The following is a 53216-nucleotide window of genomic DNA, read 5'->3' as shown; positions in this document are numbered from 1 at the left end:
ACGCCGTTCTCCCCGATCAGGCCGATGCGGTGGCCGGGGGAGGCGGTCAGACAGATGCCGTCGAGGACGCGACGGCCGCCCAGGTTGCGGACGAGGTCGTGGGCGAGCAGAGCGGGCTGGGGCATGGGGGTCCGTCCAACGTGATCGGTGGTCGGCCCGCCGGGCACGGGGCCTCGGACGCGGGCCACGTCACACGTCGGCGGCTCACACCGCGGGGGCTCCCGTCTCCGTGAGGGATCCGTCGGCCAGCCGCAGCCAGCGGTTCACGCCGATCTCGGCGAGGAACCGCTCGTCGTGGCTGACCACCAGGAAGGCGCCCTGGTAGGAGTTGAGCGCGCTCTCCAGCTGGCCCGCGCTGACCAGGTCGAGGTTGTTGGTCGGCTCGTCGAGCAGCAGCAGGTGGGGGGCCGGTTCGGCGCACAGCACGCAGGCCAGGGTGGCGCGCAGACGTTCGCCGCCGGAGAGCACTTTGACGGGCAGGTGTGCCCGCGCGCCCCGGAAGAGGAAGCGGGCGAGCAGGTTCATCCGCTCCGCTTCGGGCCGCTCGGGGGCGAACGCGGCGAAGTTCTCCGCCACGGTGCGGTCCAGGTCCAGCAGGTCCAGGCGCTGCGAGAGGTAGGCGATCCGGCCGTCGTTGCGCTTGATCTCCCCGCCGTCCGGGGCGAGTTCGCCGGTGATCAGCCGCATCAGGGTGGTCTTTCCGGCGCCGTTGGGCCCGGTCAGCGCGATGCGCTCGGGGCCGCGAACGGTCAGGTCGACCCCGCCCGGAGCGAACACGTCCTTGTCCCCGAGACGGACCTGCATCCCCTCGCCGAGGAAGAGGTTGCGCCCGGCGGGCACCTGGGTGTCGGGCAGTTCCAGGGTGAGGCGCTGCTCGTCGCGCAGCGCACGTCCGGCCTCGTCCAGGCGGGCCTTGGCCCCGCTGACCCGGGAGGCGTGCATCTGGCCGGACTTGCCCGCGGCCTCCTGGGCGCCGCGCTTCATGTTGCCGGCGAAGATCTTGGGCAGACCGGCGTTCTTGAGGTTGCGGGAGGCGTTGCTCATGCGGCGCTCGGCGCGTTCGCGGGCCTGCTGCATCTCCCGCTTCTCGCGCTTGAGTTCCTGTTCGGCGTTGCGGACGTTCTTCTCGGCGACCTCCTGCTCGGCGAGCACGGCCTCCTCGTACTCGGTGAAGTTGCCGCCGTAGAAGCGCAGTTCGTCGCTGCCGAGCTCGGCGATGCGGTCCATGCGGTCGAGCAGCGCCCGGTCGTGGCTGACCAGCAGCAGGCAGCCGGTGAAGTCCGACAGCACGTCGTAGAGCTTGTGCCGGGCCTGAAGGTCGAGGTTGTTGGTGGGCTCGTCGAGCAGCAGTACGTCGGGGCGCCTGAGCAGCTGGGCGGCGAGGCCGAGGGAGACGACCTGGCCGCCGCTGAGCGTGCTCAGGCTGCGGTCCAGGGTGAGGTCGGCGAGGCCCAGCCGGTCGAGCTGGGCGCGGGTGCGTTCCTCGATGTCCCAGTCGTCGCCGATGGTGGTGAAGTGCTCCTCGCTGACGTCCCCGGACTCCACGGCGTCCAAGGCCCGGATCACCGCGGCGACGCCCAGCACCTCGGCGACCGTGAGGTTGCCGGTCAGGGGGAGGCTCTGCGGGAGGTATCCGAGTGTGCCGCCGACGGACACGGAGCCGGTGGCGGGCTTCAGTTCGCCGGCGATCAGCTTGAGCAGGGTGCTCTTGCCGGAGCCGTTGGGGGCGACCAGGCCGGTGCGGCCGCTGTTCACGGTGAAGGGCAGGTCGTGGAAGACCGGGGTGTCGTCGGGCCAGGCGAAGGAGAGGTTCGAGCAGACGATGGATGCGTCGGACATGGAGATGACCTCGAGCGGCTTGAGGGCAGAGAGCAGAGCTCTGCCCTGGTCAGACGTGGGAAAAGGGGTACGACGAGACAGACCACGTCGGCAGCGCTCCTGAGCGCCGGCCGGTGGCCGTCAGATCCGGATCTCACCCGGAGATGTCGTCTTCACCCACCACGTCTGTGACTCCTCGATACACGGTCAATGCCTCTCACAGCCTAACAGTCCCCGTCCTCCTCGGTCGATGGTGTGGCCGGCCGAGCTCATACGTGTGCATCAACGGGCTCCTGTGTTGACAGCTCCGAGACCCTCATGACAGCACCGTCACCGGTTAAACGGGTGACGATGTTGCGCATGATGGCTCGGCAGAGTTCACATGTGCCGGAAGGAGCGCACACCATGGCCGAAAAACCGAAGCCGAGGGCCGGGGGCGCACCGGTGGGGCGGCGGGCGATGCTGGGTATGCTCGGCACGGGCGCGGCGGGGCTCGCCGCCGCGCCCTACCTCCAGCGCGGCTGGGAGGGATTCCTCGGCGCCGCCTCGCAGATCGACCCTCGGGGTTGACCGGTCTGCTGCCCAACCCGGGCGGCTTCCGGTACTACAGCGTCGTCGGCTCGGTGCCGCACAAGGACGCGACGAACTACGAACTCCGGGTCGACGGACTGGTGGAGCGGCCGAAGGCGTACATGCTCGACGCGTTGCGCGCGATGCCGCAGACCCGGGTCGTCCACGACGTCGTGTGCACCGACGGATGGCGGGTGGAGAACACGCCCTTCGAGGGTGTGAAGCTGGCGGACATCCTCGACGACGCCGGGGTGCGTTCCCCGGGTGCGGCGATCCGGTTCACCTGCTTCGACGGCGCCTACAGCGAGAGCCTCACGCTGGAACAGGCGCGCCGATCGGACGTCCTGGTGGCGCTGAACATGCAGGACAAACCCATCACCCACGCGCACGGCGGACCCGTCCGCCTCTACGTGGCCCCCATGTACTTCTACAAGTCGGCCAAGTGGCTGTCCGGCATCTCGGTCACCGACAAGGTCGTTCCCGGCCACTGGGAGGAGCGCGGATATGCGGTCGACGGCTGGCTCGACGGAGCCGACCGGCACAGTGACGCGGCCTGAACACGACGGCCGGGTACGCCGCTTCAGCACCGCCGAGCGCATGGTCCACCGGGCCACGGGCTACCTGATGCTGCTGTGCCTGGTCTCCGCCGCCTGTCTCTACCTCGGGCCGCTGGCCCAACTCGTCGGACGGCGCCATCTGATGGTCACGGTCCACGAGTGGTCCGGCATCTCGCTGCCGCTGCCCTTCCTGCTGGGACTCTTCTCGCCCGCCTTCCGCGCGGACCTGCGCAGGCTGAACCGCTTCGCGGTGTACGACCGTCGGTGGCTGCGCGCCGTCCGCAGGCGCCGCACCTCGCCCGAGGCCCGCCCGGCCGGCAAGTTCAACGCGGGCCAGAAGCTCTACGCGGGCTGGATCGCCGGTGCCGTGCTGGTGACGATGTTCACCGGCCTGCTGATGTGGTTCATGGGGCTGCTGCCCTTCATCTTCCGCACCGGCGCGATCTTCGTCCACGACATCGTGGCCTGGGCGATCACCTTTGTCCTCCTCGGGCACATGCGCAAGGCGTTCGAGGACTCCGAGGCGCGGCTGGGGATGCGCACCGGGTACGTCAGCCGGTCGTGGGCGCAGAGGTACCACTCGCGGTGGCTGCGGGAGGAGCACGTGGATGACGTGTCCGAGCGGCGGACCGTCGAATGACCTAACACGTCCGCGACAGGGCTCGGCCAGGTACCCGAAGGTGTGGACCGTCAAGTGACTGTTGTCGGGGCGCGTGGTGCGGGGCCAGGGTGAGCCGAGGTCGAGAGCGACCGGCTTTGTTTGTTCACCGAAGTCCGACCCACACTCTTTCGTCACCGTCTTAGCCGGTGATAGCGTCCGGATCAGTCTTCGGCCCGCCTCATGTGCCGTGCACATGTGTCGCCGTGGCCAGGCACACACCTACTTCTTGGATGGAAAACCCATGAGACGACTTCTGACTGTCCTCGCGGCCGGTGTGCCGCTGGCCGCGGCGGTGTGTCTGCCGACCGCCTCGGCGGAGCCCCGGGACGGCTCCGCCGCCGCGCCGTTCGCCTGCTCGGCGCCGTCCGTGAAGGCGCCGGCCGGGACCAAGGTGGAGTCCGTGACAGCGGTCAGCCAGGAGGGCGGCACCATCCACGGCACCGGGGCCCTGGGCGGCACGGTCACCGGCGTCCCTGCCTACTGCGAAGTGACGGTCACCCTCACGCATCCGGGCGACGGCGACCACGCCAAGGTGCGGACCTGGCTGCCCGTCAGCGGCTGGAACGGCCGTTTCCAGGGGCTCGGCGGCGCCGCCTACCAGGCCGGCGACAACGGCGTCGGCCTGGGCACCGCGGTCAAGAACGGCTACGCCGCCGTCTCCACCGACGCCGGTGTCGGCGACGCCCTCGACACCAGTTGGGCGCTGGACAGCGAGGGCCAGGTCAACACCGCGCTGCTGAAGAACTTCGCCTCCCGCTCCCAGCACGAGGCGGCGGCCGTCGGCAAGGAGGTCGTCGACGCGATCTACGGCAAGGGTCCCGCGTACTCGTACTTCACCGGCTGCTCCACCGGCGGACGCCAGGGCTATATGGAGGCCCAGCGCTACCCCGACGACTACGACGGCATCCTCGCCGACGCTCCCGCCGTCAACTGGGACGAGTTCGAGGTCGCCACCCTGTGGCCGCAGGTGGTCATGAACAACGAGAAGACCTACCCGTCCAAGTGTGAGTTCGACGCCTTCACCAACGCCGCCGTCAAGGCCTGCGACTCCCTCGACGGCGTCAAGGACGGCCTGGTCAACGACCCGTCCCGCTGCGACTTCGACCCGCGCCGGCTGATCGGCACCAAGGTCGTGTGCGAGGGCAGGGAGCTGACCGCCGCGGCGGCCGACGCAACCGTCGTACGCAAGATCTGGGACGGTCCGCGCACCGTCTTCGGCAAGAAGCTGTGGTACGGCATCCCGATCGGGGCCGACATCTGGGCACTGGCCGGGCACACCGATCCCGACGCCGACGGAAACGTCGTGGGGACGCCGTTCCCGGTGCCCGCCGCCTGGGTCAAGCTCTGGGTGGCGAAGGACCCGTCCCTCGACATCTCAAAGCTCACCTACGGTCAGTTCACGCAGCTGTTCCAGCAGTCCCAGGCCGAGTACGACAAGGTCATCGGCACGGACGACCCGGACCTGTCGGCCTTCCGCAAGTCCGGCGGCAAGCTGCTGAGCTGGCACGGCCTGGCCGACGAGTACATCCCCACCCAGGGCACCGTGCAGTACCGCGAGAAGGCCGAGCGGGAGCTGGGCGGCGCCAAGCGGGTCGACGACTTCTACCGTCTCTTCCTCGCCCCGGGTACCAACCACTGCGGCCTCAACGGCGCTGACGGCTCGGCCGACGGCCTTGCCGCGCTGACCGCCTGGGTCGAGCACGGCAAGGCGCCCAAGACCCTGCCCGCGACCCTGATCAACGCCTCGGGGCAGAGCGTCGCCCGTGACCTGTGCAGCTACCCGCAGGTGTCCCGCTACAAGGGCTACGGCGACCCGGCCGTCGCTTCCAGCTTCAAGTGCGTCTCCCCGTCCCGGCACTGACCGGGCCGGCGACGACCCCCCGACCTGAGAAAGGCCGAACCACCATGAGCACGCAGACATCGGCACCCGCGGATGCGGCGGCCACGGGCGGACGCTCCTCCCTGCTGAGGCTGTACCTGGGCCGCGGTGTCCTGGCCGTGGCATGGGCGCTGGCGTTCGCCGGAGCCCACGAGGACGTCGACGCCGTGGCGATCACGCTGCTGGTCGTCTACCCGCTGATCGACGCGGTGTCGTCACTGATCGACTACCGGGCCCTCCCCGACGGATCGGAGCGCCGGGTCACGGAGTTCAACGGGGTGCTGAGCACGCTCGCCGCGATCGCGGTCGGCATCGCCGGGGCCGGTGGCGTGGCGCCCGTGCTCCACGTGTTCGGCGCCTGGGCCGTCATCTCCGGTGCCGCCCAGGTGGCCGTCGGGCTCCAGCGGCGGGGCCCCGAACTGGGCAAGCAGTGGCCGATGCTGATCGCGGGCGGACTGTCCTTCGTCGTCGGCATCTTCTACAACATCCAGGCCGCGGGCGACGATCCCTCGCTCGACGTGCTCTCGGTGTACGCCACGGGCGGTGGGGTGTTCTTCATCGTCCAGGCGGGCCTGCTGGGCTGGAAGACCCGTCAGCTGCGCACCCGGACCGTCTGACGGCCGTACCCCTTCTGTTCCGTCCCGGCCCGCGTCTCCACGACGCGGGCCGGGACGTTTCTCATGTCGTCAGCCGACGCGGTAGCGCACCGGGAGGGAGAGCACGCCGCGGATGATGCCGGAGCCGATCCACTGCAAGGAGCCTGCCGGGCGGCGAGTTCGAGTTCGGGGACGCGGGCGAGCAGGGTGCGCAGGGCGATGGTCGTCTCCAGGCGCGCGAGCGGGGCGCCCAGGCAGTAGTGGATGCCGTGCCCGAAGGCCAGATGCCGGGCGCCCGGCCGGGTCGCCGTCCTCGGCCTGCGGGGCGTCGCGCCCCGCCGCACCGAGAGCGACGACGACCAGGGCGGACAGCAGGTCGTCCTGAGGGCGGCGGCGTTTGTCCGCGACGAGGTCGGCCAGCAGCCCGTGCAGACCGGCCAGCGCCGGGCGGTGCTCGGGCGAGGCCACCTGGAGCGCCCGGGCTGACCAGCGGCGGAAGTCCAGGTGGTGTTCCTCGGGGATGCCGAGGAGTTCGGCGATGACCGTGCCCGGCAACGGGGCGTTGAACGCCTCGACGAGGTCGGCCTCCATCATCTGCGCGCCGAGCCCACCGAGGGCTTGTTGAGGACGTAGCCGGCGGCGGCCAGGGCCTCGGCGGCGGGCGTGGTGGCCTTGAGCAGGGCGGGGTGGGTCAGCGCCTCCCGGGCCAGGTCGTAGCCGACGATCATCCAGCCCTTCAGGCCGAGGTGGAACTCGGCCGGATGGATGGGCCCGAGCTCCCGCAGCCGGGCGTACCGCGCGGGGGCGTCCGCCTTGAAGGCGGGATCGATGACCACCCGGCCGTCCTGGTACGGGCACTCCTCGTGGGGGCTCATGACACGTCTCTCCCGTTCTGACGGTCAGGTCGGCGTCATGAGAACGAGCCGGGTTCCGTGGAGGTTCAGACGGCGGACCCATGTACGGACACGCCGGAGGGGCATGCGCGGTGCGCATGCCCCTCCGGCGGCGGAGAACTCAGTTGTCGCTGTTGAAGATGGTCAGCACGCGCAGCATCTCCAGGTAGGTCCACACCAGCGTCGTGGTGAGACCGAAGGCGGCCAGCCACGCCTCCTCACGCGGGGCACCGTAGGCGACGGCGTCCTCGACCTGCTTGAAGTCCAGGGCGAGGAACGCCGCGCCGAGCAGGATGCCGACGACGCCGAAGAGGATGCCGAGGCCGCCGCTGTGGAAGCCGAGGCCGTTGCCCGCGCCGAAGGCGGAGAAGAGGAGGTCGGCGACGAGCAGCAGGAGGAAGCCGGTCGCGGCCGCGGCGACGAACCCGGTGAACCTCTGGGTCACCCGTATCCAGCGCATGCGGTACGCGACGAGCACACCCGCGGACACTGCGAAGGTGCCGAGCACCGTCTGCACGACCACGCCCGGCGCGATATAGGTCGAGATCGTGCTGGAGAGGACGCCGAGGAAGACACCCTCGAACGCCGCGTACCCGAGGATCAGCACCGGGGACGGCGTCCGCTTGAAGGCCTGGACCATCGACAGGACGAAGGCGACGAGGGCCGCGCCCACCGCGATGCCGTACGAGCGGCCGATGTTCGCCTCGTCGACGGGCAGCAGGAGCCAGGACAGTACGGCCGTCAGGGCCACGGTGCCGAGCGTCGTCCCGGTGCGGACGATGACGTCGTCCATGGTCACCGCGGTCCCGGCGGTCCGCGGTGACGTGTCCGCACCGGGGGCGTAGGGGTTGGTCGCGTAGTCGTCCGTCGGCCGGCCGCCGACAGCGGCACCCACCGGCCGCTGCGCGTAGGCGTCGGCCGGGCCGGCGTCACGGGCGGCACCCCAGCGGGAAAAGATCGGGTTGCTGGACCTCACGTCATTCCTCCTCGTCCGCCGCACACTCGCGGCCTGCGGCAAAGCGTTGTCATCGGGTGTCCGGGACGGCACACGTGTGGCACTGGTCATGTACCGGGCCGACGACGGCAACCCTCTGCGTCACCGCTCTGACAGGTGACGCGGTCGGGGGCGAGTCATCCGAGTGCGCGCACCCGGCGGCGGTCATTCGGACGGTGTCGCCGAGCCGTCGAGCAGCTCCATGAGGAAGCCGTCCCAGTTCAGGCCGTCCATCTCCGCCTCGGCCGAGGTGATCCGGTAGGTCGCGTCGAGCCACTCCGCCAGCGGTGCCGCGGGCACCTCGAACAGGGCCTCCACCTCCTCCGATTCGAGAAGCAGCCAGGAGGAGGGCCGTTCCCTGGGCAGCGCCGGCCACATCCGTACGTCGCCGCAGCCGCTCATCGATGTCAGGCCGTGGTGGAGGAGCTCGCGGCCGATGCGCCAGATGAGACTCGGTCCTCGTTCTGCCAGGAACTCGACCGTGATCACCGCGGGCATGTCCGGGTCGAAGCGGAACTCCGCCCGTATCGGCAGCGGGGTGAACTTATTGAGCATCTGGTCGAGGTCCAGGAACAGCGGAGGCACCGGCTCGGACGCCGGACGCGCCTTCAGGGGTGACTGATCACGGTGCATGACAGGAGTTCCCCTCCATGGGACGAAGTCTGCGCCTACCACTCTTCGCCGGGAACAGAACCCGCACATCGGTCACTTGACGGTCAAACGATGTCGCCTGGAAGGGTGTAGCAGAACCCCGGCGGCCGAAGAGCGGCTCCGGGAAGCGTCGAACGGGCTGCGCGGGACGTGACGTAAGTCAATTGGCTGCGGAGAGGCCGAAGGCCGACAAGCGGAAACACGTTTCTCGAAAACGCGGACCCCCGCCTGTGGCCGGGGGTGGACGGCTGCAGGCGGGGGGCGTGTGCGGGAGTGCCGCGGTGTCAGGTCACGGGGGCGAGGGCGGAGCCCGTGGTACCCAGCTGCTCGGTGGACACGATCGGTGGCACCGGCCAGGTCACGCCCTTCGGCGGCCAGGACTGTCCCGTCGCCTTCAGGAACTCGGTCGGCGGCTCGTACAGCGGTGGCTGGTTGCCGTCCGGGATCATCGAGGCCCAGGCGATGCCCTCGGTGCGGTCCTTGAACTCCTGCTTCATCGCGTCCAGCAGGTCCGGCTGCTCGATCAGGTCGATCGCGCCCGCCGACGAGGACCCCTGGATGCCAGGTCCGCCGCCTGGAGAAGGCGCTCGCGGACGCGGGCGTCGAGCACCGGTGCGAGGTCTACGAGGGCGCGCACCACGGCTACACCCCAGTCCGGGCACCGCCACCTACCACCTCGCGGCGGCCGAGCGGCACTGGACGGAACTGCTGGCCCGCTTCGCCCGCACCCTCTGAACTCGTACGACTGCCTTCAGAATGGCTCCACCATGAAGCGGACCCATGGGTCCGGTCCGATGATCACCGGACCCATGGGTTCACTTATGGCATCCCTCCGCAACCGAAGGACACACCCACGATGAGCCACGTCCGTATCTCCGACGCCCTCCGCGCCCTGGTCTTCGAGCCCGACCCCGCGGTGGAACTGCACGAGGTCCTCGACCGCTACTACGCCCCGGACTACACACACCGCAGCGACGGAAAGACGCTGAACCGCGACGAGTTCACGCAGATGGTCGCAGGCATCCGCGGCCAGGTCACGGAAGGCACGGTCACCGTGCTCGACGAGCTGACCGACGGTGACACCTACGCCGAACGGCACGTCTTCCGCATCACTTTGAAGAACGGCACCACCCAGACCCGGGAGATCGCGATCTTCGGCACCTTCGCCGAGGACGGCCGCTTCCGGCACCTGAGCGAGACGGGTTTCGACGTCGAGCCCGCCCGGACCGTCTGAGCCACCCACGATCGGAGGACCACCGTGCCCCGTCTCACCGACCCGGATCCCGCCTCGTTCCCGGACGAGGTCGCCACGTTCCTCGGCAAGCTGCCGCCCGACCCGATGGTCAAGATGATGTCCCACTCGACGGACACCGTGAAGCCGTTCGTCGAGTTCGCCAGGACACTGTTCACCTCACTCGAACTGCCGGACCGCGCACGCGAACTGGTGGTCCTCACCGTCGCCGCCTACACCGACGGCACGTTCGTCGCGGCCCAGCACGACCCCATGGCCCGCTCGGCCGGCGTCGACGAGCGAACCCGGCAGCTCGTCCGCGACCGGCAGATCGACAGCCCCGAACTGTCCGAGGCCGACCGCGCGCTCGTCCGGTTTACCGCCGAGGTGGTGCGGCACCCACGCGTCTCCGACGAGGTCTTCGACGAGGCCCGCCGGTTCCTCAGCGACCGCGAACTGGTCGAGGTGCTGCAAGTGGCCGGCTACTACTGGTCGTTCGGACGGATCGCCACCGTGCTGAACGTGGAGGTGACCAAGGTGTACGACGACGAACCGGTGCTCGGCACCTCCAGTGACACCACCGACGTCTGAGGCGCGGCGGGCCTCTCAGGGGGTCGGCGCGGGTGCCGGGTCGATCCGGATCGTCGCGGCATGTGCCTCCGGGCGCGCGACGAGGGCGTCGGCCACCGGTCCGTACTTGCCGCGGAAGGCGGCGTCGAGTCCGGCGGGTGGTTCGAGGTCGCGGGTCGTGAGCAGGACATCGCGGGTGACGCCGCCCACCTGGATCGTTCCGTGACCGTGTTCCCGCGCCGCCCGGTACCAGCGGGCGCGGACTCCCCGGTAAGCGCGGACGTACAGTTCGCCGTCGACGACCACCATGCCGATCTCCACACCGGGGCGGTCACCGTCCCCGGCGGTCAGGACGAGGGAGTAGGTCTCGGAGAGCAGGGTCTGGTCTTCGGGCGCCCAGGTGGTCATCGGGTCAGGTCCTCTGTTCGGTCGGTGACGGGCGCCTCCGCGGTCCAGGAGGTGAGGATGCGCAGGGCGTCGTGGGAGGGGCTGCCGGGTTCGGCGGTCAGGACCATCAGGCGTTGCCCGGAGCCGTCGGGGCTCGCCCAGGTGTCGCAGTCGAGGGTGAGCTCTCCCACCGGGCGGTGGCGGTAGCGCTTGGTGCCGTAGGTCGCGCTGTTGACGCGGTGTTCGGCCCACCAGGTGCGGAAGTCGGCGTCCTGGACGGACAGTTCGCCGACGAGGCGGGCGAGGTCCGGGTCGACGGGGTCGGCCGCGGCCTCCATGCGCAGCCCGGCGACGGCGTCCCGGGCGTCATGCTCCCAGTCCAGATGCAACTCCCGGACCACCGGATTCGAGAACAGCAGGTTCACGTAGTTGCGGCGAGTCGGCGGGAGGGCCGAGAAGTCGGTGTACAGCGCGATGGCGGCGGGGTTCCAGGCCAGGATGTCCAGGCGTTTGCCGAGGACGAGTGCGGGGGTTTGGGTGAGCTGGTCCAGGAGGCGGCGCATGGCGGGGCGTACGCGTTGCGCGGGTCGGCGGCGGTGCGGTCGGGTGTCGGTTTCATGTTCTCCAGTGTCATGCGGCCGGACCGGGCGCGACACAGGTGTGAGGGGGCAGGTTCTTTCCCAGGCAGAAACCTGCCTCTCCCGCGGGCGAGGCAGGTGGCGGATGGTGGATGTGTGCCCGGCACGGACCGGGTGCTCCACGACATCGTCCGTCACCGTCTTCCAGGAGTGTTGTTTCCATGGCCAGGACCCGTGTCAGTTTAGACAGCGCCGGTATCGAGATCGCCGCGCACCTCTACACCCCCGACAGCCCGACTGCCGGCCGCCGTCCGGCGCTGGTGGTCGGACACCCCGGGACCGGGGTGAAGGAACAGACCTCCGGCACCTACGCGCAGCTGATGGCCGAGCGCGGATTCGTCACCCTCGCCTTCGACGCCGCCTACCAGGGCGAGTCCGGTGGCCTGCCCCGCGGACTGGAAGACCCCGCCCAGCGCATCGAGGACTTCAAGGCCGCTGTCTCCTACCTCATCACCCGCGACAAGGTCGACGCCGACCGCATCGGCCTGCTCGGCATCTGTGCCTCCGGCGGCTACTCGCTGGCTGCCACCGGCGGCGACCACCGCGTCAAGGCCGTGGCGACCGTGTGCACCGCCGAACCCGCCCGCCAGTTCCGCTACGGCGCCGATGGCTCCCAGGACCCGGCCGTCTTCCAGGCCCTCCTGGACGCCGCCGCCCAGGCCCGCACCCGTGCCGCCCGCGGCGAGGACCCCGGCGTGCTGACGATGTTCCCCGACACCGCCGAACAGGCGGGCGCCCTGGGCGGCGAGCACGGCATCGAGGGGTGGGAGTACTACTGCGGCGCCCGCGGCTACCACGAGCGCTCCGCGAAGTACCTCACCTGGGACAGCATCGACAAGATGGCATCCAGCGACGTCCTCCGCGCCGTTCCCCTCATCGGCCCCCGTCCCATCCTGCAGATCATCGGCGAGCGCGCGGTCACCGCCTGGATGGCCATCGAGGCCCACCAGGCCGCCACCGGCCCCAAGGAACTCCACCGCATCCCCGGCGCCAGCCACGTCGACCTCTACGACAAGCGCGAATACATCGACCCCGCCGTCGACAAGCTCACCGACTACTTCACCACCCACCTCGACAAGTGACCGACTGAGGTCACGTACGGGGCACATGCCGGAGGGCCGACAGCATGTGCTGTCGGCCCCTCCGGCATGTGCGAGTGCGTCACTTCGCCTGCAGCGGCCCCGCGAAGGACTTGCGCAGGGACGCGGGAGCGGCCAGGGGGAGGAGCGCGGCGAGCATCTTGCCCTTGACCGTGCTCGGCTGCCGCGTCAGCTCGACGTCGACCCTGGTGCCCCCGCCCTCGGGGGCCATCCGGAAGACCCAGCCGCCGCCGGCTCCGAAGAGCTTGGAGTCGAGCGTGGTGATGGTGACCGTGTCACCGGCCGGTTCCCACTCGTAGCGCACCCGCTCCCAGGCCGCGGCGGTTCCCTCGGTGACCTCGGCCCAGGTGTCGCCGAGGTCGTGGACCTCGAAGTGGTCGGCGTCGATCGTGGGCCAGGCCTTGGCGCGGGAGGGGCCGAAGTCGGTCAGCACCCCCAGCACGTCCTTGGGGCTGAGCTGGGAGACGAGGTGGAAGCGTACGACTGCCATGGAATGTCCTCACCGAGAAGTAACCGTTCTGACCGGTGACGAAAGATTCCCATGAGGTCTCGTCACCCGTCAAGGTGGTTACTCTGGAGGGTGTTCAGTCACCTGCCAGGAGGGTCACGTGAGACATGTGTTTCCGTGCGGGACGCTCACACTCGACTTCGTGGGCACCCTGCAGGAGCGGCGGGCGCCGGTTCCGATCGAGCGGATCGGCTCCCCCGGGCTGCTCGACTCCTGGTTCGTCGCCTTCCTGGTGACGCTGTTCATCAAGGAGGTCCCGCTGCGCGCCTCCAGCGGCCTGGTCCAGGCGGCGCGGGACGCCGAGGCCGTCGACGCGGGCGCGCAGGTCTCCGCTTCCGGCGTCCCGGTCCGCGGCCGTGTCCGAGGTGCCGGGAGCACGCCCGTCTCCCAGGGTGCGGTCACGCTGACCTCCGTGGCACGTCCACGATCGTGGTGGAGAAGGAGCCGGTCGCCCACGACGTCGTGCTGACGGTTCCCACCGCCTGACCGGTCCGGCACCGGACGTCCGGTGCCGCGGCCTTGCTCGACGGCATACACCCGGACCAAGGCGTGCGGGCGTACTCCGTCAGCAGCTGGGCGTCCGCCAGTTCGGCGCGCAGCAGCCGTACCGTCTCCTCCGGCTCACCGCTCGGGGTCGCCGCGGCGGGCGAGCAGTCCAAGCAGGTGGCGTGCCGGTGTGCTCAGCCGGTCGAAGGACCACGAGAACGCGTCTCGCAGTCGTCCGCATCTCGCCGCGATGGCGTCGACGGACTCCGGCTCCCGTCTGGTGCGCTCCGCCCCGACCCGGCTGACGAAAGAGCGCGCGGGCGTCGGCGAGCCCCTCCGGAACACCGTCCCCGAGCACGCCCAGGGCGACCAGCAGCTCTTGCATGGCCTCTGCGGGGCTCATCGTCGGCCCGCCGCCCCCGAAGCCCCGCAGGTCCAGATAGAGCCACCCGTCAGGGAAGCGGTGCGCCCACCGCACGGTCAGCGTCGTGTTGCTACTCCGGACATGCCGTCGAACGCGATGAGAGCCGTGGTGCGCGGCTCCGTTGTGCTGTCCTCCAGCAAGGCGTCCAGCCGCGCCAGTTCCTCCGCGCGCCCGGTGAAGACCGGGAGCATGGGCACAGGTTGGGAGGGACTCGTCCAGGAGCACGACAGCGCGAGCCCCTGACGCAGCACCGCCACCGCCCGCTGCGGATCTCTCTGTGCCGCCAGGTTCCTGGCGCGGGACATACAGACACGGAACTCGTCCAGGTCCAGGCGGACGGCCGACAGGGCGCAACCGCGGCGAGGGGAGGCCGGTCCCAGGCATCAGCCCTCGACATGTGTGCACACGTATTCAGGTTGGCCGACTTACGCCCTTGTGTGTCTACTGAGACACATGGTTGTTTTGTGTTGGAAGAACTTTCTGCCTGCCTGGTCGGCTTTGATGCCTACCGATCGAAAGGACCTGTGATGATCGATCGCCGCTCTCTTCTCCGTACCAGCGGGGCCGCGGCGGCCGGCGCGCTCGGCGTAGCCGCTCTGTCGTCGACCGCCGCAGCTGCGGACTCCGATCCGACTGCAGGCGTCACACGCACCCTGCTTCAGGAACACCCCTCGCCCGCCGAGGGCTGGGAGGCCGTGCAGACGCTCGTGCAGATTCCCCGGCACAAGGAGTCGGGCCGTCACAGCCATCCCGGTGTCGAGGTCGGATACATCGTCCGCGGCGACGTCCTGATGGAGTTCGACGACCGGCCGCCGCTCCGGCTGCGCACGGGTGACCCGTTCTTCATCCCGAACGGTGTCATCCACAACGCTCGCAACGTCGGCACGGTGACCACGATGATGCTCTCCACGTACGTGGTCGACGAGACGAAGCCCCTGGTGACCAACTACTAGGACTTCTCCTTTCCTCCAGCGGCGAGCCGGGCCCGACCCACGCGCTGCCTCAGTCCAGGACCTTCAGGGCCGTGGACACGGCCGACTCCAGGAACGACCGGTCCGCGCGTGCGTTGCCCATGACATGCAGGCCCTGAATGAACGTCGTCAGGAAGCGGGCCAGTTCCACCGGGCTCTGTGCGGTGCCCAGGTCGCCCCGCACCCGAGCGCGTTCCAACGCCCCGGTCAGCACGGACTCCACGGCGGCCATGGTCGACCTCACCTGTTCGACCGTGCTGCCGGGGGCGGCGCGCTCTGTCGTCGCGTTGACCAGCAGACAGCCGCGTTCAGGGTCCGACACGTCGGCCAGGGCCAGCGCGAGCAGCACACTGCGCAGCGTCGTGCGAATGTCGGGGGCGAAATCCATTTTCTCGGAGTCTTCAGCGCGTGCAGGTCAGGGCACGGCTCCCACCTTGGCGGGGCACCCGTCCGGAGGCATGAGTCGACTGACTGCCGACTGCAGTGGTCGGAGAGAGAAACATCTCCTGGCCGAAGGGCGCGAAACATGTGCGTACCTTGACCGTATGGTGTCTGTTGGTCGGGGCAGGTCAGTGCCAAATGCTTATGCTCAGTGGCATGCCTGGCGGATGTTCTCCGGCTAGCATCGACGGCAACGGTCCGAGGACAAACATGCAGCTGCACTTGAACTACCCCCTGGAGCCCGACAGTGCGCCTCTCCACGCAGCTGCCATCGTCGAGGCCGCGGCCGACATCAGTGACGCCGAGCTGGACTACAGCCCCGGGAGCATCGGCCTGGTGGAGGACATAGTCGACGGCTTCCGGACCGACGGTGCCACTGGCCAGGAGATGGCCGACTCCCTCGTCGCCTTCGGCTGTTACGTCGGCGAAATACTGACGCGTCACGCAGGCGCGGTCTGGCGCCTCACGCCGGACCCTCAGCACACCGTCCCCCTGGTCATGGAACTCCCCGACACACGCGAGTGCCACCCGATCGACTGGGTTTTCCGCCGCCTCAAGCACGGAGCGGACGTCAGCATCCGCGGTCTATATGCCGAGGTCGCCCCGGACAGCGGTCCCGCTGCAGGGAGTACGCACGGCTGAGGCCCGTCGGTGAGCCCGGCCCGGCCTCGCAGCCACCCGGCGGAGACGAAGTCGGGTGTTAAAATGTCCGTTATCTTTTTCAGCGTCGGGCGGAGTGCAACCGCTGGCTCCGCCAGGAGGAGCCGACCGCAGCCGCCGCCCTGCGCGCCCTGGAGGATCCACGGCTGCTGTGCCACCGCATCGACCTCACCCTCGCATGGGCCGCCTACAACACGGTCGCGGGACGCTGGGCCGAGGAGATCACCGCCTCGCGTATCGGCCTCGACGCAGGCCTCACGCTCGATGATCCCGTCGCCATCACGCGGACCAGCACGAACCTGGCGAACGCGCTGGTGGAGACCGGCCGCCTCGACGAAGCCGACGAGGCCGTCGACCACATGCTCGGCCATCTGCACCGGCTGCCCCCGTACGAGGAGCTCCTCGCCGAGCGGTACGCCAGCCGCGTACGCAGCTATCGGGGCGCCACGCCGAGGGCATGGAGCACGGGCGCAGGAGCCTGGCGATCGCCCGGAAGCTCGGCCGGCCGTACGAGATCGCACGCTCCATCGCCATCGGGGGCTGGTTCCATGCCGTGCCCGGCGACCACCAGGAAGCGATCGCCTGGTGTGAGGAGGCGCTCCCCCTGCTGAGAAAGACCGGGAACCGTCACGACGAGGCAGGCGTACAGGGCAACATCGGCTACATCAGACAGCGCCTGGGCGATGTCGAGTCCGCGATTGCGGACTACCAGAAGTCACTACGGCTCTACGAGAAGCTTCTCGACGAGTACAAGCAGGCGGAGTTGCTCAATGACCTCGCATCCGCCCAGCTGGAACTGGGAGAAGTCGAACTGGCGCGGGCGAACTGGAACCGGGCCGCCGAACTCTTCAGCGCCCTGCGCGTCGCCCGCGCCGCGGAGATGCGCGCCAAGGCGGAGTCTCTGCCGCAGCCGAAAGCCCGCCTCGCCGATTGACTGACCGGCGCCGGTCGACCTTCACATGCGATGAAGCGAGGACGCGAGTGGCATTTCCGGCATGGCATCACATGTGAAGCACACCACGCCGTGCAAGGCCCCCCGCACCCTCCTCCGTGCCGTTCCGACCGGTGCGCCACCGCTCCTAGAATGAACCGCACTGGTGCGGTGAAGGGAAACAGCGCTATGGCACACGTTCTGACACCCAAGGGACGGGCCACGCGCACTCGAATCGTGGTCGGGGCTGCCGAAGTCCTACGGGAGACAGGCCTCACAGCAACACTGGACGCTGGTGGCGTACCCGGCGTTGTTCACGACCACGTCCAGGCGGCCGAAGGCGTCGACGGCCGCCTGGACCGCGTCCTGGGCCGCGACGGTGTCGGTGACGTCCAGGGCCACCGCCCGCACCTGGTCGCCGTAGCGGGAGACGAGGTCCGTGAGCTGCTCCGGGCGGCGCGCGGTCGCCACGAGCCGGTCTCCGGCCTCCAGAACCGCTTTCGCCAAAGCGCGCCCGAAGCCCCGGGACGCGCCGGTGATCAACCATGTACTGGCCATGTGTGTCCTCTGTTGGTTCTCAGGTGGAAATGGGTCGAATCAACGACGTTTCTCAGTCTTCTCGCGCGTCCCGCAACCGACCGACCGTCGTTTGACTGCCGCTCGTTCCCGCGCCGGTCGCCGTCACCATCCGCTGGGGTAAGTCATTGAACGCATACGTCATCACCGACAGCGGCCCGATCCTGTAGGCACACGTGTTCATACGTGCACCGAGTATCCCCTCGTCGGTCTCCATATGTGGACATGTTGTATGGTTACTCTCACACCACCCCCTTCTGAAGGCATGGCACAGGTATGACGCTGACCACCACTCCATTCGGAACGCGGGCCACCGCCACGGAGATACTCGACGGGGTCGATCTGAGCGGGCGCCGTATGATCGTCACCGGCGGATCCTCCGGCCTCGGTGCCGAGACGGTGCGCGCGCTCGCTGGTGCGGGCGCGCAGGTAACCGTCGCCACCCGGAACCCCGCGGCCGCCGAACCGCTCATCGAGGAGTTCCCGGGAACGCGAGCTGTCCCACTCGACCTTGCCGAGCCGGCCTCCGTCCGCGCCTTCTGCGACGACTGGAGCGGGCCGGTCGACGGCCTCATCGCCAACGCCGGCGTGATGATGCTCCCGACCCGACAGGTCACCGCACAGGGCTGGGAGATGCAGCTCGCCACCAACTACCTCGGCCACTTCGCCCTGGCCGTCGGCCTGCGCTCCGCTCTCCAGGAGGCCGAGAAGCCGCGCGTGGTCGTGGTGAGTTCCGGCGCCCAACTGCGGGTGGGATTCGACTTCGACGACCCGCAGTTCGAGCGACGCCCCTACGACCCGTTCGTCGCCTACGCTCAGTCGAAGACGGCCGACGTGCTCCTCGCCGTAGGAATCAGCCGTCGGTGGGCCGAAGACGGCATCACCGCCAACGCCTGCGCGCCGGGGTGGATCCACACCAACCTGGCCCGCCACCTCGACAAGGCGACCATGCAGGCCCTCGGCGCCATGGACGCGGACGGCAACCTGCTCACCCCCGACCACTACAAGACGCCGGCTCAGGGCGCTGCCACCACGGTGCTGCTGGCCGCGTCACCGCTCCTCGACGGCGTGACCGGACGGTACTTCGAGGACAACCAGGAATCGGAGGTCGTCGACGGGGGCGCCGACGTGATGGCGGGCGTCGCCAAGTGGTCGGTCGACCCCGCCGCCGCGGACCGGCTGTGGGACTACGCCCTTCCCGTGGCGCGCTGACGGCGTTCCGGAGATTGGTGATCAGCTTGTCCAGCGCCTCAACGGACGGGACAGGCACGTAGTCGTGTACGGCGCTGCTCTGGTCGGACTCCGCGCCGAGCTCGACCTCGGCCGCGGTGCGCTCCTTGTCCTGGGCGTGGTAGTCCTCGCTGCAGACGGTGGTGAACGCGAGGTTGAGCCGTTCGCCGTTGACCAGCGGAGGTAGGTCAATGGCGAACGGAGCGGACTTGTGCATGATCGAGTCGTGCTCGGCGTCCTCGTCGGCGTGGTCCCGGGCGCACCACTCCGGGCAGTCATCTCCCTTCACGAACAGCTTCCAGCCTTGTGCGTTCATGGGCCGGATTCTGCCATGTGGCCGGAAATGATCGTTTCGGGCTGGGCTCCCGGTTCAGCTGCTCCTCTCCGCCCGGGATCAGGAGCCTTGTCGTAGATGCGCGAGAACTTCGGCGAGAGGCAGCTCGTACTGGTCCTTGTCCTTCTCCCGGCGCGCCATCACCGAGGCCGCTGCCTCGGCCATCTCGGTTGGGAGGCCTGCCGCTCTAATAGGGCTTTGTTAGGTACCCCGATTGATCATCGTCAGGTAGATTGTGATGTTCTGTCAGGTGTGACACCTGAGGAGATGGAGACGGTCCGCCCGCGCCTGGAGGCGTTCGCGGCGGAGATGCTCGGTTCGCTGGCGCGTCGGGACCAGCGGGCCAAGGGCGAGCTGTATCTGCGCGGGCTGATGCTGGACGGCAAGCGCAAGTCCATGCAGCCGATGGCCGAGCGCCTGGGCGTGGACCACCAGCAGCTGCAGCAGTTCGTCTCATCGTCCACCTGGGACTACTCCAAGGTCCGTGAGCGGCTGGCCCGTTGGGCTGCCGCGCACATTTCTCCCGAGGCGTACGCGATCGATGATGTCGGCTTCCCCAAGGACGGCTACGACTCACCGGGGGTGGCGCGGATGTACTGCGGCGCCCTGGGTAAGCGCGGCAACTGCCAGGTCGGCGTCAGTGTGAACCTGGTCAGTGACCGTGCGTCATCGGCTGTCGACTGGCGCCTGTTCCTGCCCGAGAGCTGGGACGACACCAAGTACGGCGAGGACGCGCTGATGGCCGAGGCGATCCGGCGCCGCCGCGCCAAGGCGGGAATCCCGGACACCGAGCGGCACCGGGAGAAGTGGCGCCTGGCGCTGGACATGCTCGACGAGGTGCGCGACAACTGGGAGTTGCCCGACCTTCCGGTCGCCGCCGACGCCGGATACGGCGACGCCACCGGCTTTCGCGAGGGCCTGACCGAGCGCGGCCTGACCTACGCGGTCGCGGTCAAAGCCACCACGACCGCGCACCCCGGCAATGCCACACCCCAACGCCCGCCGTACTCCGGGCAGGGCCGCCCTCCCGTGTCCGCCTACCCCCAACCGCACACCACCCTGCGCGCCCTGGCCCTGGCCGTCGGCCGAGCGGCCACCCGCACCGTCACCTGGCGCCAGGGCAGCAAGGCCACCAGACGCAACCCGAACGCCGAGATGCGCTCGCAGTTCCTGGCCCTGCGGGTCCGACCGGCCAACCGCACCATCCGCCGCGCCGCCGACGGCTCCCTGCCCGACTGCTGGCTGCTCGTCGAGTGGCCACCCGACTCCGCCGAGCCAACCGACTACTGGCTCTCGACGCTTCCCGCCGACACCCCACTGCGCGAACTGGTACGAATCGCCAAGATCCGATGGCGAGTTGAGCACGACTACCGCGAGCTCAAGGACGGTCTGGGCCTGGACCACTTCGAGGGCCGCAACTACCTCGGCTGGCACCGCCACGTCACCCTCGCGTCCCTCGCCCAGGCCTTCTGCACCATGCTCAGGCTCGACCCAAAAGCCCCTGCGCCGGCCTGACCCTCTACGCGGTCCTCCGCGAACTCCAGGCCCTCCTGGCCACCTGGACCGGCGCCTGCTCGATATGCGGCCAACCCGCACCAGCACCCGAACCCCACCACAGGACCTAACAAAGCCCTACTAAGGGCCTGCGAGGAAATAAGTCGTTGCTTCCAGCTTTGGAGATCGTTGTTGTGGTATGGGGAGTCCGGAGGGGGCCGAGGCGGTCCTGGCTGCGAAGTTCAAGACGTTGTTGCCGCATCTGGACGAGCGGCAGCGTCGGCTGGCCATAGGGGCGGAGGCTCGGTCGCTGGGACACGGCGGGATCAGACTCGTCGCCCGTGCGGCCGGAGTCCAGGAGGGCACCGTCTCGCGCGGGGTGGCTGAACTGGAGTTGGGCCAGGCTCCGTTGGGCCGGGTCCGCCGCGCGGGCGGAGGCCGCAAGAAGGCGACCGAGCTGGACCCGGGACTGCTGCCCGCGCTGCTGGCGTTGGTCGAGCCCGACGAGCGGGGTGATCCGATGTCGCCGCTGCGCTGGACGACGAAGTCGACCCGGAAGCTGGCTGCGGAGCTGACCCGCCAGGGCCACCGCGTCTCCGCCGACACGGTCGGCAATCTGCTGCGGGAGGAAGGCTTCAGCCTGCAGGCCAACGCCAAGACCGTCGAAGGCGCCCAGCACCCGGACCGGGACGCCCAGTTCCGCTACCTCAACGAGCAGGCACGAGATCACCGGGACGCCGGAGACGTAGTGATCAGCGTGGACACCAAGAAGAAGGAACTGATCGGCAACTACAAGAACGCCGGGCAGGAGTGGCGGCCTGCCCAGCAGCCCGTTCAGGTCGACACGCACGACTTCCCCGGCCAGGCCGGGAAGGCGATCCCGTACGGGATCTACGACACGGCCGCGAACACCGGCTGGGTGAGTATCGGCACCGATCACGACACCGCGGCGTTCGCCGTCGCCTCAATCCGCCGCTGGTGGCAGGCCCGCGGCCGGCACGACTACCCCCAGGCTCGCCGGCTGCTGATCACCGCCGACGCCGGCGGCTCCAACGGCTACCGCACCCGTGGCTGGAAGACCCACCTGGCCGACCTCGCCCGCGAGACCGACCTGGAGATCACTGTGTGTCACCTACCGCCCGGCACGTCGAAGTGGAACAAGATCGAGCACCGGCTGTTTTCCCACATCACCATGAACTGGCGCGGCAGGCCCCTGACCAGCCATGAAGTCATGCTCCAAACCCTCGCCGCGACCACCAGCCGGACCGGCCTGACCGTGCATGCCGAACTCGACAGCGGTCAGTACCCCACCGGCATCCAGATCAGCGACGAGGCCATCGCCGCCCTGCCGATCACCCGCCACCGCTTCCACGGAGACTGGAACTACACCCTCCACCCCGCCAGCCACCCACCACACCCGGACCCCGCCCGACAGCACCTTCCGGTCGTCCAGACGCCTGCGCCCCGGGTGATCCGCGCGGCGCGGCACGACCGGAAGCAACGGCTCGATCCGCGCCCACAGCTCATCGGACACGATCCACGGCAGCTGCTCACCTCTTCTCACATGAAGGCAAAAACTCCGCCAGATGCCACATTCCAAGGAGAGAAGCGCCTTTCTGTTAGGGATTCTTAGGGCCTGCGAGGAAATAAGTCGTTGCTTCCAGCTTTGGAGATCGTTGTTGTGGTATGGGGAGTCCGGAGGGGGCCGAGGCGGTCCTGGCTGCGAAGTTCAAGACGTTGTTGCCGCATCTGGACGAGCGGCAGCGTCGGCTGGCCATAGGGGCGGAGGCTCGGTCGCTGGGACACGGCGGGATCAGACTCGTCGCCCGTGCGGCCGGAGTCCAGGAGGGCACCGTCTCGCGCGGGGTGGCTGAACTGGAGTTGGGCCAGGCTCCGTTGGGCCGGGTCCGCCGCGCGGGCGGAGGCCGCAAGAAGGCGACCGAGCTGGACCCGGGACTGCTGCCCGCGCTGCTGGCGTTGGTCGAGCCCGACGAGCGGGGTGATCCGATGTCGCCGCTGCGCTGGACGACGAAGTCGACCCGGAAGCTGGCTGCGGAGCTGACCCGCCAGGGCCACCGCGTCTCCGCCGACACGGTCGGCAATCTGCTGCGGGAGGAAGGCTTCAGCCTGCAGGCCAACGCCAAGACCGTCGAAGGCGCCCAGCACCCGGACCGGGACGCCCAGTTCCGCTACCTCAACGAGCAGGCACGAGATCACCGGGACGCCGGAGACGTAGTGATCAGCGTGGACACCAAGAAGAAGGAACTGATCGGCAACTACAAGAACGCCGGGCAGGAGTGGCGGCCTGCCCAGCAGCCCGTTCAGGTCGACACGCACGACTTCCCCGGCCAGGCCGGGAAGGCGATCCCGTACGGGATCTACGACACGGCCGCGAACACCGGCTGGGTGAGTATCGGCACCGATCACGACACCGCGGCGTTCGCCGTCGCCTCAATCCGCCGCTGGTGGCAGGCCCGCGGCCGGCACGACTACCCCCAGGCTCGCCGGCTGCTGATCACCGCCGACGCCGGCGGCTCCAACGGCTACCGCACCCGTGGCTGGAAGACCCACCTGGCCGACCTCGCCCGCGAGACCGACCTGGAGATCACTGTGTGTCACCTACCGCCCGGCACGTCGAAGTGGAACAAGATCGAGCACCGGCTGTTTTCCCACATCACCATGAACTGGCGCGGCAGGCCCCTGACCAGCCATGAAGTCATGCTCCAAACCCTCGCCGCGACCACCAGCCGGACCGGCCTGACCGTGCATGCCGAACTCGACAGCGGTCAGTACCCCACCGGCATCCAGATCAGCGACGAGGCCATCGCCGCCCTGCCGATCACCCGCCACCGCTTCCACGGAGACTGGAACTACACCCTCCACCCCGCCAGCCACCCACCACACCCGGACCCCGCCCGGCAGGACAGACCTCCGGCCGACGCCTGCGCCCTCATCACCCGCCACACACTGGAGCACCCTGACCTGACCGGCATGACACGCCAGCAGCTCAGCGACCTGACCCGCACCTTGATCCCCGGGCTGGAAGAGCGCCGCGAGCAAGCCCGCCACGCAGCCCGCGGCGGACCCCGCCGAGTCGCCCGCGGCACAGGCCGCAAACCCACACTCACCCCCGCCGACCAGATCCTGGCCACCATCCTCTACCTGCGAAAACTCGCCCCCCAGGAGCTTCTCGGCCAGCTGTTCAACACCACTGCCATGACCATCAGCCGTGCAGTGAAAGACGTCCGCCCGCTCCTGGAATCCCACGGCGCCCGCATCCCCGCCTCCACCGCCCGTTTCCGCACGCCAGCAGACGTCGCCAGATTCCTCACCCTGGGCAACATCAAGATCAAATCAGCGTGTTGATTCCCGGCAGGCCCTTAGTAGGGCTTTGTTAGGTCCTGTGGTGGGGTTCGGGTGCTGGTGCGGGTTGGCCGCATATCGAGCAGGCGCCGGTCCAGGTGGCCAGGAGGGCCTGGAGTTCGCGGAGGACCGCGTAGAGGGTCAGGCCGGCGCAGGGGCTTTTGGGTCGAGCCTGAGCATGGTGCAGAAGGCCTGGGCGAGGGACGCGAGGGTGACGTGGCGGTGCCAGCCGAGGTAGTTGCGGCCCTCGAAGTGGTCCAGGCCCAGACCGTCCTTGAGCTCGCGGTAGTCGTGCTCAACTCGCCATCGGATCTTGGCGATTCGTACCAGTTCGCGCAGTGGGGTGTCGGCGGGAAGCGTCGAGAGCCAGTAGTCGGTTGGCTCGGCGGAGTCGGGTGGCCACTCGACGAGCAGCCAGCAGTCGGGCAGGGAGCCGTCGGCGGCGCGGCGGATGGTGCGGTTGGCCGGTCGGACCCGCAGGGCCAGGAACTGCGAGCGCATCTCGGCGTTCGGGTTGCGTCTGGTGGCCTTGCTGCCCTGGCGCCAGGTGACGGTGCGGGTGGCCGCTCGGCCGACGGCCAGGGCCAGGGCGCGCAGGGTGGTGTGCGGTTGGGGGTAGGCGGACACGGGAGGGCGGCCCTGCCCGGAGTACGGCGGGCGTTGGGGTGTGGCATTGCCGGGGTGCGCGGTCGTGGTGGCTTTGACCGCGACCGCGTAGGTCAGGCCGCGCTCGGTCAGGCCCTCGCGAAAGCCGGTGGCGTCGCCGTATCCGGCGTCGGCGGCGACCGGAAGGTCGGGCAACTCCCAGTTGTCGCGCACCTCGTCGAGCATGTCCAGCGCCAGGCGCCACTTCTCCCGGTGCCGCTCGGTGTCCGGGATTCCCGCCTTGGCGCGGCGGCGCCGGATCGCCTCGGCCATCAGCGCGTCCTCGCCGTACTTGGTGTCGTCCCAGCTCTCGGGCAGGAACAGGCGCCAGTCGACAGCCGATGACGCACGGTCACTGACCAGGTTCACACTGACGCCGACCTGGCAGTTGCCGCGCTTACCCAGGGCGCCGCAGTACATCCGCGCCACCCCCGGTGAGTCGTAGCCGTCCTTGGGGAAGCCGACATCATCGATCGCGTACGCCTCGGGAGAAATGTGCGCGGCAGCCCAACGGGCCAGCCGCTCACGGACCTTGGAGTAGTCCCAGGTGGACGATGAGACGAACTGCTGCAGCTGCTGGTGGTCCACGCCCAGGCGCTCGGCCATCGGCTGCATGGACTTGCGCTTGCCGTCCAGCATCAGCCCGCGCAGATACAGCTCGCCCTTGGCCCGCTGGTCCCGACGCGCCAGCGAACCGAGCATCTCCGCCGCGAACGCCTCCAGGCGCGGGCGGACCGTCTCCATCTCCTCAGGTGTCACACCTGACAGAACATCACAATCTACCTGACGATGATCAATCGGGGTACCTAACAAAGCCCTATTAGTCGCGGCCAATCAATGGGAACGTGCACGGGCGCATGCTGTGCAGCACAAGGGAATTGGCCGTCGCCTCTTTGACGGCCGCCAGGTGGAAATCGTGACGCGCTGCCTCGGCGGAGACCCGGAGTCGGCCCGACGGATCCTCGACGAGAGCACGCTGACCGAAGCCTGGGAGCACCCGGTTGCGGTGTGTCTCACCGTGCTCTGCCTCACGGCCGACGGAAGTGCATCGGCAGGTGCGGTCGAGGAGATGACAGCGCAGTACCTGAACCTCGACGCCGGACCAGAGCTGGCCGTCTTTCGCACACGTGTCGGGCTGGCCGTCCTCGAACTCTCCCCGCGTGCCGGTAGAGCCGAGGTCGCCCGTCGCCTCGTGAACGACGCGGTGCGTTTCGGAGACGGGTACGTCGCACGGGACGTCCTCGCGCACGCCGCTTGCTCCACGGAGATGACCGCAGGAGAACAGCGCGCGCTGACCGACGCGGTAGCCGCCGCTGGGTTGGGGTGCGGCACCATGCCGCATCAGCTGGAACGAGACCTCCTGAACGCCGTGGAGGTGAGCGCGACCGCAGTTGAGCAGCACCTCGCTGTCCGACACCCGTCGTAGCGTCGGTTGAGTGGATCACGACAGCGACGACGGCCTGTACGCGCAGTTCGCCCCGGCCATCCCGGAGTGGAACCTGCGTGGCAAGGTCACCGCCGACGAGAAGGGCACCTTCCGTATCTGCACCGTCGAGCCGGCCCCCTACCAGATCCCGACGGACGGCTCCTGCGGCAAGCTGATCGCCGCTGCCGGGTGGCACGCGTGGCGCCGCGGACCTGGTGGCCCGGGAGAAGGCCTACTGCCAGGAACTGCGGAAGTCCGGTGAGTGGGTGCACATCTGGCGGTGCGTCGGCCAGTACGCCAACATCAGCGTCTTCGACGTCGCCGATAACGAGGCGCTGCACCGGATTCTGTGGAACCTGCCACTCTTCCCGTACATGAGCATCGAGGTCACACCCCTGGCCCAGCACCCGTCCGACCTCTTGGTCGGCGAGGAAGTGGCCTGATGGACAAGACCGTGGCCACCGCCCTCAAGGCGGTGGCCGACATACCGGATGATGCCTCGCTGGCGGTGGGCGGTTTCGGGCTCAGCGGCGTGCCGAACGTGCTCATCCAGGCGTTGTACGAGCGCGGGGTGATCAGGGCCGCACCACCATCGTCATCGCCCACCGCCTGTCCACGGTGCGCACCGCCGACCTGATCCTGGTCCTGGAAGCGGGGCGCATCGTGGAGCGGGGCACGCACGAGGGGCTGTTGGCAGCCGGGGAGCGGTACGCGGAGCTGTACCGGACGCAGTTCGAGGAGCGGGCGGCTCAGGTGCCGGCGGACGCTGCGGCGGCGTAGGGAGCGGTCAGAACAGCAGGACCGGCTTGATCGTCATGCCGGCGATCATGTCCTGCCTGGCCTGGTCGATGTCCTCGAAGGCGTACTGCGTGATCAGCCGGTGCACGGGCAGGCGGCCGTCGCGCACCAGCCGGACCAGGGCGGGGAGGACGGTCTGTGTCTCGTTGTCGCCGAGCGTCAGCCCGACGACATGCCTGCCGGGCAGCATGCCGTTCACGTCGAGGGCCATGTCGGTCCCGAACGGGGGTGCGCCGACGAGGACGAGCGTTCCGCGCGGGGCGAGCACCTCGGTGCCCGTGCGGGCCACCCGCACATTGCCCGTGGTCTCCACGATCCCGTCGGCTCCCTGCCCGCCGGTGATGTCGGTGACGGCCTCGGCGGTGTCGGTCTCGCCGGCGTGGACGGTGTGGGTGGCGCCCAGGTCACGGGCCAGCTGCAGTCGCTCGGCCACCCGGTCGACGGCGATGATCGTCGTCGCCGGGGTGAGGGCCGCCGCCATCACCGCCGACAGGCCCACGGCGCCGACGCCGAGCACCACGACGGTGTCACCCACGCGCGGTGCGAGGACGTTCCAGACCGCTCCCACGCCGGTCTGGACCCCGCAGCCCAACGGCGCCACCGTCGCCGGCGCTGCCTCCGCGTCGACCTTGACGAGACTGCGCTCGCTCACCAGGGCATGTCGGGCGAAGGAGGACTGGCCGAAGAAGTGGCCGCCGACCGGCTCGCCGTCGCGGCTGAGGGTGCTGGTGCCGTCGGGGCGCCGACCGCCGATGAGATTGCGTTGCAGCCAGGTGGCGCAGTAGGCGGGGTGGCCGTCGAGGCAGTTGCGGCAGTCGCCGCACGAGGTGAAGGACAGCAGGACGTGATCACCCGGTGAGACCCGGGTGATGCCCGGCCCCACCGCTTTCACGACGCCGGCGCCCTCGTGGCCGAGGACGCCCGGCAGCGGGAAGGGCAGGGCGCCGCTCGCGACACCGAGGTCGGTGTGGCACAGGCCGGCGGCCGCCATCTTGACCAGGACCTCGCCGGGGCGCGGTTCGTCGAGACGGATGTCGCTGAGGGTGAAGGGCGCGCCGCCGTTCTCGACGACGGCTGCCTGAGTGGTGATGCCCATGGGGTGACTCCTTGGCGGGGATGCAGCTCAGTCGAGTGAGACGACGACGGACTTGGTCCTGGTGTAGGAGGCGAGGGCTTCGGGGCCGTACTCGCGCCCGTACCCGGAGTCCTTGACGCCGCCGAAGGGCACGGCCGGGTCGAGCATCGCCCAGTCGTTGATCCAGACGATGCCGGCCTGGAGGCGGTCAGCGACCCGGTGGGCGCGGGCCAGGTTGGTGGTCTGGATGCCGGCGGCCAGTCCGTAGACGGTGCTGTTGGCCAGGGCTACCGCCTCGTCCTCGGTGTCGAAGGGCTGGACGGTCAGGACCGGGCCGAAGATCTCCTCCTGCACGACACGGGAGTCGGGGGCCAGGTCGGCGATGACGGTGGGCCGGTAGTAGTAGCCGCCGTTCAGGTCCAGGGGTTCGCCACCGCAGACGACGCGGCCGCCCTCCTTGCGGGCGAGGGCGACGTACTCCTCGACCTTCTCGAGATGCCGGGCGGCGGCCATGGGGCCGACGACGGTGGCCGGGTCGCGCGGATCGCCCACCAGGATGCCGGGCACGGCCTGGGCCAGGGCGCCGAGGATCGTGTCGTACAGGGGCCGGGCGACCAGCAGCCGCGGCCCGCCCATGCAGAACTGGCCGGTGTTGAAGACGAATCCCTTGATGATCGCGCCGATCGCCTTCTCCACGTCGGCGTCCTCGAACACGATGTGGGCGGCGTTGCCGCCGAGTTCCATGGTGACCGGCTTGAGGGCATGGCCGGCGACGGCGGCGGCATGGCGGCCGACGCCCGTCGACCCGGTGAAGGCGATCTTGTCGACGCCCGGGTGATCGAGCAGGGCCTCGCCCGCCACCCGGCCCGAACCGGTGACCACGTTGAGGACCCCGTCCGGAACTCCCGCCTGCTGGAGCAGCCGTGCCATGAACAGAGCGCTGAGCGGGGTGTCCTCCGCGGGCTTGTGCACCACCGTGTTCCCGGCCGCCAGGGCGGGCGCGATCTTCGTACTGGACAGGATCAGCGGGAAGTTGAACGGCGTGATCGCCGCCACCACGCCGAGCGGCTCCCGGCGGGTGTAGGCGAAGGCGTTGAGCGGCGTGTCGCGGGTGGCGCCGTCGAGGGTCTGCGCCAGTCCGGCGCAGTACTCGTACTGCTCGACGGCGGTCATGACGTCGACGGGCCGACACAGGGCGACCGGCTTGCCGACGTCGAGGCTCTCCAGCCGCAGGAGTTCGTCCGCGTTATCCCGGATCAGGCCGGCGACCCGGTACAGAATCCTGGCGCGCTCCCGTCCGCTGGTCGCGGCCCAGGGGCCGGTCTCGAACGCCTCACGGGCGGCCGCGACGGCCGCGTCGACGTCGGTGGCATCCGCCTCCGCCACGGTACCGACAGCCCGGCCGGTGGACGGGTCGACGACCTCCCTACGGGCGCCGCCCGCGGCCTCGCGCCACCGGCCGCCGATGAACAGCAGGCCGTCCTCGATCTCCTGGGTACTCATGGCTTGCCGAGTCCTCTCTGTGCGGGGCGACGGATACGCGGGGACATCCCGTCGCCACCGTGGTCCATCAGGAATCAACTAGGAATCCATCAGGAATCCTGATAATGCGCAGTCTCGTAACGATCAGGTTTCCTGTCAATGGCCTAGGCTGGATCCATGTCCCCTTCCCTGCTCTACCTGGTCAAGCGGCTCGAGCTGGTCATCCGCTCGCGCCTCGACGAGCTGCTGAAACCGGCCGGTATCACGGCACTTCAGTACACGGCCCTCACGGTCCTCGAGCGGCACGACGGGCTGACCTCCGCCCAGCTCGCCCGCGCCTCGTTCGTGACCGCCCAGTCCATGGCCGACCTGGTGCGCACCCTGCAGGCCCGAGGACTCATCCGCCGCGAGCGCAACCCGCACAACCGCCGTGAACTGCTCATCCTGCTCACGGACGAGGGCCGCGCCCTGCTGGACGACCACGCCGAGGCGGTCGCCCTGCTCGAGGAGCGGATGCTCCGGGAGTTCTCGGCCCAGGAGGTGGACGGGTTCCGCACCGCCGTCTCCAGGGCCTGGCATGCCCTGGTGTGACCGTCAGAGGTCCAGCACCAGCCGCGCTCCCCGGCAGCGGGACACACAGATCATCATCGTCTCGCCGGCCGCTCGCTCCTCGTCCGTGAGCACCGAGTCGCGGTGGTCCGGCGTGCCGTCGAGAACGTCCGTCTCACAGGTCCCGCAGGTTCCCTCGGTGCAGGAGTAGAGCACCTCGACGCCCGCGGCCCGCACGGTGTCGAGCACGGAGACGCCCGGGAAGACGGTGAGGGTGCGGCCGGTGCGCTCCAGCACCACCTCGAACTCGCCGTCCGGCCCGGTCTCCTGCTCCCTGGGCCGGAACCGCTCCACGCGCAACACGCCCCCGGGGCAGCTCGCCTCCACCGCGTCCAGCAGCGGCCCGGGCCCGCAGCAGTAGACGAGCGTGCCGTCGGGGAGGCCGTCGAGAACCGGGGCCAGGTCGAGCAGCCCGGTCTCGTCCTGCGGAGCGATCGTGACCCTGTCCCCGTAGCGGCCCAACTCCTCGGTGAACGCCATCGAGTTGCGCGTACGTCCCCCGTACAGCAGGGTCCACTCCGCGCCCGCCGCCTCGGCCGCGGCCAGCATCGGCAGGATCGGCGTGATGCCGATGCCGCCCGCGACGAAGCGGTACCGGGGAGTCGGTTCGAGGGCGAAGTGGTTGCGCGGCCCGCGCACCCGAACCTTGTCGCCCCGCCTCAACTCCGCGTGCACATACGCAGATCCGCCCCGCCCGTCGATCTCGCGCAGCACGGCGATTCGCCACGCGTGTCGCTCCGCCGGGTCCCCGCACAGCGAGTACTGCCGTTCCAGGTCCGGCCCGAGCACCACGTCGATATGGGCGCCCGGCTCCCAGGCAGGCAGTTCCTCGCCCAGCGGATGCCGGAGAGTGAGGGCGAGCACGCCGTCGGCCACGGACTCCCGGCCATCGACGACGAGTTCGGCTTCGTACGCGCTCATGAACTGCTTCCTCGCGATTCGTGTCCTCGGGGGTGGGCGAGCATCCACTCCCACATCTCGACCGGGTCCTGGGCGGTGTGCTCGGCACCGCAGTGACAGGTGCCGTGCAGCAGGTCGGTGCCCGGCAGCCAGTCGATGCGGTAGATCTCGCCGGTCGGTGTGCTCACTGGACCCTCTCCAAGGGCTTGTCCCCCTCCCCGACCAGACGGGCGAGGATGCGGCGCGCGGCCAGACCGCCCGTGTCGATGTTGATGCTGAGCTCCTGGTAGCCGGCCGGCTCGGAGCCCAGGGCACGCTGCAGCAGGTTCAGCGCGTCGACGTCCTGCATGACCACGGTGTGGTTGAAGTCCCGCAGGAACGTGGTGACTTCCTCGTCGTCGGTCGCGAAGTCCCGGGAGACCGCCCAGAAGTCGTACACCTTGCCGGGGCCCGAGGGCGTGATGGCGTAGGTGATCTCGGTGTGGAAACCGTTCGGGTCGCTGCCGTCCGCCTCGGGCACCACGCCGACCGGGGCGATGCGGCTGTGCAGCAGATACAGACAGGGCGCGTGGTATTCGATGTCCTGCCACCGCGTGATCCGGCCCTGGATCCCGGTCGAACGGGCGTAGAACGGCGGGCACTCCGCGTCGTCCATGTGCCGGCTCACCCGCACGATGCCCGCGCCCTCGTCGACCTCGGTGGTGATGGGGGTCTCGGCGACCTCGGGGGTGCCGATGTAGCCGCCGTGCAGATAGGTCTCGTGGGACAGGTCCATGAGGTTGTCGACCAGCAGGCCGTAGTCGCAGTCGATGGGTTCCATGCCCGTGACCGTCGTCATCGCGGGGTCGGCCAGGTGCGGCGCCCGCGGGATCCGCTGCGGATCGGCCAGCGCCGGGTCGCCGATCCACACCCAGATCAGCGCGTCCTGCTCGACCACCGGGTAGGCGGCAACACGGGCGGTGCGCGGGATGCGCTTCTGGCCCGGCACGTACACGCACGTGCCCGTCGTGTCGTACGTGAAGCCGTGGTAGCCGCACACGATCCGGTCGCCGTCGAGCCGGCTCTCGGACAGCGGGTAGCGGCGGTGCACGCAGCGGTCGGCGAGCGCGACGGGGCTGCCGTCCTCCTCGGTGCGGTAGAGGACGAGTGGCTCGCCGAGGATGGTCCGGCCGAGGAGTTCGCGGCTCACCTCGTGCGCGTAGGCGGTGACGTACCACTGGTTCCTGGCGAAGGCGGTCATGTGAGGCATAGCGTTCCCGTCCCTGAGAGCGGGGCGCCGTCGCCCCGCGAGCCGTGGTTGGACTCAGGGTCGTGACGGCTGCGGCCGCCGCGCAAGGCGGCTTCTGTCAGGCGGAAGGGCTTCCGTAAAGTAGCTGGTCAGAAGGCCGTTGTGTCAGTTGGTGGTCACCCGCGCGGAAAAGGGAGTGCGCTGCCCTTCGATTCACACCCGGGTGGTCGCAGACGGCTACGACGAACGCATCCACTCGCGGCTCGGTCGCAAGTGTGTTCCCTCTGTGCAGGCAGGCTCCAATCAGTACGATGGCCGCTTCTGCCAGGATCGCTCCTCTGGGGGATCAAGACGGCCCCTGCCGCGGCATAGTCGCCGTGGGGCGCCGCGCCCGGTCCGCGGCTTCCTCATCGACGAAGCGACGGCTGGAGCCCGGCGGATTCGGCTTCGTCCGTGCACTCGGCCGGGATCGCGTAGTCCTCGAACCGGCCGACCTCCCTGGCGTGGGTCCGGTCCTTGAGCACGTCGACCACGACCTTCCCGCAGTCCGCGGGCGGCCCCGACGGAGGGGCGGCCGGGCCCGGGGACATGCCCACATCGCCGCCATCACGACGAGACAGAACACGGCCATGCCCGCGGCCCACAGGCCGACGGTGCGATACATTCTGTTCCCCTTACTGTGGGCGAATGTCTGAACGAAATGATGAGGCCGAGCGAGTCACCGCCGCGTGGCAGCAGTTGACCGAATGGCTGCGCGTGCACGCCCCTACCTCGCACGCTTCGATTCTGCCGCCGGCCACCGAGGCGGAGATTGAGGAAGCAGATGGCCACCTCAGGCATTACTGCGGGTACGGCTTCCCGCCCGAGCTGGTTGCCCTCTGGGCGATGGCCGGCGGGGTGCAGCAGCTCGACATCGACGAGTACGACGAAGAGGGCGAGGTAGCCACCGGGCGGTTCCTGCCTCACGGGCTGCTGCTCACCCCTTCTCAGTCGATCCGGCCGCGGCTGGCCGGCCTCGACCGCCAGGGGCAAGGATTACTGGGAAGGCGCGCAGTGGGCTGCCCCCTTCGGCAACTACCGTGAGGCAACCGACATCGGCCTGTACCTGTCGGCTGCCGGCCGGTCACCGTGGGCGCGGGCGAGTGCACCTCGTTCGTCAGTGGGGCGATGCGGCAGGTGCGACCTTGCCGGTGGGGGTGACCCAGTGGTTCTTGGCTTCGTCCCAGTAGGAGAGGGTGCGGCGGCTGATCTCGACCTTGGCGGTGGTGCGCTCGCCCGGCGCGAGGCTGACGCGGGCGAATCCGGCGAGGGTCTTGGCGGGGGTGTCCACCCGGGTGGGCAGGTGCGGTCGGGGTGCAGGGCGTCACGCTCGGGGTCGAAGTGAGCAGGCCTTGGCGTGGGACGCGGACATCGTCGACTACGTCGAGCGGAACAGGTTCTTCGAGAACTACGCCGGCCCCGCTGACGACTTCTTCGGCAGCGTCGGCTCCAAGCCCGAGATCTACCCGATCTACTGGTCCCGGGCGCAGATGGAGGTTTGAACGAGGTCAGGCCCCCGGGATTGAGGGTGCCGCCATCGGGCCGCCGGCGTTCGACCCCGCAGAAGCGGTACTCGTGAAGGCTGCCCGCGTCGGCAACGGGGCTTCCGTCAGACGGAAGCCCTTTCGGGCCCCGGCCGCGGCTGCCAGCCCAGCGCGCGGGAGATACCGCGCGCTGCCAGCCGTACGGCCGGGACCAACGCGGGGATCTGCGTGTCCCGGACGGGCACGACGACGGAGGCGGCCGCGACGACCGCCCCCCCGGCACCCCGCACGGGCGCGGCCACGGACAGGGCGTCGTCGGTGACCTGACGGCTGCTCACGGCGCAGCCGGCCCGGCGCACTTCGGCGAGGGCCCGGCGCAGCCGGCCCGGGTCGGTGATGGTGTGCTCGGTGTATGCGGTGAGCGGTTCGGTGCAGTACGCGGCCTGGAACTCCGGTTCGGTGTGGGCGAGCAGCGCGAGGCCGACCCCGGTGGCGTGCAGCGGCCAGCGGGCACCCACCTGGATGCGGACGCCGATCGCCGTACGGGCGGAGATCCACTCGATGTAGACGACCTCCGTGCCGTCGCGCACGGCCAACGCGACGTTCTCATGGGTGGCTTCGTACAGGTCCTCCAGAAAGGGCAGGGCGACCTGGCGCAGGGCGAGACCGCGGGGTGCGAGCGCCGACACCTCCCACAGCCGCAGCCCTATGTGGTAGAGGCCGGACGGATCACGCTCCAGTGCACCCCACGCCGTCAGCGCCCCGACCAACCGGTGCGCGGTGGTGAGGGACAGCCCCGCCCGGCGGCTGATGTCCGTCAGGGACAGCGCAGGGTGTTCGTGGTCGAAGGTGCCGAGCACCGCCAGAAGCCGGTCCGGCGCCGAGCGTGGGGTGGTCATCCTGCAGCGTCACCTCTCCGTGAACCCTCGGAACAGCCCCGGCTCCGCGATACGCAGCAACAGGTCGTGCAGCGTCTCCCGCTCGGCCGGCTCCAGCGGCTGGAGGAGATCGTTCGTCACACGCTGTCCGGCCTCGTCGGTGTCACGCAGGAAGGCGCGGCCCATCTCGGTGAGCACCACGATGCGGCTGCGACGGTCGTCCGGGGAGGGGCGGCGCTCCACGAACCCGGCGCGTTCCAGGTCGTCGACGAGACCGACGATCGCGCTGGGGTCGTAGCCGAGGCGGGTGCTCAGCTCACGCTGGAGCGCGCCACCGGTCGTGGCGAGGAAGCGCAGCAGCGCGTAATGGCGCAGCCGCAGGCCCGACTCCTGGAGGAAGCCGTTGAAGAGTTGCCCGGAGCGCAGGCCGAGCCGGTACAGCAGATAGCCGGTGTCCGCGTGCAGTCCGCGCATCCAGGGCTCGTTCGCGTCGATCGGGGCGGTGTTCGTGGCGTGCTGCTGGCGGGCGATGGCGGGCTCCCTGGTCGAGGCCCCGGCGGGGCGGTTGCGTGTACTGGTCCCAGTCTGACGCACCCGAAGGACGGCAACAACTATTGACGTCAACAATTATTGCTCTTAGCTTCGATCTCGTAGCCGCACTTCCCTGCGAACGTCGTAGCCGCACTTTCTTGTGACGCGTCGTCGTACCTCCTTCGGAAGGGACCCCTGTGCCCAGCATCGATCTCACCGGCAAGGTCGCCGTCGTCACCGGCAGCGGCCGGGGCCTCGGCCTGGCCTACGCACACGCCCTGGCCGCCGTGGGCGCGTCCGTCGTCGTCAACGACGTGGACGAGGCCGTCGCCGAGCAGGCCGCCAAGTCCATAGCGGAGGCCGGCGGCCGGGCCGTCGCCGAGGCCGTCGCGGTGGGCCCGACCGAGGCCGCCGACCGGCTGGTCGCCCGGGCCGTCGACGCATACGGACGGCTGGACATCATGGTCACCAACGCCGGCGTGCTGCGGGACAAGGTGCTGTGGAAGATGACCGACGACGACTTCGACACCGTCGTTGGCGTTCATCTGAAGGGCACCTTCACCTGCGCCCGCGCCGCCGCGGTACGGATGCGCGAGCAGGGCGAGGGCGGCCGACTGATCCTGGTCGGCTCGCCCGCCGGTCAGCGCGGCAACTTCGGCCAGACCAACTACGCGGCCGCCAAGGCCGGGATCGCCGCCATGACCCGCACCTGGTCCATGGAGCTCGCCCGCGCCGGCATCACGGTCAACGTGATCGTCCCGGTGGCGGCGACCGCGATGACCGAGACGATTCCCGCCTTCGCCCCGTACGTCGAGGCCATGCGGCGCGGTGAGGTCCTGCCGGATTTCCTGCGCAAGGGTGAGGGCTTCGGCAGCGCCGAGGACTGCGCCGCGCTCGTCCCGTTCCTCGCCTCGGCTGCCGCCGCGGACGTGACCGGCCAGTGCATCGGCATCGGTGGCGACAAGCTCGCCCTGTGGTCGCACCCGCAGGAGACCGCCGTCGCCTACGCCGACGGCGGCTGGCGCCCCGAGACGATCGCCGACGTCTGGCACACCTCGGTCGGCCGCGAGCCGCAGACGTTCGGTATCCCGGCGCCCAAGTTCCCCGAAGGCTGAGGGACATGAGCGCCATGAGCCGCACCACCGCCACTCGTCCGCACCGCCGCGAGGGCCGCCCATGACCACCGCCATGAACGTCGACGACCTGGTCGCCATCGACGTCCACACCCACGCCGAGGTCTCCTCGAAGGGCATCTCGTCACTGGACGACGAACTGCACGACGCTTCGAGCACCTACTTCAAGGTCGAGGGCAAACGGAAACCGACCCTGGAGGAGACCGCCGCGTACTACCGCGAGCGGAAGATGGCCGCCGTCGTATTCACCGTCGATGCCGAGCACGCCACCGGCACGGAGCCCGTGCCCAACGAGGAGGTCGCCGAGGCCGCCGCCGCCAACCCGGACGTGCTGATCCCGTTCGCCTCGATCGACCCCTTCCGCGGCAAAGCCGGCGTCAGGCAGGCCCGCCGCCTCGTCGAGGAGTACGGCGTGAAGGGCTTCAAGTTCCACCCCAGCATCCAGGGCTTCTTCCCCAACGAGCGGGAGATCGCCTACGCCCTGTACGAGGTGATCGAGGAGACTGGCACCATCGCGCTGTTCCACACCGGCCAGACCGGTATCGGCGCGGGCGTCCCCGGCGGCGGCGGTATTCGCCTGAAGTACTCCAACCCCCTGCACGTCGACGACGTCGCCGCCGACTTCCCCCATCTGAAGATCATCCTCGCTCATCCCTCCTTCCCCTGGCAGGACGAGGCCCTGGCCGTCGCCACGCACAAGCCGGGCGTCCACATCGATCTGTCCGGCTGGTCGCCGAAGTACTTCCCGCCGCAGCTCGTCCAGTACGCCAACTCCCTGCTGAAGGACAAGGTCCTCTTCGGCTCCGACTACCCCGTCCTGACTCCCGACCGCTGGCTCGCCGACTTCGACAAGCTGGCCATCAAGGACGACGTCCGACCCAGGATCCTCAAGGACAACGCCGCCCGTCTCCTCGGACTCACCGCGACCGACGCCACCGGCTCTTCAGGTACGTGAAAGGGGGCACCACCCCATGCGCAACGAGGGAATCGGGTCCTGGCCCGCACGCCGTGCCCGCAAGACCCCCCATCGCACCGCCCTGATCCACGAGCAGCAGACCCTCAGCTATCTGAGTCTGCACCAGCGCACCAACCGGCTCGCGCATGCCCTGCGCGCGGCCGGGATCCGCCGTGGCGACCGTGTCGCCTATCTCGGCCCCAATCACCCCTCCTTCCTGGAGACTCTGTTCGCCACCGGCCTCCTCGGTGCCGTCTTCGTCCCCCTCAACACGCGCCTGGCCGCACCCGAGATCGACCACCAGCTCACCGATTCGGGAGCGCGCGTCCTGATCCATGCCCCCAGTCTGTACGACGCCACTGACAACGGAGGCGAAGGCGGCCGGGCCGCCCGGCCGACCGTCGAACACCGCGTCCCACTCGACGCCGCCTACGAGCAACTGCTGGCCGCAGCCCCGGACGACCCGATCGACGAACCGGTCGGCTCCGACGACCTCTGCATGATCATGTACACCTCGGGGACCACCGGCCGCGCCAAGGGCGCGATGCTCACCCACGGAAACCTCACCTGGAACGCGATCAACGTCCTTGTCGACCAGGAGCTGGCCGCCGACGAGACCGCGCTCGTCTCCGCGCCCCTGTTCCACACGGCCGGCCTCAACATGCTGACCCTGCCCGTGCTCCTCAAGGGCGGCAGCTGCGTGCTGGTCGGCGCTTTCGACCCGGCCGGAACCCTCGACCTGATCGAACGGCACCGGATCACCTTCATGTTCGGGGTGCCCGCGATGTTCGACCAGATCGCCCGCCAGCCCGGCTGGGCCGACGCCGACCTGTCCTCCGTACGACAACTGACCTGCGGCGGCGCCCCCGTCCCCACCTCACTGATCGCGACGTACCAGTCCCGGGGCCTCAACTTCCAGCAGGGGTACGGCATGACCGAGGCCGCCCCCGGCACGCTCTTCCTGGACGTCGAGCACGCGGTGAGCAAAGCCGGTTCCGCGGGCGTCCCACACTTCTTCACCGACGTCCGCGTGGCCGGCCCCGACCTGTCGCCCGTCGCGGTCGGCGAGCCCGGCGAGGTGCTGGTGCGCGGGCCCAATGTCATGGTCGGCTACTGGGGCCTTCCGGAGGAGACCGCCGCGGCCTTCGCCGACGGATGGTTCCGCAGCGGGGACATAGCGCGGGTCGACGAGGACGGCTTCGTCACGATCGTCGACCGGCTCAAGGACATGATCATCTCGGGCGGCGAGAACGTCTACCCGGCGGAGGTCGAGGACGTCCTGCTCACCCACCCCGATGTCTTGGAGTGCGCGGTCATCGGCATACCCGACGACAAGTGGGGAGAGGTGCCCCGCGCGGTCGTCGTGGCCCGGGAGGGCGCACGGCTCGACACCGACGAGGTGATCGCGTTCCTGGGCGGGCGCCTCGCCAAGTACAAGATCCCCAAATCCGTCGTGGTGGCCGAGACCCTGCCGCGCACCGCCTCGGGGAAGCTCCTCAAATCCCGAGTCCGCGCCCGCTTCGGGGCGGACCGGCAGTCCGGTACCAGCGAAAGGAACCCTTCATGAACATCACCGTCAGCGACCTGGACGAAATGAGGAAGCTCGCCGGGAGCGACCTCGGCACCAGTGAGTGGATCACGGTCTCGCAGGAGCGCATCAACGGCTTCGCCGACGCGACGGGTGACCACCAGTGGATCCACACCGACCCCGAGCGTGCCGAGCAGGGCCCCTTCGGCGGCCCGATCGCCCACGGCTACCTCACGCTGTCGCTGTTCATCCCGCTGTTCACCGAGCTGCTCGACGTCGAGGGCGTCACCACCAAGGTCAACTACGGTCTGAACAAGGTCCGTTTTCCCGCACCCGTGCCGGCCGGTTCGCGCATCCGCCTCGTCGCACGGCTCGCCGCCGTCGACGACGTCCCCGGCGGCGCGCAGATCACCGTCGACGGCACGATCGAGATCGAGGGCGGCGCGAAGCCGGCGTGCGTGCTGCAGAGCGTGACGCGGTTCTACGAGTGAGCCTGGACGCCGCGTGATCTGGCGCGGCGCGTGATCCGGGGCGGGTAATACCGTCGGGGTACACCCGCTCCTGGAGGCCGCCGTATGACCGAGCACCCCGCAGACCCACCGCTGTCCGGCATCACCGTCGTCAGCGTCGAGCAGGCGGTGGCCGCCCCCTTCGCCACCCGTCAGCTCGCCGACCTCGGCGCCCGGGTCATCAAGGTGGAGCGCCCGGGCGGCGGCGACTTCGCCCGCCGGTACGACACCACCGTGCACGGCGAGTCCAGCTATTTCGTCTGGCTCAACCGCTCCAAGGAGTCCCTCTCCCTCGACCTGAAGTCGGACCGGGGGAGGCGGGTGCTGGACCAACTCCTCGGCGGAGCGGACGTGTTCGTGCAGAACCTCGCGCCCGGCGCGGCCGCCAGGGCGGGCCTGGGCAGGGAGGCCCTCGCCGAGCGCTTCCCGTCGCTGATCCCGCGCTCCATCACCGGCTACGGCTCCACCGGGCCCTGGGCCGACCGCAAGGCGTACGACCTGCTCATGCAGTGCCAGACGGGCCTGGTGTCGCTGACCGGCAACGAGCACGGATCCGCTCGGGCGGGGATCTCCGTCGCCGACGTCGCCGCCGGGATGTACGCCTACTCGGGCATCCTCACCGCCCTGTTCACCCGCGCGACCACGGGCGTGGCACGGGCCGTGGAGGTCTCCCTGTTCGAGGCGCTGGCCGAGTGGATGGGCCAGCCCGCCTAATGCCAAGGTGGAAGTCGGCGGGCCGGGGTAGGCCCTCGACCACTCGGTACTGGAAGCGGCGCAGTTCGTCGCTCTTCGTCACGACGAGGGCCTTGAGCGTTCCCTCGGCCAGGCGCAGGTAGCGGTGCACGCCGTCGAAGCGTTCATCCTGCGTACGGCGCTCGTGCCGGCGGCGATGCATCTGCTGGGCAAGGCCAACTGGTGGCTGCCGGACTGGTTGGAGAAGCGGCTGCCGCATCTGGCGGTGGAGCCGAAGGAGCCCTCGGGGGTCGGGCTCTGGAGCTGATCGGAGAAGCCCTCGTCGTACGCCCGCGTCGTACCGCGGTACGACGTCCACTTCGCGGATCAGCCCGCGGTGGGACCGGATCGGGGTCGTTCGGTTCCTAGCGTTGCCGGTGAGGCGTCCGACGGGCGCTCGAGGCCGAGGGAAGGCACGCTGATGATCGAGGCACAGGTACTGACCAAGAGGTACGGGGAGAAGACCGCGGTGGACCGGCTGTACTTCACCGTGAAGCCGGGCACCGTGACCGGCTTCCTGGGACCCAACGGCGCGGGGAAGTCCACCACGATGCGCATGATCGTCGGACTGGACGCCCCGACGAGCGGCTCCGTGACGGTGAACGGCCGCCGCTATGCGCAGCACCGGGCGCCGCTTCAGGAGGTCGGCGCGCTCCTGGAGGCGAAGTCGATCCACCCGGGCCGCTCGGCATACAACCACCTCAACGCGCTCGCGCTGACGCACGGGATCCCCCGCAGCCGCGTCGACGAGGTCATCGACCTCGCCGGTCTTGGCAGTGTGGCGAAGAAGCGGGCCGGAGCCTTCTCCCTCGGTATGGGGCAGCGGCTCGGTATCGCGGCGGCACTGCTCGGCGATCCGCAGACGGTGATGCTGGACGAGCCGGTCAACGGCCTCGATCCGGAGGGCGTGCTGTGGATCCGCAATCTGCTGACGGGGCTCGCGGCGGAGGGGCGGACGGTGTTCATCTCCTCGCATCTGATGAGTGAGATGGCGCTGGTGGCGGACCATCTGATCATCGTGGGGAGCGGGCGGTTGCTGGCCGACACGACCGTGGGGGATCTGGTCCGCGAGGCGGGCGGCGACACGGTGAAGGTGGCGACGCAGGATCCGGCGCGGTTGTGGGACGTCCTGGCGGGGCCGGGCGTCGACGTCACCGGCCAGGTCGGCTCCGAGGAGCTGCACGTCACAGGGCTCACCACCCGCGAGATCGGGCTGAAGGCGGCGGAGCACGGAATCCCACTGTTCGAACTGAGCGCGCGGACGGTGTCGTTGGAAGAGGCGTTCATGGATCTGACCAGGGATGCGGTGGAGTACCACGGCTCCACGACCACGACCGGTATCGACACCCTCGGGAGGGTGGCATGAGTTCCCTTACCACGATCGTCGAGCCCCAGCAGGAGCAGAGCGCTCCGTCTCGCCCCCACTACAAGGTGACCGGATGGCGCGTTCTGCGCTCGGAGTGGGCCAAACTGTGGTCCCTGCGCTCGACGTGGATCACGCTGGTCCTCGGCCTGCTGTTCCTGCTGGTGTTCGGGCTGATCGCTGCCTGGCAGTTCGAGTCCGGCGGTCTGGACAGCGACTTCGACCGCTCCACGGCCGTGGACCTGTCCCTGTTCGGTGTGCCCTTCGCGCAGCTGGCCCTCGGCGTCCTCGGTGTGCTGGTGACGGCGGGCGAGTACTCGACCGGCATGATCCGCTCGACCCTGGCGGCGGTGCCGCGCCGGCTGCCGATGCTGTGGTCGAAGACGGCGTTGTACGGGCTGGTGTCGCTACTGGTCGGCACGGTGGGTGCGTTCGTGGCCTTCCTGGTCGGCAGCGAGATCCTCTCCGGTACCTCGGCGGCCCAGAGCCTGTCGGACGCGGGTGTCGCAAGGAGCCTGCTGGGGGCGGGGCTCTACCTCGGGCTGATCGGGGTGATCGGTGCGGGCCTGGGCGCGCTGCTGCGGTCGGTGGCGGGCGGCATTTCGGTGCTGGTCGGCGCTTTTATTCTGGTTCCCGGCCTGACCTCGCTCCTGCCCAACTCCTGGGAGGACAACGTCAGCGCCTACCTGCCGAGCACAGCGGGCGAGTCCATGTTCGCCCTGACGCACGACGCCTCCACCCTGTCTCCCGGGGCCGGCCTGGCGGTGTTCCTCGGCTGGACGGTCCTCGTGCTGGCGGGCGCTGCGTACCGGCTCAAGCAAAACGACGTCTGACCGCCTTGACTACAGACAGGTGGCATCCGTGAGCATCGACGACTCCGGCGGCATGGGACGCCTGGTCGCCCGGCTGAACCGCGGCGGCCAGCGGTTGCGGCAGGCGGACCGCGCCCATCCATGGGTGCTGGACATCCTGGTGGTCGTGGTGGCCGTCGTGATGTTCTGCCTGCCGGACCTGCTGAACGAGGGCGAGGCGGACGGCCCGCCCAGACTGCGTCTGATGCTCACCGAGCCACCACTGGCGGCGACGCTGGCGCTGCAGGCCGGGCTGGTGCTGCCCCTGCTGTGGCGGCGGCGGAAACCGCTGGTGGCCTTCGGCGCCATTGCGGCCGTATTCCTCCTGCAGTGGTCACTGGGTGCCGTACTGCGCGCGGACATCGCCCTCTTCATTGCCCTGTACAGCCTGGCCCTGCACGGAAGGCTTCGGCAGCTGCCGTGGGCCGGCGCTGTCATGGCGGGCGCCATGGTGCTGGTCGCGCTGCGCGTATCTCACGCGGTGTCCGTCTGGGACGCGCTGTTCTTCCTGCTGGGCACGGCGACCGCGGCCCTTGCGCTCGGCCTCGTGATCAGGTTTCGCCGGGCCCAGCTCGCCGGGCTGCGGGAGCGGGCGGCCCAGCTGGAGATCGAGCGCGATCAGCGCAGCAGGCTGGCGACCGCCACCGAACGAGCCCGGGTGGCCCGCGAGATGCACGACATCGTCGGACACAACCTGGCCGTCATCGTCAGCCTCGCCGACGCGGGCGCGTACGCCACCGATACGGCTCCGGAACGCGGCAAGGAAGCGCTGAACCTGATCGGCGACACCGGCCGTCAGGCTCTCGGTGAGCTGCGCAGGGTGCTCGGCGTGCTGCGCGAGGCGGCGGACAACCCGTCGTCCGGGCCCCTGCTCAGCCCGCAGCCCGGCATCATGGACATCGACATGTTGTGTGCCGGCGTGCGGGCCGCCGGCCCGGAGGTCGTCTACCGTACTGTCGGCGACATGGACACCCTGGACAAAGGGGTGCAGCTGGCGGCGTATCGCATCGTCCAGGAAGCCCTCACCAACGCTCTCAAGCACGCCGGTGCCGACACCCGGGTGAGCCTGTCGATCGTCGTCGAGGACACCCGGCTGGAGATCCGGGTCCAGGACACCGGCCCGTCGGGCCCGAACAAACCGCCCAACGAGGAAGGACACGGCCTGGTGGGTATGCGTGAACGAGCGGCACTCTACGGCGGGACCGTCAGCGCGGGACCCGCGGCCGGCGGAGGCTGGAGCGTGCAGGTCACCCTGGACCTCACTCCCCAGGGCGGTGACCGGTGACCACCGTACTCATCGTGGACGACCAGCCGCTCCAGCGCTACGCCTTCCGCCTTCTGCTGGAATCCGCCCCCGAGACCACCGTGCTCGGTGAGGCCGCGCACGGCGGCGAAGCCGTCCGCCTGGCGGCGGAACTACGCCCTGACGTCGTTCTCATGGACGTCCGCATGCCCGGCATGGACGGCATCGAGGCCACCCGCCGCATCGTCGCCGCCGGCGCGCGCTCCCGCATTCTCGTGCTGACCACCTTCGACCTCGACGAATACGTCCACGCCGCCCTCCGAGCGGGCGCCAGTGGGTTCCTCCTGAAGGATGTGCGGCCCGAAGAACTCCTCGCCGGTATCCGGGCCGTCGCCGCCGGCGACGCCGTGATCGCTCCCGCACTCACCCGCCGCCTCCTGGACGAATACGCCAAGCACGTCCCGCAACCCGTCGATGGCCCGGCCCAGGAAGCCAGACTGAAAGCTCTCACCGACCGGGAGCGCGAGATTCTCGTCGCCATCGGCAAAGGCTGGACCAACGGCGAGATCGCCGCCCACTTCGTCGTGGCCGAGTCCACCGTCAAAAGCCACGTCCGTAACATCCTGGCCAAGATCGGCGCCCGCGACCGCATCCAGGCGGTGATCTTCGCCTACGACCTCGGACTCGCCCGTCCCAAGTCCGGTTGAGCAGCACTGCGTCCCACCGACCGAGCGATCAGCGGGACGCAGCGGGCGGGATGCGCGTCAGAACATGGTGTTGTCGTTGGCCGAGGTCTCGGGCACCGCCGTCGCGGCGTCCCAGTGCTCGACGATCTTGCCGTTCTTCACCCGGTGCCTACGGTCAGCGCGGCGGTGGTGAGGACACCGACGCCCAGAAGGGTGGCGCGGCGGCTGAGTCTGCGGGGTTTCATGACTGCCTTCAGAGTGGTGTGTGGATCTGCAGAGAGGCGTTGCTGATCTCCGGACCCGAGAGGGTCGGAGAGGCTCGGTCTTCTTGTTTCGGCGCGCCAGGCCGGGCCGGCGGGAGGGAACCTCTCGCCGGTGGTTCCGAGCGCGGGCCTGGCCTGTCGGCCGGGGCTGCGGTCCCCCGGCGTCAGGCGACTCCCAGAACGGCCCGCTGACCTGCGTCGCGGTGGATGGGTGTCTGGGCCTCGGTGAGGGGGATGCCTGTGCCGCCGTGCCGGGTGGCGATGATTTCGGCGGCGATGGACAGGGCGGTCTCCTCGGGTGTGTGGCCGCCGAGGTCGAGGCCGATCGGTGACCTGAGCCGGGCCAACTCCCGCTCGCCCCGGCCTGCTTCGCGCAGTCTGCGTTCGCGGTCGGTGTGGGTGCGGCGCGAGCCCATGGCGCCCACGTAGGCGACCGGCATCCGCAGGGCCTCCTGTAGCAGGGCACATCGAACTTGGCGTCGTGGGTGAGGGCGCACAGGACGGTGCGGGCGTCGCACACGGTGATGTGGTGGCCGAGGAACTCGCCGGCGCGTACCAGTGCGGCGGCGAAGTCGATCGCCCCGAACACGATCATGCGGGGTGGTGGGACGTTTGCCTCGACGAGCAGGGTGACGCCGCCGGGGCAGAGGGATCCGTCCTCGGAGACCTCGACCGTGTCGGTGCGGCCGACCTGAAGCAGGGCGTGCGCCTGGGCGGCGGCCGTCCGCTCCAACTCGGGGCGGCCGCCTGCGTAGGAGCCTTCGTGGGTGCCGTCGGCGTGTACGAGCAGGCTCTGGCCGAGGAGGTCGGCCGGGCCGCGGATCACCCGGGTGAGGGCTGCCGGTTCGCCGCGGGCCGCGGCGGTCAGGGCGGAGCGGACGACCGTCCTGACCGGCGCGTGCGCGGTGAACGGTGTGACCAGGATGTCGATGATCCCGCCGCAGGTGAGGCCGACGGCGAAAGCGTCCTCGTCGCTGTAGCCGAACCGCTCGACCACCGTCCTGCCATCCTGGAGCGCCTGCGCACAAAGGTCGTACACCACCCCCTCGACGCAGCCTCCGGAGGCCGATCCGACGGCCGCGCCGTCGCCGTCGACGGCCAGGGCGGCCCCGAGTCCGCGTGGTGCGCTGCCGCTCACGCCGACAACGGTGGCCACGCTGAACTCCCGGCCCTCCTCGATCCATCGACTCAATTCCTGGGCGATATCAAGCACTTGGCCACTCCGCAGACAGGACACGATCGGGTCGGACGGGCAGATGGCGTCGGGGTGTGTCGGGACGTGCCAGACTGCTTTCGCGAGTGCCGCCGCCGCGCCCACGTTTCCGATCTCGCCGATGCCCTTGATCCTGACGGGGGCGTCGGGATCGGGGTCGTCCACCCAGTACGCCTCGATGGCGGGACCGAACGCCGGCCACTCGCCTCGGCTGCAACTGGCGCTATGGTGGACCTAAGCGGACTAGTGTCCGCCAATCGGAAACGTAGCGGACAGCTATCCGGTTGGCGAGGGGTTTTGGGTGTGAGCCCGGAAGGAGGGGGAGTGGAGTCTAGGAACGGTGGCCCTCAGCGCTCGGATGCGCAGCGCAATCGGGAGCGGATCCTGGAGGTGGCGCTGGCCGAGTTGTCGCGTGATGTGGACGTCCCACTGAGCCTGATCGCCAAGAAGGCGGGGGTTGGACAGGGCACCTTCTACCGCAACTTCCCCAACCGTGAAGCGCTCGTCCTGGAGGTCTACCGCCACGAGGCGCAAGTACTCGCCGACACTGCGACGGAACTGCTCAAAACCCGGGCGCCTGACCAGGCCCTGCGCGAATGGATGGACCAACTTGCCCGCTTCGCCGTCGCCAAGGTCGGCCTGTCGGGCGCGATGCGTCAGATCGTCGGTACGACGGACGGCCCGGCTCAGCCGGGATACGCGCTCGTGGTCGAGGCGATCGAGGCTCTGCTCGCGGCCAATCACGAGGCCGGCACCATCCGTCCGGGGGTGACCTTCGACGACTTCATCCTGGCCGTCGCCGGTATCTGGCAGATCGATGCCCGTGGGGACTGGCAGGCCCAGAGCGCTCGGCTCCTGGATCTTGTCATGGGCGGGCTGCGTGCGGGGGCGCCTGGACGAGGCTGATGTCTGGAGGCCGACGGCTGGGCGAGTAGAACCCACGTGATGGTCTCGGGCATCTCACCACCGAGCATCGGTACGAGGAGGGCTACTCGATGGTGGCGGGAGCGATGTTCTTGTTGTGGCGGAGCAGGTTCCGCGGATCCCATACGGCCTTGATCTCGGCGAGTCGCCGGTACTTGGCCTCGCTGCCGAACGCACCGCGCCGCCAGGCCTCGCCCTGGTCCTGGGTGAGGTTGGTGTAGGCGTTGGGGAGCGTGTGCGGGCGCAGGGCGGACGTGGTCGCAGCGGCCCACTCGTCGAACGGTTCGTCGTGATCCCGCTCCGTCCACACCGGCGCGGACTCCCACAGCCAGGACGCTCCGGTACGGGAGAAGGCGGTGGCGTCCTCATCGACGTCCTCGGAGATCGCACCGCCCAGCGACCAGACGTTGATCGTGGTCATCGTGCCTGGTGCGTCCGGCACGGCGGCCAGGCGCTCGACCAGTGTGTCGACCACGGGTTCGCTGAGCGTGGCGAGGTAGCCGCCCCGTACCGTGGTGCGCCGGCCATAGGGGACGATCGCGTCCAGCATGCTGTTCGTCTTGAGCCAGGTGGTGGGACCCACCGTGTTGATGACGGGTGCGCCGAGCGTGGAGAGCCGCCCGATGATCTCTTCCGCGGTCCTGAGAGGCCCGGTGTAACACGGGAGGAGGATCAGGATCGGCTTGCCGTGGATCTCCTCGGGGAGCTCGGGGAGCGGCGGCGCAAAGGTGAGCGTGGTCCCCAGACCGAGTTCGCGGGGCGCGTCGGCCATGAAGGCGTGCAGTTTGGACAGTACGGCGGCGGCTTGCTCACCGGGGAAGACGATCTGCCCGGATACGACGCCAGGGCCCAGGATGCGGGCACGGTACTCGAAGGCGGTGACGACGCCGAAGTTGCCGCCGCCTCCGCGCAGCGCCCAGAACAGATCCGGGTTCTCCCTCTCGTCCGCGCGGACCTTCCGGCCGTCGACAGTGATCATCTCGCAGGCGAGCAGGTTGTCGACGGTGGCCCCGAACCGGCGCATCAGGTGGCCGATTCCGCCGCCGAGGGTGAGTCCGGCGATACCGGTCGTGGTGACGGTGCCGGACGGCACCACCAGGCCGTGCTCCTGCGTGGCCGCGTCCAGTTCGCCGAGTACGACACCGGCCTGCGCCCGCACCGTACGAGTCTGCGGATCGACGGTGATCCCGCGCATGCCGGACAGATCCAGGACGAGGGCACCGCCCGGCATGGCATGGCATGGCCGTCGGCGCCGTGGCCGCCGCCGCGCACCGCGACGGGCAGATCACGCGCTGACGCGTACCGCAGGGCGGCGGCGACGTCGTCCTCGTCGACACATCGGGCGATCAGCGCGGGGGCGTGTCGGCGGTACGGCCGTTGAAGACAACCCTGGCCTCGTCGAAGCCGTCGTCTCCGCTGCGCAGGACGGCGCCTCGGAAGCCGGCCGCGAAGTCGTCGTGGGAGGTGGGTGGTGTGGGGGGAGAGCTGGTCGGGCTCATGTGCGCCTTTCTGAAGGCGGGCGACCTGGGGGCGACCGCCCCCGGTGGTGCGGAGTGGTTCTCGCGTCACGCGAGATCGGAGAGATCCTCCGGCGTGAGGCTGATCGACCCGGCGGCCAGGTTCTCCGCCAGGTGGGTGAGGGACCCGGTGCCGGGGATGGCGAGAGTGACGGGGGAGGAGGCGAGCAGCCAGGCCAGGGCGATCTGGGGGACCGTGGCGCGATGCCGTTCGGCGACCTTGGCCATGCGGTCACCGGTGAGGTCGCTCGTGCCGCCGCCGAGCGGGAAGAACGGCACGAAGGCGATGCCGGCCTCCTCGCAGGCCGTCAGGAGCTCGGCGTCGTCGCGCTTGCCGGCGTGGAAGTGGTTCTGTACGGCCGCGACGGGCGCGATGGCACGGGCCTCGGCGAGGTGGCCGGTGTCGACGTTGCTGAGACCGAGGTGGCGGATCAGGCCCTCTTCGCGCATCGCGGCGAGTGTTTCGAACTGTGCCGCGACGGACTGGCCGTGTGGCGGCTCCAGCATGCCGATGCGCAGGTAGACGAGGTCGAGACGCTCGACGCCGAGGGTTTCGAGGTTCGCCTCGACCATCGGCCGCAGGGCGGCGGGATCGGTGGTCTGCTGCAGCCCGCCGTCGGGGGTGTGCCACGGGCCGACCTTGGTGGCGAGGACCAGGTCGGCCGGGTACGGGTGAAGGGCCTCACGGATCAGCGCGTTGGCGCTGACGGCGCCGTCGTCGCTGGCGTAGAAGGAGGCGGTGTCGATGTGGTTGACGCCGAGCTCGACGGCGCGGCGCAGGACGGCGCGACCGGTTTCGGGGTCGTGGGCCGGGCCGGTGAAGCCGTTGGTGGACAGCCGCATGGCCCCGAAGCCGATGCGGTTGATCGGAAGGTCGCCGCCGAGCAGGAAGTCGTGTGAGGTGGGGGAATCAGGGCTCATTGTCGGTCCGTTCGGAAGGTCGCCGCGGAGCGGGGAAGTCGTGCGAGATGGGCGGATCGTGACTCGTCGTCAGTCCGTGATGACGGCGTCGCGATGGATCCACTCGGGGCTGTGGGCCGCCTTGTACATGAAGTCGGCGACGTCCGCGCGGCTGATCGTCGGGTTGCCCTTCATCGGGAGACGCTCGCCGACGAGGTAGCTGCCCTTGGCGGGACCCTTGGTGAGCATGGTCGGGTAGACCAGCGTCCAGTCCAGGCCGCTGGAGCGGATCGCCTTCTCGGAGATCTCCTTGTTCGCATAGATGTTCCGCAGGAACGTGCTGTACATGACCTTCTGCGCGGCGCTCGCCGACCGGTAGGTGTCACCCACGCCGAACGAGGACAGCCATACCAGGCGGGACACGCCCTTTTCCTTGGCCGCGCCGATCATGGCCGCTGCGGCGCGGGTGAACAGGTCGTCGGCGCGCACCGATGTGCTCCTGCCGAGGGCCGAGACGACGACGTCCTGCCCGATCATGGCCTTCGCGACATCGTTGTGCGAGGTGGCGTCTCCGGCGACAACGTTGACCTGGTCTGCCAGGTCGTCCAGCGCCTCCGGCCTGCGGGCCAGGACTGTGACCGTGTCGCCGGCCCGGAGGGCCAGGTCGACGACGTGGCGACCGGTGGGGCCGGTCGCACCAAGGATGAGCAGATTCATGGCAAGGGAACCTTCCGTGTGTGTGGGCAGGTGCGGGGGAGCGTTCCGTTACCGCCGACCGTGTCCGTGGCGTAACGTGACACCTAAGCGGACGCTTGTCCGCTGTAGCGAAAAACGTACCGGACAGCTATCCGGTTAGCAAGTGCCGGAGGTGTGTCGATGCTGTCGCTCGGCGGGTCGTCCCAGGTGAAGGGTGTGGGTGAAGGGTCTGAATTGCCGGCCGGTGGCGATCCGCGCATAGGGCGGAGGGGTAGGGCATGTACGGAAGCTGCCAGGATGTGCCCTGCCGCGAGACCCGCGGGGGCGGTCAGTGCTTCATCCGTCGATGAGAGCGATGGCGGCGGGACAGGTGGCCGTCGCGTCCCGGACGGCCGCGTGCTGGTCCGCGGCGGGCTCCGGATCGAGCAGTACGACAACGAGTCTCTCTGGGTGACGAGCGATACGCTGTACCGTACGATGACTCGCATGCCCCGTCACTCTCCTTCACTGGACCGCGCGACCCCGGACCGCATCGCCGAAACCGCCCTCCTTCTCGTCGATGAAGGCGGCCCCGAGGCTCTGACGTTCCGTGCGCTGGCATCGCGACTGGACATTTCCCTCGCCTCGCTGCAGCGCCGTTGCGTCGACCTGGCCGGGTTGCTGGACCTGTGCCTCGACCACCTGGCCGCCCAGCTGCCCAAGACCGAGCCGGACACCGACTGGGCCACCGCCACCGAGACCCGGTTCACCGCGTTCTACCGGCTGCTGGCGGCGCATCCGGGACTGCTCGCCCTGCGCGGCACGCGGCCCTGGCTCGGCCCGAACCTGCTGGCCCGCCTGGTCGAGCCGCAGCTCGCCGACAGCCTCGCCGCCGGAATGACTCCCGAGGAGGCGATCACCGCGTACCGGCGGATGTACCTGCTCACCCTCGGCAGCGCCGGCTTCGTCGACCACCGCGATCCCAAGGCCGCACAGGCGGCCACCCGCACCGCGCTGGCCGCACTCGACCCGGAGAACTTCCCGGCACTGACCGGCAGCCTGGGCGAGGTCGTGCCCGCCGTGACCGACCACGAGGTCTACTACGGCGCCCTGCGCCAGCTCATCCGAGCGGCGGACCCGGCACCGGCGGCCACAGGCTCCGCAGGACCGGATCCCCGCCGCGAAACCTGACCTGCCCGACGCCGAACCGACCCACAGCAAGGACCCCGACCATGAGCACCACGACTCCCACGGCACGCATTTTCAGCAGCGACAACACCGCCGGCGCCTCCCCGGAGATCGTCGACGCCGTGACCCGGGCGACCGCCGGCCAGGCCCAGCCGTACGGCGCCGACAGCATCACCGCCGATGTCCGGCGCCGCATGAGCGAGATCTTCGAGCACGACGTCGACGTGCTGCTCGTCTCCACCGGCTCCGCAGCCAACGCCCTGAGCCTGGCGGCCCTGACCCCGCCCTGGGGCAGCGTGCTGTGCCACCGCGACAGCCACATCAACAACGACGAGTGCGGCGCGCCCGAGTTCTACACCGCCGGCGCCAAGCTCGTCCCGCTCGGGGGCGATGATGCCAAGATCGACCCCGACGAGCTGCGGGCAGCCGTGCGGCACAAGGCCGGGGACGTGCACAGCGTGGAGCCCTCCGTGGTGAGCATCACCCAGGCCACCGAGAGCGGTGCCGTCTACACCCTCGATGAGATCCGCACCCTCGGCACCATCGCCAAGGAGGCGGGCCTGCGCCTGCACATGGACGGCGCGCGTTTCGCCGGAGCCGTCGCCTCCCTCGGCTGCACTCCCGCCGAGCTGACCTGGCGGGCCGGTGTCGACCTGCTGTCCTTCGGCGCCACCAAGAACGGCACGATGACCGCCGACGCGATCGTGGTCTTCGACCGCTCCCGCTCTGCCGAACTGGCCTTCCGCGCCAAGCGCGCCGGTCAGCTCGCCTCCAAGATGCGCTTTCACGCCGCCCAGCTCGACGCGTACCTCACCGACGACCTGTGGCTGCGCAACGCCGCCCACGCGGGCGCCATGGCCGCCCGCCTCCAGGAGGGCCTGAAGGCGATACCCGAGGTCGGTCTGCTCGGCGCCGCCGACGCCAACATTCTTTTCTGCCGCCTGCCCCAGCAGGTCATCGAGGGACTCCTGGCCGACGGTTACGTCTTCTACCACGACCGCTGGGAGCCGGGCGTCGTCCGCTTCGTCACCTCCTTTGCGACCACGGAGCAGGACGTCGACCACCTCGTCCAGGCCGTCGGCCGCCACGCCGCCTGACCGAACGGACGAGATGTCCAGTTCGCCGGCCTCGATATCGCGTCGGGGTGTCCCTCGCAGCGCCGAAAGTTCCTGCGCGAGCACGTGCAGCGTTTTCGTGGGGAACATGCCGCCGGACAGCGCGGCGGGGGAGATCAGGGACGTCGAGCCGATCGTCTGGAGGAGTTCGGTGTCGACGAGGGTGGGGGCGTGCATGCGCAGGACCTCGACGGCCTTGGGGGCGGAGACCAGGGCCGAGATCTGGGTGCGCAGGGAGAAGCGGCCCGCGGGAAAGTCCTCCGGCCGGGGGAGCGGCTCGGCGGCCTGTTCGGCCTGGTGGCGTTGCTCGCGCACCAGGAGGTGAGCGGTAGTCACCGGCCCGTCGGCGGGCAGGCCCAGGCGCTCGTACTGGCTCGGCGGGGCGCATCGCGACGCTCTCCGGCGACGCCTGCCCGGGGGTCTCAGACGAACAGCGGGAGGTGGACCAGTTCGTTGTACCAGGGCTGCACCGACTTGCCCCACCAGTCCTTCTCGCCGAGCAGCAGACCGTGGTCGGTGCAGACGACCAGCAGTGTGTCCTGCCACAGGTCGTGTTCGTCCATCGCGTCGAGGACGCGGCCCAGCGACCTGTCGCACATGGACAGCAGTGCGGCGTACTCGCGGCGGGCGTGCTGGACCTGCGCGTCGGTCTCGGTGACCTGCCGGTAGTCGGGCCAGTCGAAGTGCGGACCGTCGTAGTCCTCCGGGTAGAGGGCCTTGTACTGCTTGTGGCTGAAGAACGGTTCGTGCGGGTCGAAGGTCTCGATCTGCACGAACCAGCGGTCCTGGGCGTGGTTGGTGCGGATGAAGTCCAGGCCCGCGTCGAAGGTGAGGGTCTGGGGGTGGCGGTCCTCCGTCTGCATGTACAGCCGGTTCACCCAGTCCTGCCGGTAGCCCTCCAGCCGCAGCTCCTTGACGTCCTCCTCGGGCATGGGCGGATCGGCGAGTCCCCCTTCCACGGGGCGCCCTCCTGGCCACGGAAGAACTCCCAGGTGCTGTACCGGCCGTGGTAGGTCGCCCCGCGGTCCTCCCAGTAATGGGGATGGTCGCTGGCCAGATGGTCTCCTGGGGCGCGGAGCGCCCGCATTGCCGCCGATGGGGCCGGGCAGGCGAACGCGTGTGCTCGTGTTCGCTGGTTGTGGTGGCTGTGGCGTGATGGGGGTACGGGTGTGCGGGTGTCGCACGTACGGTCTCGTCATGGACGCGGGGAAGAGCGGGCGGGGCGGGGGAGGGGGGTGGTCTCGTGCCGGTGGTGAGGGAGGTCGGGGAGGGCGGGCATGCCCGGTACACGTACCGGCTGCGCGTGTCGTCGACCGCCCGCGCGCGGTTACTGGCGGAGTGGGACCTGCCGGTGGGTGTGGAA

At 69.6% G+C, this 53216-nt stretch carries 57 protein-coding genes and 11 pseudogenes (2 of these 68 cut by a window edge); 37 read left to right on the top strand and 31 right to left on the bottom strand.

What is annotated here, in order from left to right:
* A protein-coding gene (locus ACKTSN_RS04540; RefSeq protein ID WP_409467876.1) for an ABC-F family ATP-binding cassette domain-containing protein crosses the window boundary here: on the bottom strand, positions 1 to 125 show its 5' portion. It extends 1543 nt beyond the left edge of the window; 125 of the gene's 1668 nt are visible here — the first part of the coding sequence; the start codon lies at positions 123 to 125; its stop codon lies off the left edge, out of view.
* A gap of 79 nt (positions 126 to 204) precedes the next feature.
* Positions 205 to 1839 carry a ribosomal protection-like ABC-F family protein gene (gene abc-f / locus ACKTSN_RS04535; RefSeq protein WP_409467875.1) on the bottom strand — a complete coding sequence of 545 codons (1635 nt, stop codon included), beginning with the start codon at positions 1837 to 1839 and terminating at the stop codon, positions 205 to 207.
* Positions 1840 to 2277: 438 nt separating this feature from the next.
* Here abc-f and ACKTSN_RS04530 point away from each other — a divergent pair.
* From ACKTSN_RS04530 to ACKTSN_RS04515, 4 genes and pseudogenes are all read left to right on the top strand, one after another.
* Positions 2278 to 2945 (top strand): annotated as a pseudogene (locus ACKTSN_RS04530) (molybdopterin-dependent oxidoreductase).
* A complete protein-coding gene (locus tag ACKTSN_RS04525) occupies positions 2893 to 3585 on the top strand; it encodes a cytochrome b/b6 domain-containing protein (protein ID WP_409467874.1) in 693 nt (230 codons plus the stop codon). Before ACKTSN_RS04530 ends, ACKTSN_RS04525 begins: the two are co-directional and overlap by 53 nt.
* Before the next feature lie 262 nt (positions 3586 to 3847).
* The gene (locus tag ACKTSN_RS04520; protein WP_409467873.1) at positions 3848 to 5467 is read left to right on the top strand and encodes a tannase/feruloyl esterase family alpha/beta hydrolase; all 1620 of its coding nucleotides are present in this window, start codon (positions 3848 to 3850) and stop codon (positions 5465 to 5467) included.
* Between the two features lie 44 nt (positions 5468 to 5511).
* Positions 5512 to 6102, top strand: coding sequence for a DUF308 domain-containing protein (locus ACKTSN_RS04515; protein WP_409467872.1), 591 nt, complete (start codon positions 5512 to 5514; stop codon positions 6100 to 6102).
* On the opposite strand, the gene ACKTSN_RS04510 is transcribed toward ACKTSN_RS04515, so the two are convergent.
* From ACKTSN_RS04510 to ACKTSN_RS04490, 5 genes are all read right to left on the bottom strand, one after another.
* Positions 6078 to 6425, bottom strand: a complete 348-nt coding sequence (locus tag ACKTSN_RS04510; protein ID WP_409467871.1) for a cytochrome P450 — start codon at positions 6423 to 6425, stop codon at positions 6078 to 6080. The two genes, ACKTSN_RS04515 and ACKTSN_RS04510, sit on opposite strands and share 25 nt — an antisense overlap.
* A 246-nt stretch (positions 6426 to 6671) precedes the next feature.
* Positions 6672 to 6956 (bottom strand): hypothetical protein, encoded by a 285-nt coding sequence (locus tag ACKTSN_RS04505; protein WP_409467870.1) that lies wholly within the window; start codon positions 6954 to 6956, stop codon positions 6672 to 6674.
* Positions 6957 to 7095: 139 nt separating this feature from the next.
* A complete protein-coding gene (locus ACKTSN_RS04500) occupies positions 7096 to 7950 on the bottom strand; it encodes a Bax inhibitor-1/YccA family protein (RefSeq protein WP_409467869.1) in 855 nt (284 codons plus the stop codon).
* A 183-nt stretch (positions 7951 to 8133) separates the two neighbouring features.
* Positions 8134 to 8601 (bottom strand): SsgA family sporulation/cell division regulator, encoded by a 468-nt coding sequence (locus ACKTSN_RS04495; protein WP_409467868.1) that lies wholly within the window; start codon positions 8599 to 8601, stop codon positions 8134 to 8136.
* A gap of 302 nt (positions 8602 to 8903) precedes the next feature.
* Complete coding sequence (locus ACKTSN_RS04490; RefSeq protein ID WP_409467867.1) at positions 8904 to 9116, bottom strand: hypothetical protein; 213 nt, start codon at positions 9114 to 9116, stop codon at positions 8904 to 8906.
* Between the two features lie 359 nt (positions 9117 to 9475).
* On the opposite strand from ACKTSN_RS04490, the gene ACKTSN_RS04485 reads away from it, so the two are divergent.
* The gene (locus ACKTSN_RS04485; RefSeq protein WP_409467866.1) at positions 9476 to 9853 is read left to right on the top strand and encodes a nuclear transport factor 2 family protein; all 378 of its coding nucleotides are present in this window, start codon (positions 9476 to 9478) and stop codon (positions 9851 to 9853) included.
* A 24-nt stretch (positions 9854 to 9877) separates the two neighbouring features.
* Complete coding sequence (locus ACKTSN_RS04480; protein WP_409467865.1) at positions 9878 to 10441, top strand: carboxymuconolactone decarboxylase family protein; 564 nt, start codon at positions 9878 to 9880, stop codon at positions 10439 to 10441.
* Between the two features lie 15 nt (positions 10442 to 10456).
* On the opposite strand, the gene ACKTSN_RS04475 is transcribed toward ACKTSN_RS04480, so the two are convergent.
* Positions 10457 to 10828, bottom strand: a complete 372-nt coding sequence (locus ACKTSN_RS04475; protein ID WP_409467864.1) for a DUF2255 family protein — start codon at positions 10826 to 10828, stop codon at positions 10457 to 10459.
* A pseudogene (locus ACKTSN_RS04470) lies at positions 10825 to 11421 on the bottom strand (transcriptional regulator); the annotation flags it as partial. The pseudogene ACKTSN_RS04470 and the gene ACKTSN_RS04475, both read right to left, overlap by 4 nt.
* A gap of 185 nt (positions 11422 to 11606) precedes the next feature.
* Between ACKTSN_RS04470 and ACKTSN_RS04465 the strand changes: the two are divergent.
* Positions 11607 to 12527: an alpha/beta hydrolase gene (locus tag ACKTSN_RS04465; protein ID WP_409467863.1), complete on the top strand. Its 921-nt coding sequence runs from the start codon at positions 11607 to 11609 to the stop codon at positions 12525 to 12527.
* Positions 12528 to 12606: 79 nt separating this feature from the next.
* Here the strand turns inward: ACKTSN_RS04465 and ACKTSN_RS04460 are convergent, their stop codons facing one another.
* A complete protein-coding gene (locus ACKTSN_RS04460) occupies positions 12607 to 13035 on the bottom strand; it encodes a hypothetical protein (RefSeq protein WP_409467862.1) in 429 nt (142 codons plus the stop codon).
* 118 nt (positions 13036 to 13153) lie between these two features.
* Between ACKTSN_RS04460 and ACKTSN_RS04455 the strand changes: the two genes are divergently transcribed.
* Positions 13154 to 13522 carry a hypothetical protein gene (locus tag ACKTSN_RS04455; RefSeq protein WP_409467861.1) on the top strand — a complete coding sequence of 123 codons (369 nt, stop codon included), beginning with the start codon at positions 13154 to 13156 and terminating at the stop codon, positions 13520 to 13522.
* Positions 13523 to 14019: 497 nt separating this feature from the next.
* Here the strand turns inward: ACKTSN_RS04455 and ACKTSN_RS04450 are convergent, their stop codons facing one another.
* Positions 14020 to 14268 (bottom strand): hypothetical protein, encoded by a 249-nt coding sequence (locus ACKTSN_RS04450; RefSeq protein WP_409467860.1) that lies wholly within the window; start codon positions 14266 to 14268, stop codon positions 14020 to 14022.
* A gap of 222 nt (positions 14269 to 14490) precedes the next feature.
* On the opposite strand from ACKTSN_RS04450, the gene ACKTSN_RS04445 reads away from it, so the two are divergent.
* Positions 14491 to 14916, top strand: coding sequence for a cupin domain-containing protein (locus ACKTSN_RS04445; RefSeq protein ID WP_385273042.1), 426 nt, complete (start codon positions 14491 to 14493; stop codon positions 14914 to 14916).
* A 49-nt stretch (positions 14917 to 14965) separates the two neighbouring features.
* On the opposite strand, the gene ACKTSN_RS04440 is transcribed toward ACKTSN_RS04445, so the two are convergent.
* Complete coding sequence (locus ACKTSN_RS04440; RefSeq protein ID WP_409467859.1) at positions 14966 to 15322, bottom strand: TetR family transcriptional regulator C-terminal domain-containing protein; 357 nt, start codon at positions 15320 to 15322, stop codon at positions 14966 to 14968.
* A gap of 263 nt (positions 15323 to 15585) precedes the next feature.
* Here ACKTSN_RS04440 and ACKTSN_RS04435 point away from each other — a divergent pair, with 263 nt between their 5' ends.
* Positions 15586 to 16017: a DUF3806 domain-containing protein gene (locus ACKTSN_RS04435; RefSeq protein ID WP_385273036.1), complete on the top strand. Its 432-nt coding sequence runs from the start codon at positions 15586 to 15588 to the stop codon at positions 16015 to 16017.
* Between the two features lie 475 nt (positions 16018 to 16492).
* Positions 16493 to 16969, top strand: a complete 477-nt coding sequence (locus ACKTSN_RS04430) for a tetratricopeptide repeat protein (RefSeq protein ID WP_409467858.1) — start codon at positions 16493 to 16495, stop codon at positions 16967 to 16969.
* Positions 16970 to 17263: 294 nt separating this feature from the next.
* On the opposite strand, the pseudogene ACKTSN_RS04425 reads toward ACKTSN_RS04430, so the two are convergent.
* A pseudogene (locus tag ACKTSN_RS04425) lies at positions 17264 to 17524 on the bottom strand (SDR family NAD(P)-dependent oxidoreductase); the annotation flags it as partial.
* Between the two features lie 294 nt (positions 17525 to 17818).
* Here ACKTSN_RS04425 and ACKTSN_RS04420 point away from each other — a divergent pair.
* A complete protein-coding gene (locus ACKTSN_RS04420; RefSeq protein ID WP_409467857.1) occupies positions 17819 to 18754 on the top strand; it encodes an SDR family NAD(P)-dependent oxidoreductase in 936 nt (311 codons plus the stop codon).
* A 43-nt stretch (positions 18755 to 18797) separates the two neighbouring features.
* Here ACKTSN_RS04420 and ACKTSN_RS04415 read toward each other — a convergent pair.
* Positions 18798 to 18989: pseudogene (locus ACKTSN_RS04415) on the bottom strand (hypothetical protein); the annotation flags it as partial.
* A 369-nt stretch (positions 18990 to 19358) separates the two neighbouring features.
* Between ACKTSN_RS04415 and ACKTSN_RS04410 the strand changes: the two are divergent.
* Together ACKTSN_RS04410 and ACKTSN_RS04405 are read left to right on the top strand one after the other, a co-directional pair.
* Positions 19359 to 20621 carry an IS701 family transposase gene (locus tag ACKTSN_RS04410; protein WP_409467247.1) on the top strand — a complete coding sequence of 421 codons (1263 nt, stop codon included), beginning with the start codon at positions 19359 to 19361 and terminating at the stop codon, positions 20619 to 20621.
* A gap of 178 nt (positions 20622 to 20799) precedes the next feature.
* A pseudogene (locus ACKTSN_RS04405) lies at positions 20800 to 22020 on the top strand (ISAzo13 family transposase); the annotation flags it as partial.
* Positions 22021 to 22026: 6 nt separating this feature from the next.
* Here the strand turns inward: ACKTSN_RS04405 and ACKTSN_RS04400 are convergent.
* Positions 22027 to 22164, bottom strand: a pseudogene (locus tag ACKTSN_RS04400) (IS5/IS1182 family transposase); the annotation flags it as partial.
* 122 nt (positions 22165 to 22286) lie between these two features.
* Between ACKTSN_RS04400 and ACKTSN_RS04395 the strand changes: the two are divergent.
* Complete coding sequence (locus ACKTSN_RS04395; protein WP_409467856.1) at positions 22287 to 23966, top strand: ISAzo13 family transposase; 1680 nt, start codon at positions 22287 to 22289, stop codon at positions 23964 to 23966.
* Between the two features lie 138 nt (positions 23967 to 24104).
* Here ACKTSN_RS04395 and ACKTSN_RS04390 read toward each other — a convergent pair whose 3' ends face one another.
* On the bottom strand, positions 24105 to 25367 hold the full coding sequence (locus ACKTSN_RS04390) for an IS701 family transposase (protein WP_409467247.1): 1263 nt from the start codon (positions 25365 to 25367) through the stop codon (positions 24105 to 24107).
* A 157-nt stretch (positions 25368 to 25524) separates the two neighbouring features.
* On the opposite strand from ACKTSN_RS04390, the gene ACKTSN_RS04385 reads away from it, so the two are divergent.
* The 5 genes and pseudogenes from ACKTSN_RS04385 to ACKTSN_RS04365 form a co-directional block, all read left to right on the top strand.
* Positions 25525 to 26034: a hypothetical protein gene (locus ACKTSN_RS04385; RefSeq protein ID WP_409467855.1), complete on the top strand. Its 510-nt coding sequence runs from the start codon at positions 25525 to 25527 to the stop codon at positions 26032 to 26034.
* 10 nt (positions 26035 to 26044) lie between these two features.
* Complete coding sequence (locus ACKTSN_RS04380; protein ID WP_431197145.1) at positions 26045 to 26296, top strand: hypothetical protein; 252 nt, start codon at positions 26045 to 26047, stop codon at positions 26294 to 26296.
* Complete coding sequence (locus ACKTSN_RS04375) at positions 26250 to 26477, top strand: muconolactone Delta-isomerase family protein (protein WP_431197144.1); 228 nt, start codon at positions 26250 to 26252, stop codon at positions 26475 to 26477. The genes ACKTSN_RS04380 and ACKTSN_RS04375 overlap by 47 nt, the downstream gene beginning before the upstream one ends.
* Positions 26477 to 26608: pseudogene (locus ACKTSN_RS04370) on the top strand (CoA-transferase); the annotation flags it as partial. The gene ACKTSN_RS04375 and the pseudogene ACKTSN_RS04370, both read left to right, overlap by 1 nt.
* A gap of 2 nt (positions 26609 to 26610) precedes the next feature.
* Positions 26611 to 26814 (top strand): annotated as a pseudogene (locus ACKTSN_RS04365) (ABC transporter ATP-binding protein); the annotation flags it as partial.
* Positions 26815 to 26821: 7 nt separating this feature from the next.
* Here ACKTSN_RS04365 and ACKTSN_RS04360 read toward each other — a convergent pair.
* The gene (locus ACKTSN_RS04360; RefSeq protein ID WP_409467854.1) at positions 26822 to 27928 is read right to left on the bottom strand and encodes an NAD(P)-dependent alcohol dehydrogenase; all 1107 of its coding nucleotides are present in this window, start codon (positions 27926 to 27928) and stop codon (positions 26822 to 26824) included.
* Positions 27929 to 27955: 27 nt separating this feature from the next.
* Positions 27956 to 29410: an aldehyde dehydrogenase family protein gene (locus ACKTSN_RS04355; RefSeq protein ID WP_409467853.1), complete on the bottom strand. Its 1455-nt coding sequence runs from the start codon at positions 29408 to 29410 to the stop codon at positions 27956 to 27958.
* A gap of 156 nt (positions 29411 to 29566) precedes the next feature.
* Between ACKTSN_RS04355 and ACKTSN_RS04350 the strand changes: the two genes are divergently transcribed.
* On the top strand, positions 29567 to 29980 hold the full coding sequence (locus tag ACKTSN_RS04350) for a MarR family winged helix-turn-helix transcriptional regulator (protein ID WP_409467852.1): 414 nt from the start codon (positions 29567 to 29569) through the stop codon (positions 29978 to 29980).
* A 3-nt stretch (positions 29981 to 29983) separates the two neighbouring features.
* Here the strand turns inward: ACKTSN_RS04350 and ACKTSN_RS04345 are convergent, their stop codons facing one another.
* The 4 genes from ACKTSN_RS04345 to ACKTSN_RS04330 form a co-directional block, all read right to left on the bottom strand.
* Positions 29984 to 30919 carry a PDR/VanB family oxidoreductase gene (locus ACKTSN_RS04345; protein WP_409467851.1) on the bottom strand — a complete coding sequence of 312 codons (936 nt, stop codon included), beginning with the start codon at positions 30917 to 30919 and terminating at the stop codon, positions 29984 to 29986.
* The gene (locus ACKTSN_RS04340) at positions 30916 to 31086 is read right to left on the bottom strand and encodes a hypothetical protein (protein WP_409467850.1); all 171 of its coding nucleotides are present in this window, start codon (positions 31084 to 31086) and stop codon (positions 30916 to 30918) included. The genes ACKTSN_RS04345 and ACKTSN_RS04340 overlap by 4 nt, the downstream gene beginning before the upstream one ends.
* Positions 31083 to 32147 carry a Rieske 2Fe-2S domain-containing protein gene (locus tag ACKTSN_RS04335; RefSeq protein WP_409467849.1) on the bottom strand — a complete coding sequence of 355 codons (1065 nt, stop codon included), beginning with the start codon at positions 32145 to 32147 and terminating at the stop codon, positions 31083 to 31085. Before ACKTSN_RS04335 ends, ACKTSN_RS04340 begins: the two co-directional genes overlap by 4 nt.
* A gap of 386 nt (positions 32148 to 32533) precedes the next feature.
* Complete coding sequence (locus ACKTSN_RS04330) at positions 32534 to 32716, bottom strand: hypothetical protein (RefSeq protein WP_409467848.1); 183 nt, start codon at positions 32714 to 32716, stop codon at positions 32534 to 32536.
* 97 nt (positions 32717 to 32813) lie between these two features.
* On the opposite strand from ACKTSN_RS04330, the gene ACKTSN_RS04325 reads away from it, so the two are divergent.
* On the top strand, positions 32814 to 33209 hold the full coding sequence (locus ACKTSN_RS04325; protein WP_409467847.1) for a hypothetical protein: 396 nt from the start codon (positions 32814 to 32816) through the stop codon (positions 33207 to 33209).
* A 73-nt stretch (positions 33210 to 33282) separates the two neighbouring features.
* On the opposite strand, the gene ACKTSN_RS04320 is transcribed toward ACKTSN_RS04325, so the two are convergent.
* A complete protein-coding gene (locus tag ACKTSN_RS04320) occupies positions 33283 to 33456 on the bottom strand; it encodes a fibronectin type III-like domain-contianing protein (protein ID WP_409467846.1) in 174 nt (57 codons plus the stop codon).
* A 61-nt stretch (positions 33457 to 33517) separates the two neighbouring features.
* Between ACKTSN_RS04320 and ACKTSN_RS04315 the strand changes: the two genes are divergently transcribed.
* Positions 33518 to 33667: a hypothetical protein gene (locus tag ACKTSN_RS04315; protein WP_409467845.1), complete on the top strand. Its 150-nt coding sequence runs from the start codon at positions 33518 to 33520 to the stop codon at positions 33665 to 33667.
* 107 nt (positions 33668 to 33774) lie between these two features.
* Here the strand turns inward: ACKTSN_RS04315 and ACKTSN_RS04310 are convergent, their stop codons facing one another.
* Together ACKTSN_RS04310 and ACKTSN_RS04305 are read right to left on the bottom strand one after the other, a co-directional pair.
* Positions 33775 to 34548 carry an IclR family transcriptional regulator gene (locus tag ACKTSN_RS04310; protein ID WP_409467844.1) on the bottom strand — a complete coding sequence of 258 codons (774 nt, stop codon included), beginning with the start codon at positions 34546 to 34548 and terminating at the stop codon, positions 33775 to 33777.
* A 9-nt stretch (positions 34549 to 34557) separates the two neighbouring features.
* Complete coding sequence (locus tag ACKTSN_RS04305) at positions 34558 to 35001, bottom strand: MarR family winged helix-turn-helix transcriptional regulator (protein ID WP_409474738.1); 444 nt, start codon at positions 34999 to 35001, stop codon at positions 34558 to 34560.
* A gap of 254 nt (positions 35002 to 35255) precedes the next feature.
* Here ACKTSN_RS04305 and ACKTSN_RS04300 point away from each other — a divergent pair, with 254 nt between their 5' ends.
* From ACKTSN_RS04300 to ACKTSN_RS04255, 10 genes and pseudogenes are all read left to right on the top strand, one after another.
* Entirely contained in the window at positions 35256 to 36173 is a 918-nt protein-coding gene (locus ACKTSN_RS04300; protein WP_409467843.1) for an SDR family NAD(P)-dependent oxidoreductase, read from the top strand.
* 73 nt (positions 36174 to 36246) lie between these two features.
* Positions 36247 to 37146 carry an amidohydrolase family protein gene (locus tag ACKTSN_RS04295; protein ID WP_409474737.1) on the top strand — a complete coding sequence of 300 codons (900 nt, stop codon included), beginning with the start codon at positions 36247 to 36249 and terminating at the stop codon, positions 37144 to 37146.
* A gap of 16 nt (positions 37147 to 37162) precedes the next feature.
* Positions 37163 to 38713 (top strand): acyl-CoA synthetase, encoded by a 1551-nt coding sequence (locus tag ACKTSN_RS04290; protein WP_409467842.1) that lies wholly within the window; start codon positions 37163 to 37165, stop codon positions 38711 to 38713.
* Complete coding sequence (locus ACKTSN_RS04285; RefSeq protein WP_409467841.1) at positions 38710 to 39165, top strand: MaoC family dehydratase; 456 nt, start codon at positions 38710 to 38712, stop codon at positions 39163 to 39165. The genes ACKTSN_RS04290 and ACKTSN_RS04285 overlap by 4 nt, the downstream gene beginning before the upstream one ends.
* 84 nt (positions 39166 to 39249) lie before the next feature.
* Positions 39250 to 39894, top strand: a pseudogene (locus ACKTSN_RS04280) (CaiB/BaiF CoA transferase family protein); the annotation flags it as partial.
* A 127-nt stretch (positions 39895 to 40021) separates the two neighbouring features.
* Positions 40022 to 40183 (top strand): hypothetical protein, encoded by a 162-nt coding sequence (locus tag ACKTSN_RS04275; protein WP_409475120.1) that lies wholly within the window; start codon positions 40022 to 40024, stop codon positions 40181 to 40183.
* A gap of 153 nt (positions 40184 to 40336) precedes the next feature.
* Complete coding sequence (locus tag ACKTSN_RS04270) at positions 40337 to 41281, top strand: ATP-binding cassette domain-containing protein (RefSeq protein WP_409467840.1); 945 nt, start codon at positions 40337 to 40339, stop codon at positions 41279 to 41281.
* The gene (locus tag ACKTSN_RS04265) at positions 41278 to 42111 is read left to right on the top strand and encodes an ABC transporter permease (RefSeq protein ID WP_409467839.1); all 834 of its coding nucleotides are present in this window, start codon (positions 41278 to 41280) and stop codon (positions 42109 to 42111) included. The genes ACKTSN_RS04270 and ACKTSN_RS04265 overlap by 4 nt, the downstream gene beginning before the upstream one ends.
* Before the next feature lie 19 nt (positions 42112 to 42130).
* Positions 42131 to 43414, top strand: coding sequence for a sensor histidine kinase (locus ACKTSN_RS04260; RefSeq protein WP_409467838.1), 1284 nt, complete (start codon positions 42131 to 42133; stop codon positions 43412 to 43414).
* Positions 43411 to 44079: a response regulator gene (locus ACKTSN_RS04255; RefSeq protein WP_409467837.1), complete on the top strand. Its 669-nt coding sequence runs from the start codon at positions 43411 to 43413 to the stop codon at positions 44077 to 44079. Before ACKTSN_RS04260 ends, ACKTSN_RS04255 begins: the two co-directional genes overlap by 4 nt.
* Positions 44080 to 44485: 406 nt before the next feature.
* Here the strand turns inward: ACKTSN_RS04255 and ACKTSN_RS04250 are convergent.
* Positions 44486 to 45534, bottom strand: a pseudogene (locus ACKTSN_RS04250) (XdhC family protein).
* A gap of 324 nt (positions 45535 to 45858) precedes the next feature.
* Between ACKTSN_RS04250 and ACKTSN_RS04245 the strand changes: the two are divergent.
* Positions 45859 to 46440: a TetR/AcrR family transcriptional regulator gene (locus ACKTSN_RS04245; protein ID WP_409467836.1), complete on the top strand. Its 582-nt coding sequence runs from the start codon at positions 45859 to 45861 to the stop codon at positions 46438 to 46440.
* 82 nt (positions 46441 to 46522) lie between these two features.
* Here ACKTSN_RS04245 and ACKTSN_RS04240 read toward each other — a convergent pair whose 3' ends face one another.
* The 4 genes from ACKTSN_RS04240 to ACKTSN_RS04225 form a co-directional block, all read right to left on the bottom strand.
* The gene (locus ACKTSN_RS04240; protein ID WP_409467835.1) at positions 46523 to 47689 is read right to left on the bottom strand and encodes an FAD-binding oxidoreductase; all 1167 of its coding nucleotides are present in this window, start codon (positions 47687 to 47689) and stop codon (positions 46523 to 46525) included.
* Positions 47690 to 47804: 115 nt separating this feature from the next.
* Positions 47805 to 47957, bottom strand: coding sequence for a hypothetical protein (locus tag ACKTSN_RS04235; protein WP_409475119.1), 153 nt, complete (start codon positions 47955 to 47957; stop codon positions 47805 to 47807).
* A gap of 66 nt (positions 47958 to 48023) precedes the next feature.
* Positions 48024 to 48896: an aldo/keto reductase gene (locus ACKTSN_RS04230; RefSeq protein ID WP_409467834.1), complete on the bottom strand. Its 873-nt coding sequence runs from the start codon at positions 48894 to 48896 to the stop codon at positions 48024 to 48026.
* 69 nt (positions 48897 to 48965) lie between these two features.
* On the bottom strand, positions 48966 to 49592 hold the full coding sequence (locus ACKTSN_RS04225) for an NAD(P)-dependent oxidoreductase (RefSeq protein ID WP_409467833.1): 627 nt from the start codon (positions 49590 to 49592) through the stop codon (positions 48966 to 48968).
* Positions 49593 to 50057: 465 nt separating this feature from the next.
* Here ACKTSN_RS04225 and ACKTSN_RS04220 point away from each other — a divergent pair, with 465 nt between their 5' ends.
* Positions 50058 to 50741 (top strand): TetR/AcrR family transcriptional regulator C-terminal domain-containing protein, encoded by a 684-nt coding sequence (locus ACKTSN_RS04220; RefSeq protein ID WP_409467832.1) that lies wholly within the window; start codon positions 50058 to 50060, stop codon positions 50739 to 50741.
* A 41-nt stretch (positions 50742 to 50782) separates the two neighbouring features.
* A complete protein-coding gene (locus ACKTSN_RS04215) occupies positions 50783 to 51835 on the top strand; it encodes a threonine aldolase family protein (protein WP_409467831.1) in 1053 nt (350 codons plus the stop codon).
* 440 nt (positions 51836 to 52275) lie between these two features.
* Here ACKTSN_RS04215 and ACKTSN_RS04210 read toward each other — a convergent pair whose 3' ends face one another.
* Complete coding sequence (locus ACKTSN_RS04210) at positions 52276 to 52812, bottom strand: sulfatase-like hydrolase/transferase (protein ID WP_409467830.1); 537 nt, start codon at positions 52810 to 52812, stop codon at positions 52276 to 52278.
* Positions 52813 to 53105: 293 nt separating this feature from the next.
* Here ACKTSN_RS04210 and ACKTSN_RS04205 point away from each other — a divergent pair.
* Positions 53106 to 53216 (top strand): annotated as a pseudogene (locus tag ACKTSN_RS04205) (zinc ribbon domain-containing protein); it runs 622 nt beyond the window's last position.

It is taken from the genome of Streptomyces flavusporus (assembly GCF_046267975.1).
Classification (GTDB): Bacteria; Actinomycetota; Actinomycetes; order Streptomycetales; family Streptomycetaceae; genus Streptomyces; species Streptomyces flavusporus.
Note: the sequence above shows the minus strand (reverse complement) of the source record. Positions and strands in the feature narration are given on the sequence as shown.

Bases quoted from the DNA above. Each gene is read 5' to 3' on its own strand.
- abc-f (WP_409467875.1), bottom strand. From the start codon at position 1,839: ATGTCCGACGCATCCATCGTCTGCTCGAACCTCTCCTTCGCCTGGCCC.
- ACKTSN_RS04525 (WP_409467874.1), top strand. From the start codon at position 2,893: ATGCGGTCGACGGCTGGCTCGACGGAGCCGACCGGCACAGTGACGCGG.
- ACKTSN_RS04520 (WP_409467873.1), top strand. From the start codon at position 3,848: ATGAGACGACTTCTGACTGTCCTCGCGGCCGGTGTGCCGCTGGCCGCG.
- ACKTSN_RS04515 (WP_409467872.1), top strand. From the start codon at position 5,512: ATGAGCACGCAGACATCGGCACCCGCGGATGCGGCGGCCACGGGCGGA.
- ACKTSN_RS04505 (WP_409467870.1), bottom strand. From the start codon at position 6,956: ATGAGCCCCCACGAGGAGTGCCCGTACCAGGACGGCCGGGTGGTCATC.
- ACKTSN_RS04495 (WP_409467868.1), bottom strand. From the start codon at position 8,601: ATGCACCGTGATCAGTCACCCCTGAAGGCGCGTCCGGCGTCCGAGCCG.
- ACKTSN_RS04490 (WP_409467867.1), bottom strand. From the start codon at position 9,116: ATGAAGCAGGAGTTCAAGGACCGCACCGAGGGCATCGCCTGGGCCTCG.
- ACKTSN_RS04485 (WP_409467866.1), top strand. From the start codon at position 9,476: ATGAGCCACGTCCGTATCTCCGACGCCCTCCGCGCCCTGGTCTTCGAG.
- ACKTSN_RS04475 (WP_409467864.1), bottom strand. From the start codon at position 10,828: ATGACCACCTGGGCGCCCGAAGACCAGACCCTGCTCTCCGAGACCTAC.
- ACKTSN_RS04465 (WP_409467863.1), top strand. From the start codon at position 11,607: ATGGCCAGGACCCGTGTCAGTTTAGACAGCGCCGGTATCGAGATCGCC.
- ACKTSN_RS04460 (WP_409467862.1), bottom strand. From the start codon at position 13,035: ATGGCAGTCGTACGCTTCCACCTCGTCTCCCAGCTCAGCCCCAAGGAC.
- ACKTSN_RS04450 (WP_409467860.1), bottom strand. From the start codon at position 14,268: ATGTCCCGCGCCAGGAACCTGGCGGCACAGAGAGATCCGCAGCGGGCG.
- ACKTSN_RS04445 (WP_385273042.1), top strand. From the start codon at position 14,491: ATGATCGATCGCCGCTCTCTTCTCCGTACCAGCGGGGCCGCGGCGGCC.
- ACKTSN_RS04440 (WP_409467859.1), bottom strand. From the start codon at position 15,322: ATGGATTTCGCCCCCGACATTCGCACGACGCTGCGCAGTGTGCTGCTC.
- ACKTSN_RS04435 (WP_385273036.1), top strand. From the start codon at position 15,586: ATGCAGCTGCACTTGAACTACCCCCTGGAGCCCGACAGTGCGCCTCTC.
- ACKTSN_RS04430 (WP_409467858.1), top strand. From the start codon at position 16,493: ATGGAGCACGGGCGCAGGAGCCTGGCGATCGCCCGGAAGCTCGGCCGG.
- ACKTSN_RS04420 (WP_409467857.1), top strand. From the start codon at position 17,819: ATGACGCTGACCACCACTCCATTCGGAACGCGGGCCACCGCCACGGAG.
- ACKTSN_RS04395 (WP_409467856.1), top strand. From the start codon at position 22,287: ATGGGGAGTCCGGAGGGGGCCGAGGCGGTCCTGGCTGCGAAGTTCAAG.
- ACKTSN_RS04360 (WP_409467854.1), bottom strand. From the start codon at position 27,928: ATGGGCATCACCACTCAGGCAGCCGTCGTCGAGAACGGCGGCGCGCCC.
- ACKTSN_RS04355 (WP_409467853.1), bottom strand. From the start codon at position 29,410: ATGAGTACCCAGGAGATCGAGGACGGCCTGCTGTTCATCGGCGGCCGG.
- ACKTSN_RS04350 (WP_409467852.1), top strand. From the start codon at position 29,567: ATGTCCCCTTCCCTGCTCTACCTGGTCAAGCGGCTCGAGCTGGTCATC.
- ACKTSN_RS04345 (WP_409467851.1), bottom strand. From the start codon at position 30,919: ATGAGCGCGTACGAAGCCGAACTCGTCGTCGATGGCCGGGAGTCCGTG.
- ACKTSN_RS04335 (WP_409467849.1), bottom strand. From the start codon at position 32,147: ATGCCTCACATGACCGCCTTCGCCAGGAACCAGTGGTACGTCACCGCC.
- ACKTSN_RS04330 (WP_409467848.1), bottom strand. From the start codon at position 32,716: ATGTCCCCGGGCCCGGCCGCCCCTCCGTCGGGGCCGCCCGCGGACTGC.
- ACKTSN_RS04325 (WP_409467847.1), top strand. From the start codon at position 32,814: ATGTCTGAACGAAATGATGAGGCCGAGCGAGTCACCGCCGCGTGGCAG.
- ACKTSN_RS04310 (WP_409467844.1), bottom strand. From the start codon at position 34,548: ATGACCACCCCACGCTCGGCGCCGGACCGGCTTCTGGCGGTGCTCGGC.
- ACKTSN_RS04305 (WP_409474738.1), bottom strand. From the start codon at position 35,001: ATGCGCGGACTGCACGCGGACACCGGCTATCTGCTGTACCGGCTCGGC.
- ACKTSN_RS04295 (WP_409474737.1), top strand. From the start codon at position 36,247: ATGAACGTCGACGACCTGGTCGCCATCGACGTCCACACCCACGCCGAG.
- ACKTSN_RS04290 (WP_409467842.1), top strand. From the start codon at position 37,163: ATGCGCAACGAGGGAATCGGGTCCTGGCCCGCACGCCGTGCCCGCAAG.
- ACKTSN_RS04285 (WP_409467841.1), top strand. From the start codon at position 38,710: ATGAACATCACCGTCAGCGACCTGGACGAAATGAGGAAGCTCGCCGGG.
- ACKTSN_RS04270 (WP_409467840.1), top strand. From the start codon at position 40,337: ATGATCGAGGCACAGGTACTGACCAAGAGGTACGGGGAGAAGACCGCG.
- ACKTSN_RS04265 (WP_409467839.1), top strand. From the start codon at position 41,278: ATGAGTTCCCTTACCACGATCGTCGAGCCCCAGCAGGAGCAGAGCGCT.
- ACKTSN_RS04240 (WP_409467835.1), bottom strand. From the start codon at position 47,689: ATGCCGGGCGGTGCCCTCGTCCTGGATCTGTCCGGCATGCGCGGGATC.
- ACKTSN_RS04235 (WP_409475119.1), bottom strand. From the start codon at position 47,957: ATGAGCCCGACCAGCTCTCCCCCCACACCACCCACCTCCCACGACGAC.
- ACKTSN_RS04230 (WP_409467834.1), bottom strand. From the start codon at position 48,896: ATGAGCCCTGATTCCCCCACCTCACACGACTTCCTGCTCGGCGGCGAC.
- ACKTSN_RS04225 (WP_409467833.1), bottom strand. From the start codon at position 49,592: ATGAATCTGCTCATCCTTGGTGCGACCGGCCCCACCGGTCGCCACGTC.
- ACKTSN_RS04220 (WP_409467832.1), top strand. From the start codon at position 50,058: ATGCCCCGTCACTCTCCTTCACTGGACCGCGCGACCCCGGACCGCATC.
- ACKTSN_RS04215 (WP_409467831.1), top strand. From the start codon at position 50,783: ATGAGCACCACGACTCCCACGGCACGCATTTTCAGCAGCGACAACACC.